44 protein-coding genes and 2 pseudogenes (1 of these 46 only partly in view) are annotated in these 45,449 nt (G+C 63.2%); 23 read left to right on the top strand and 23 right to left on the bottom strand.

Annotation, left to right across the window (positions count from 1 at the left end; translation table 11 throughout):
* Nucleotides 1–257: 257 nt before the first annotated feature.
* The gene (locus ACNFBR_RS24965) at nt 258–386 is read left to right on the top strand and encodes a hypothetical protein (RefSeq protein WP_016488505.1); all 129 of its coding nucleotides are present in this window, start codon (nt 258–260) and stop codon (nt 384–386) included.
* 90 nt (nt 387–476) lie between these two features.
* A complete protein-coding gene (locus ACNFBR_RS24960) occupies nt 477–1,673 on the top strand; it encodes an MFS transporter (protein WP_416737216.1) in 1,197 nt (398 codons plus the stop codon).
* Between the two features lie 127 nt (nt 1,674–1,800).
* Here the strand turns inward: ACNFBR_RS24960 and ACNFBR_RS24955 are convergent, their stop codons facing one another.
* Entirely contained in the window at nt 1,801–4,821 is a 3,021-nt protein-coding gene (locus tag ACNFBR_RS24955) for an FAD-binding and (Fe-S)-binding domain-containing protein (protein ID WP_416737215.1), read from the bottom strand.
* A 152-nt stretch (nt 4,822–4,973) separates the two neighbouring features.
* Here ACNFBR_RS24955 and ACNFBR_RS24950 point away from each other — a divergent pair, with 152 nt between their 5' ends.
* Complete coding sequence (locus tag ACNFBR_RS24950) at nt 4,974–5,858, top strand: LysR substrate-binding domain-containing protein (protein WP_416737214.1); 885 nt, start codon at nt 4,974–4,976, stop codon at nt 5,856–5,858.
* 158 nt (nt 5,859–6,016) lie between these two features.
* Here the strand turns inward: ACNFBR_RS24950 and ACNFBR_RS24945 are convergent, their stop codons facing one another.
* From ACNFBR_RS24945 to ACNFBR_RS24920, 6 genes are all read right to left on the bottom strand, one after another.
* Nucleotides 6,017–7,435: an amino acid permease gene (locus ACNFBR_RS24945; protein WP_416737213.1), complete on the bottom strand. Its 1,419-nt coding sequence runs from the start codon at nt 7,433–7,435 to the stop codon at nt 6,017–6,019.
* A gap of 659 nt (nt 7,436–8,094) precedes the next feature.
* Nucleotides 8,095–9,162 (bottom strand): 23S rRNA pseudouridine(2605) synthase RluB, encoded by a 1,068-nt coding sequence (gene rluB, locus ACNFBR_RS24940; protein ID WP_416737212.1) that lies wholly within the window; start codon nt 9,160–9,162, stop codon nt 8,095–8,097.
* A 170-nt stretch (nt 9,163–9,332) separates the two neighbouring features.
* On the bottom strand, nt 9,333–10,103 hold the full coding sequence (scpB, locus tag ACNFBR_RS24935) for an SMC-Scp complex subunit ScpB (RefSeq protein WP_416737211.1): 771 nt from the start codon (nt 10,101–10,103) through the stop codon (nt 9,333–9,335).
* A complete protein-coding gene (locus ACNFBR_RS24930) occupies nt 10,090–10,830 on the bottom strand; it encodes a segregation and condensation protein A (RefSeq protein ID WP_416737219.1) in 741 nt (246 codons plus the stop codon). Before ACNFBR_RS24930 ends, scpB begins: the two co-directional genes overlap by 14 nt.
* Nucleotides 10,831–10,940: 110 nt before the next feature.
* Nucleotides 10,941–11,570 (bottom strand): L-threonylcarbamoyladenylate synthase, encoded by a 630-nt coding sequence (locus tag ACNFBR_RS24925; protein ID WP_416737218.1) that lies wholly within the window; start codon nt 11,568–11,570, stop codon nt 10,941–10,943.
* Between the two features lie 13 nt (nt 11,571–11,583).
* On the bottom strand, nt 11,584–12,444 hold the full coding sequence (locus tag ACNFBR_RS24920; protein ID WP_416737210.1) for a PHP domain-containing protein: 861 nt from the start codon (nt 12,442–12,444) through the stop codon (nt 11,584–11,586).
* Between the two features lie 67 nt (nt 12,445–12,511).
* Between ACNFBR_RS24920 and ACNFBR_RS24915 the strand changes: the two genes are divergently transcribed.
* The 5 genes from ACNFBR_RS24915 to ACNFBR_RS24895 all read left to right on the top strand — a co-directional run bounded on the left by ACNFBR_RS24915 (nt 12,512) and on the right by ACNFBR_RS24895 (nt 16,238).
* Nucleotides 12,512–13,105 carry a septation protein A gene (locus ACNFBR_RS24915; RefSeq protein ID WP_416737209.1) on the top strand — a complete coding sequence of 198 codons (594 nt, stop codon included), beginning with the start codon at nt 12,512–12,514 and terminating at the stop codon, nt 13,103–13,105.
* A 1-nt stretch (nt 13,106) separates the two neighbouring features.
* Nucleotides 13,107–13,406: a YciI family protein gene (locus ACNFBR_RS24910; RefSeq protein ID WP_012273585.1), complete on the top strand. Its 300-nt coding sequence runs from the start codon at nt 13,107–13,109 to the stop codon at nt 13,404–13,406.
* A 178-nt stretch (nt 13,407–13,584) separates the two neighbouring features.
* Nucleotides 13,585–14,262 carry a response regulator transcription factor gene (locus ACNFBR_RS24905; protein ID WP_400736792.1) on the top strand — a complete coding sequence of 226 codons (678 nt, stop codon included), beginning with the start codon at nt 13,585–13,587 and terminating at the stop codon, nt 14,260–14,262.
* A 160-nt stretch (nt 14,263–14,422) separates the two neighbouring features.
* Nucleotides 14,423–14,839 carry a Spy/CpxP family protein refolding chaperone gene (locus ACNFBR_RS24900; RefSeq protein WP_060515583.1) on the top strand — a complete coding sequence of 139 codons (417 nt, stop codon included), beginning with the start codon at nt 14,423–14,425 and terminating at the stop codon, nt 14,837–14,839.
* Between the two features lie 58 nt (nt 14,840–14,897).
* Complete coding sequence (locus ACNFBR_RS24895; protein WP_416737208.1) at nt 14,898–16,238, top strand: ATP-binding protein; 1,341 nt, start codon at nt 14,898–14,900, stop codon at nt 16,236–16,238.
* A gap of 134 nt (nt 16,239–16,372) precedes the next feature.
* On the opposite strand, the gene ACNFBR_RS24890 is transcribed toward ACNFBR_RS24895, so the two are convergent.
* Nucleotides 16,373–16,930, bottom strand: coding sequence for an NAD(P)H nitroreductase (locus tag ACNFBR_RS24890; protein ID WP_416737207.1), 558 nt, complete (start codon nt 16,928–16,930; stop codon nt 16,373–16,375).
* Between the two features lie 102 nt (nt 16,931–17,032).
* Between ACNFBR_RS24890 and ACNFBR_RS24885 the strand changes: the two genes are divergently transcribed.
* Nucleotides 17,033–18,487: a TrkH family potassium uptake protein gene (locus ACNFBR_RS24885; protein WP_416737206.1), complete on the top strand. Its 1,455-nt coding sequence runs from the start codon at nt 17,033–17,035 to the stop codon at nt 18,485–18,487.
* A 3-nt stretch (nt 18,488–18,490) separates the two neighbouring features.
* On the opposite strand, the gene ACNFBR_RS24880 is transcribed toward ACNFBR_RS24885, so the two are convergent.
* Nucleotides 18,491–19,504, bottom strand: a complete 1,014-nt coding sequence (locus ACNFBR_RS24880) for an AraC family transcriptional regulator (RefSeq protein ID WP_416737205.1) — start codon at nt 19,502–19,504, stop codon at nt 18,491–18,493.
* A gap of 153 nt (nt 19,505–19,657) precedes the next feature.
* On the opposite strand from ACNFBR_RS24880, the gene ACNFBR_RS24875 reads away from it, so the two are divergent.
* The gene (locus ACNFBR_RS24875; RefSeq protein ID WP_416737204.1) at nt 19,658–19,969 is read left to right on the top strand and encodes an Mpo1-like protein; all 312 of its coding nucleotides are present in this window, start codon (nt 19,658–19,660) and stop codon (nt 19,967–19,969) included.
* 58 nt (nt 19,970–20,027) lie between these two features.
* Here ACNFBR_RS24875 and ACNFBR_RS24870 read toward each other — a convergent pair whose 3' ends face one another.
* Complete coding sequence (locus ACNFBR_RS24870; RefSeq protein WP_416737203.1) at nt 20,028–20,834, bottom strand: UDP-2,3-diacylglucosamine diphosphatase; 807 nt, start codon at nt 20,832–20,834, stop codon at nt 20,028–20,030.
* Nucleotides 20,835–20,961: 127 nt separating this feature from the next.
* On the opposite strand from ACNFBR_RS24870, the gene ACNFBR_RS24865 reads away from it, so the two are divergent.
* Together ACNFBR_RS24865 and ACNFBR_RS24860 are read left to right on the top strand one after the other, a co-directional pair.
* Nucleotides 20,962–21,729 carry an AraC family transcriptional regulator gene (locus ACNFBR_RS24865; protein ID WP_416737202.1) on the top strand — a complete coding sequence of 256 codons (768 nt, stop codon included), beginning with the start codon at nt 20,962–20,964 and terminating at the stop codon, nt 21,727–21,729.
* Nucleotides 21,730–21,897: 168 nt separating this feature from the next.
* On the top strand, nt 21,898–22,788 hold the full coding sequence (locus ACNFBR_RS24860) for a DMT family transporter (protein ID WP_416737201.1): 891 nt from the start codon (nt 21,898–21,900) through the stop codon (nt 22,786–22,788).
* On the opposite strand, the gene ACNFBR_RS24855 is transcribed toward ACNFBR_RS24860, so the two are convergent.
* Nucleotides 22,789–23,070, bottom strand: a complete 282-nt coding sequence (locus ACNFBR_RS24855) for a SelT/SelW/SelH family protein (RefSeq protein WP_416737200.1) — start codon at nt 23,068–23,070, stop codon at nt 22,789–22,791.
* Nucleotides 23,071–23,137: 67 nt separating this feature from the next.
* On the opposite strand from ACNFBR_RS24855, the gene ACNFBR_RS24850 reads away from it, so the two are divergent.
* On the top strand, nt 23,138–25,324 hold the full coding sequence (locus ACNFBR_RS24850) for a patatin-like phospholipase family protein (RefSeq protein ID WP_416737199.1): 2,187 nt from the start codon (nt 23,138–23,140) through the stop codon (nt 25,322–25,324).
* 122 nt (nt 25,325–25,446) lie between these two features.
* On the opposite strand, the gene ACNFBR_RS24845 is transcribed toward ACNFBR_RS24850, so the two are convergent.
* Nucleotides 25,447–25,884 carry a MarR family transcriptional regulator gene (locus tag ACNFBR_RS24845; RefSeq protein ID WP_016711876.1) on the bottom strand — a complete coding sequence of 146 codons (438 nt, stop codon included), beginning with the start codon at nt 25,882–25,884 and terminating at the stop codon, nt 25,447–25,449.
* Nucleotides 25,885–26,034: 150 nt separating this feature from the next.
* Complete coding sequence (gene recQ, locus ACNFBR_RS24840) at nt 26,035–28,182, bottom strand: DNA helicase RecQ (protein WP_416737198.1); 2,148 nt, start codon at nt 28,180–28,182, stop codon at nt 26,035–26,037.
* Nucleotides 28,183–28,426: 244 nt separating this feature from the next.
* Here recQ and ACNFBR_RS24835 point away from each other — a divergent pair, with 244 nt between their 5' ends.
* From ACNFBR_RS24835 to ACNFBR_RS24825, 3 genes are all read left to right on the top strand, one after another.
* Nucleotides 28,427–29,014 (top strand): YecA family protein, encoded by a 588-nt coding sequence (locus ACNFBR_RS24835; RefSeq protein WP_416737197.1) that lies wholly within the window; start codon nt 28,427–28,429, stop codon nt 29,012–29,014.
* A 7-nt stretch (nt 29,015–29,021) separates the two neighbouring features.
* Complete coding sequence (locus ACNFBR_RS24830) at nt 29,022–29,387, top strand: YbaN family protein (RefSeq protein WP_416737196.1); 366 nt, start codon at nt 29,022–29,024, stop codon at nt 29,385–29,387.
* A 311-nt stretch (nt 29,388–29,698) separates the two neighbouring features.
* Nucleotides 29,699–31,057 carry a TolC family outer membrane protein gene (locus ACNFBR_RS24825; protein ID WP_416737195.1) on the top strand — a complete coding sequence of 453 codons (1,359 nt, stop codon included), beginning with the start codon at nt 29,699–29,701 and terminating at the stop codon, nt 31,055–31,057.
* Between the two features lie 122 nt (nt 31,058–31,179).
* Here ACNFBR_RS24825 and ACNFBR_RS24820 read toward each other — a convergent pair whose 3' ends face one another.
* The 4 genes and pseudogenes from ACNFBR_RS24820 to ACNFBR_RS24805 all read right to left on the bottom strand — a co-directional run bounded on the left by ACNFBR_RS24820 (nt 31,180) and on the right by ACNFBR_RS24805 (nt 34,540).
* Nucleotides 31,180–31,779, bottom strand: coding sequence for a tRNA-uridine aminocarboxypropyltransferase (locus tag ACNFBR_RS24820; RefSeq protein WP_416737194.1), 600 nt, complete (start codon nt 31,777–31,779; stop codon nt 31,180–31,182).
* A 164-nt stretch (nt 31,780–31,943) separates the two neighbouring features.
* Nucleotides 31,944–32,924, bottom strand: a pseudogene (locus tag ACNFBR_RS24815) (methyl-accepting chemotaxis protein); the annotation flags it as partial.
* Nucleotides 32,925–33,227: 303 nt separating this feature from the next.
* Nucleotides 33,228–33,503: pseudogene (locus ACNFBR_RS24810) on the bottom strand (PAS domain-containing protein); the annotation flags it as partial.
* 143 nt (nt 33,504–33,646) lie between these two features.
* On the bottom strand, nt 33,647–34,540 hold the full coding sequence (locus ACNFBR_RS24805) for a LysR family transcriptional regulator (RefSeq protein WP_012273604.1): 894 nt from the start codon (nt 34,538–34,540) through the stop codon (nt 33,647–33,649).
* Between the two features lie 225 nt (nt 34,541–34,765).
* On the opposite strand from ACNFBR_RS24805, the gene speB reads away from it, so the two are divergent.
* Both speB and ACNFBR_RS24795 read left to right on the top strand, forming a co-directional pair.
* Nucleotides 34,766–35,716 (top strand): agmatinase, encoded by a 951-nt coding sequence (speB, locus tag ACNFBR_RS24800; protein ID WP_416737193.1) that lies wholly within the window; start codon nt 34,766–34,768, stop codon nt 35,714–35,716.
* Between the two features lie 133 nt (nt 35,717–35,849).
* Nucleotides 35,850–37,229 (top strand): sodium:solute symporter, encoded by a 1,380-nt coding sequence (locus ACNFBR_RS24795; protein ID WP_016711884.1) that lies wholly within the window; start codon nt 35,850–35,852, stop codon nt 37,227–37,229.
* 64 nt (nt 37,230–37,293) lie between these two features.
* On the opposite strand, the gene ACNFBR_RS24790 is transcribed toward ACNFBR_RS24795, so the two are convergent.
* Nucleotides 37,294–37,422 carry a PA1414 family protein gene (locus ACNFBR_RS24790; RefSeq protein ID WP_256122388.1) on the bottom strand — a complete coding sequence of 43 codons (129 nt, stop codon included), beginning with the start codon at nt 37,420–37,422 and terminating at the stop codon, nt 37,294–37,296.
* A gap of 124 nt (nt 37,423–37,546) precedes the next feature.
* Nucleotides 37,547–38,440 (bottom strand): putrescine utilization regulator PtrR, encoded by an 894-nt coding sequence (gene ptrR / locus ACNFBR_RS24785; protein WP_416737192.1) that lies wholly within the window; start codon nt 38,438–38,440, stop codon nt 37,547–37,549.
* Between the two features lie 106 nt (nt 38,441–38,546).
* Here ptrR and ACNFBR_RS24780 point away from each other — a divergent pair, with 106 nt between their 5' ends.
* Nucleotides 38,547–39,713: an MFS transporter gene (locus ACNFBR_RS24780; protein ID WP_416737191.1), complete on the top strand. Its 1,167-nt coding sequence runs from the start codon at nt 38,547–38,549 to the stop codon at nt 39,711–39,713.
* Between the two features lie 61 nt (nt 39,714–39,774).
* Here ACNFBR_RS24780 and ACNFBR_RS24775 read toward each other — a convergent pair whose 3' ends face one another.
* On the bottom strand, nt 39,775–40,701 hold the full coding sequence (locus tag ACNFBR_RS24775) for a DMT family transporter (protein WP_416737190.1): 927 nt from the start codon (nt 40,699–40,701) through the stop codon (nt 39,775–39,777).
* Between the two features lie 105 nt (nt 40,702–40,806).
* On the bottom strand, nt 40,807–41,202 hold the full coding sequence (locus ACNFBR_RS24770; protein WP_416737189.1) for a transcriptional regulator: 396 nt from the start codon (nt 41,200–41,202) through the stop codon (nt 40,807–40,809).
* A gap of 175 nt (nt 41,203–41,377) precedes the next feature.
* Between ACNFBR_RS24770 and ACNFBR_RS24765 the strand changes: the two genes are divergently transcribed.
* The 3 genes from ACNFBR_RS24765 (at nt 41,378) to ACNFBR_RS24755 (ending at nt 42,328) form a co-directional block, all read left to right on the top strand.
* Complete coding sequence (locus ACNFBR_RS24765; RefSeq protein WP_060515449.1) at nt 41,378–41,680, top strand: type II toxin-antitoxin system RelE/ParE family toxin; 303 nt, start codon at nt 41,378–41,380, stop codon at nt 41,678–41,680.
* Nucleotides 41,673–41,966 carry an addiction module antidote protein gene (locus ACNFBR_RS24760; protein ID WP_012273611.1) on the top strand — a complete coding sequence of 98 codons (294 nt, stop codon included), beginning with the start codon at nt 41,673–41,675 and terminating at the stop codon, nt 41,964–41,966. The genes ACNFBR_RS24765 and ACNFBR_RS24760 overlap by 8 nt, the downstream gene beginning before the upstream one ends.
* 89 nt (nt 41,967–42,055) lie before the next feature.
* Nucleotides 42,056–42,328, top strand: a complete 273-nt coding sequence (locus ACNFBR_RS24755) for a hypothetical protein (protein ID WP_416737188.1) — start codon at nt 42,056–42,058, stop codon at nt 42,326–42,328.
* A 125-nt stretch (nt 42,329–42,453) separates the two neighbouring features.
* Here ACNFBR_RS24755 and ACNFBR_RS24750 read toward each other — a convergent pair whose 3' ends face one another.
* Nucleotides 42,454–43,815: a DEAD/DEAH box helicase gene (locus ACNFBR_RS24750; protein ID WP_416737187.1), complete on the bottom strand. Its 1,362-nt coding sequence runs from the start codon at nt 43,813–43,815 to the stop codon at nt 42,454–42,456.
* Between the two features lie 103 nt (nt 43,816–43,918).
* Here ACNFBR_RS24750 and ACNFBR_RS24745 point away from each other — a divergent pair, with 103 nt between their 5' ends.
* A complete protein-coding gene (locus tag ACNFBR_RS24745) occupies nt 43,919–45,208 on the top strand; it encodes a mechanosensitive ion channel family protein (protein WP_416737186.1) in 1,290 nt (429 codons plus the stop codon).
* 87 nt (nt 45,209–45,295) lie between these two features.
* On the opposite strand, the gene ACNFBR_RS24740 is transcribed toward ACNFBR_RS24745, so the two are convergent.
* Nucleotides 45,296–45,449, bottom strand: the 3' end of a protein-coding gene (locus tag ACNFBR_RS24740; protein ID WP_416737185.1) for a carboxylate/amino acid/amine transporter. It continues 722 nt past the right edge of the window; 154 of the gene's 876 nt are visible here — the last part of the coding sequence; the start codon falls outside the window, past its right edge; the stop codon is at nt 45,296–45,298.

The following is a 45,449-nucleotide window of genomic DNA, read 5'->3' as shown; positions in this document are numbered from 1 at the left end:
AGGGGGCCCCCCCCCCCCCCCGCCCGCCCCCCCCCCCCCCCAGGGGGGCGGCTGGGGGGGGGGGGGGGACCCGGCGAGGGGGCGCGAACCGGCCTTGGTTTTTGTAGGAACAGTGTGCGCTGTTCGCCCGCAAAACCGACAAGCGACGGGTAAAAAATCCAAACTGTCATCCAGACTTGTGTATCCTGCCTCAGCTTTGCGAAGCTCCAAACGCGCCTGGCGCAGACTTTTCACTCACACTTGCGAGGAACGACGAGATGCATGAAATCCCGAATCTTCCCTTCCCAAGCCTGAACCCAGAAGAGCCATCCGTGACCGTTCACGCCGAACCGGCAGCCGCCGTCGAGCAGGATGGTGACGATCAATCCAGCGCTGACCAGGAATAACCGCGCATCCCCGACTGTGTGAAAACGGCTGACCTGCGGGCTACCCCCGTCATCACGTTTTCACACCGTCCTGAACACATGTAGGCCCCCATGCCCGACTCACCGCGCCCCCTTGCGGTCACCCTGCAAGTCGTCTCCATCGTCCTCTTCACCTTCATCGGCTACCTGAACATCGGCATTCCCCTGGCCGTGCTGCCCGGCTATGTGCACAACGACCTGGGTTTCAGCGCCGTGGTCGCCGGCCTGGTGATCAGCGTGCAATACCTCGCCACCCTGCTCAGCCGCCCCACCTCCAGCCGCATCATCGACAACCACGGCAGCAAGAAGGCGGTCATGTATGGCCTGGCCGGCTGCGGGCTCAGCGGGGTGTTCATGCTGGCCTGCGCCTTCCTCACCCACCTACCCTGGCTGAGCCTGGCCTGCCTGCTGGTCGGCCGCCTGGTACTGGGCAGCGCCGAAAGCCTGGTAGGTTCGGGATCGATAGGCTGGGGCATCGGCCGGGTGGGTGCCGAAAACACCGCCAAGGTCATCTCCTGGAACGGCATCGCCAGTTACGGCGCACTGGCCATCGGCGCTCCGCTGGGCGTGCTGATGGTCAAGAACCTGGGGCTGTGGAGCATGGGCGTCAGCATAATCCTGCTGTGCATCCTCGGCCTGCTGCTGGCTTGGCCCAAGCAGGCCGCCCCCATCGTCAGCGGTGTACGCCTGCCTTTCCTGCGAGTACTGGGCAAGGTGTTCCCGCATGGCTCGGGGCTGGCCCTGGGCTCGATCGGCTTTGGCACCATCGCCACCTTCATCACCTTGTACTACGCCAGCCGTGGCTGGGCCAATGCCGCACTGACCCTGAGCCTGTTCGGTGCCAGCTTCATCAGCGCGCGGCTGCTGTTCGGCAACCTGATCAACCGAATTGGCGGGTTTCGGGTGGCGATTGCCTGCCTGTCGGTAGAAACACTGGGGTTGTTGATGTTGTGGCTGGCACCCAGTGCCGAGCTGGCTTTGGCGGGGGCCGCGCTTAGCGGGTTTGGTTTCTCGCTGGTGTTCCCGGCGTTGGGCGTGGAGGCGGTGAACCAGGTGTCAGCGGCCAACCGCGGGGCGGCGGTGGGGGCGTATTCACTGTTCATCGATTTATCGCTGGGGGTGACCGGGCCGCTGGTAGGCGCAGTGGCGGCTGGCTTCGGGTTTGCTTCGATGTTTCTGTTTGCGGCGGCTGCGGCGGCGTGTGGGCTGGTGTTGAGCCTGTACCTGTACAGGCAGGCATCAACATCAAGGCGCTCACTGGATCTGTAGGAGCAGCCTTGCGCTGCGAAGAGGCCGTAGCAGCCAACGACTAACTATCGCTCTACCGGCCTCTTCGCAGCACAAGGCTGCTCCTACAAGGAACGCGTAAACCCAGGCTTACGCGATCTGTTGAAAGTCAGCGTTGGGCGTACTGCAGCACCACTTCCAACGGGTGACGCATCTTGCGCTCGGTCATGCGCTTGACCTGGCTACGGCACGAGTAACCGGTCGCCAGCGGTTCGCCTTGCTTGTCCAGCTTGGTCGCCCAGCTCTGCTCGAAGATGGTCCGCGACGTTTCCTGGTTGCGCGCTTCGTGGCCATAAGTACCGGACATCCCGCAGCAGCCCGTGGCCTCGGTCACCAGCTTCAGCCCCAAGCGAGCGAACACCTGCTCCCACTGCTTGGTGCTGGCCGGTACGTTGGTCTTCTCGGTGCAGTGCGCCATCAAGCGGAAATTACCCGGCGCGGTCGGTGCCTGCTCAGGCAGCACATCCATCAGCCACTCCTGCGGCAACAGCACCTGAGGGCAGCCTTCCAGGCCTGGCACCTTCTGGTACTCCTGGCGATACACCAGGGTCATCGCCGGGTCCAGCCCCACCAGCGGCACGCCGCAGTCGGCCAAGGCCTTGAGCTGGGTGGCGTTGCGGATCGCCGCCTTGGCAAACGCGCCCAGGAAGCCCTGCACGTGCAACGGCTTGCCGTTGGCGCTGTACGGCGCCAGGAACACCCGGTGGCCCAGGCGGTGGGCCAGGTCGATGAAGGCCGACAGCAGCGGCGTTTCAAAGTAACGGGTGAAGGCATCCTGTACTAGCACGATGCTGCGCTCGCGCTGGGCCGGGGTCAGTTCGCGCAGGGCCGGCACCGTGGCCACGCCAACGCGGCAGCGGGTCAGGGTGGCCTGGAAGTTGAAGCGGCTGATCAGTGGGCTGTCGACCATGCCGATCTTGTCGGCCAGCAGCTTGCTCACCCACTTCGAGCCCATCACTGCGTTGTACAGCCCCGGCGCATGGGCCAGGTACGGAATGGTGAACTCCAGCGAGCCAATCAGGTAGTCACGCAGCGGACGCTGGTAGCGGCCGTGGTACAGCTCGAGGAAACGTGAGCGGAAGTCCGGCACATTGACCTTGATCGGGCATTGGCCGGCGCACGACTTGCACGCCAGGCAGCCGGCCATGGCGTCGTACACTTCATGGGAAAAGTCTTCCTGGCCCTGGTTGCGCGCGCGGTTGTTGCGCAGGCGCGCCGGCAGGCCCTTGAGCCACGACACCTTGTTGCGCGCCGCCGCCAGTACGTCGATGTTCGCCTCGCCCTGCAGGCGCAGCCACTCGCGCATCAGCGAGGCGCGGCCCTTGGGCGAATGCTGGCGCTCACGGGTAGCCTTCCACGACGGGCACATGGCGTCGTTGGGGTCGTAGTTGTAGCAGGCACCGTTGCCGTTGCAGTGCACCGCGCTGGGGAAGTCCTGCCACACACGCTCGTCGATGGTCCGGTCAAGGTCGCCGCGCAGGGTCACGCCATCGACCGGGGTCAGGCCCTCGGCGCTGCCCAGCGGGGTGCAGATCTTGCCCGGGTTGAGCTGGTTGTGCGGGTCGAACGCGCCCTTCAGGCGCTGCAGCGCCGGGTACAGCTCGCCGAAGTACTCCGGCACGTATTCCGAACGCAGGCCTTTGCCGTGCTCGCCCCACAGCAGGCCGCCGTAGCTTTTGGTCAGCGCCGCTACCGCATCGGAAATCGGCTTGACCAGCGCGGCCTGGGCCGGGTCTTTCATGTCCAGTGCCGGGCGCACGTGCAGCACGCCGGCGTCGACGTGGCCGAACATGCCGTAGGCCAGGCCATAGCCATCGAGCAAGGCGCGGAAGTCGGAGATGTAGTCGGCCAGCTGCTCTGGCGGCACCGCGGTGTCTTCGACGAATGGCTGCGGGCGCACCTCGCCTTCTACGTTGCCCAAGAGCCCCACCGAACGTTTACGCATGGTATACACGCGGGTAACTGCCTCGGCCCCCTCCGCCAGGGTGTGGCCCAGGCGCTCGACGCCGGTATCGCTTTGCAGGTGCTGAATGAACGCCTGCACCTTGGCGTTGACCTCTGCCGGCTCGTCGCCGCAGAACTCCACCAGGTTGATACCCAGCGTCGGGCGCTCGGGGTCGGCCGGGAAGTATTCGGCAACGCTGTGCCAGACGATGTCTTTCATCGCCAGCATCAGCACCTTGGAATCGACCGTCTCGATCGACAGCGGCTTGTGCGCCATCAGCGCATTGGCATCGCGCAGGGCGTCCATGAAGCTGGTGTAGCGTACGTTGACCAACACCGCGTACTTGGGAATCGGCAACACGTTGAGCTTGGCTTCGACCACGTAGCCCAGCGAGCCCTCGGCGCCACACAGCACACTGTTGAGGTTGAAGCGCCCCTGCTCGTCGCGCAGGTGCGCGAGATCGTAGCCAGTCAGGCAACGGTTGAGCTTGGGGAACGTGGTTTCGATCAGTTCGCCCTGGGTTTCCTGAATGTCCCGGGCCATGCGGTACACCTCGCCGACCCGGCCGGGTGCGGCACAGGCTTGCTCCAGCGCGGCATCGTCGATTGGCAGGCTGTGCAGGCGCTCGCCACCGAGCAGCACGCTGTGCAGTTCCAGCACGTGGTCACGGGTTTTGCCGTAGGTGCAGCTGCCCTGGCCACTGGCATCCGTGTTGATCATGCCGCCAACCGTGGCGCGGTTGGAGGTGGACAGCTCAGGGGCGAAGAACAGCCCGTGCGGCTTGAGCGCAGCATTGAGCTGGTCCTTGACCGTACCAGCCTGCACCCGCACCCAGCGCTCCTCGACGTTGATTTCGAGGATGTTGTTCATGTGCCGTGACAAGTCGACGACGATACCGTCGGTCAGCGACTGGCCGTTGGTGCCGGTGCCACCGCCGCGCGGGGTCAGCTTGACCTGCTGGAAGCGCGGCTCGCCCATCAGCGCGGCGACCCGCGCCACATCGTCGGCATCCAGCGGGAACACCGCCGCCTGCGGCAAGCGCTGGTAGATCGAGTTGTCGGTAGCCAGCACCGTGCGGGTGCCGTAGTCGGCACTGATCTGGCCGCGGAAGCCACTGCTGCGCAGGGCTTCGAGAAATTCGGGGTAGTTGGCGCTCGGTGCAACGGTCGACAGCTGGGCGATCATCGAAGGATGGCCTCTTGATATTGGCTAATTCACGGGATTCCTGTCGCTCCGGCATGGGTTGATGCATGCGGGGATGACGTATAGGCCAATGTTCCTGTAGTTTCGCTTCAGGGGCAAACGGATAATCCTGCCGCTATCGATGACTTTTATGAATGAATTACCGCCACCTGACCCCCTCCATGTCGCTGCTGCTGGCATTCGAGGCCGCCGCACGGCATGAAAGCTACACCCGTGCCGCCGCCGAGCTGTCGCTGACCCAGAGTGCGGTCAGCCGCCAGGTGCAGGCACTGGAGCAGCAGCTGGGCCTGACCCTGTTCCGCCGCGAAGGGCGCCAGGTGCTGCTGACCGATGTCGGCCGCCTGTACCAGCGCGAGCTCAGCGAGGCGCTGGGGCGCATCCGCAGCGCCACCCTGCAGGCGCTGGCCTACCAGTCGGGGGTGGGTACCTTGCGCCTGGCCACCCTGCCCACCTTCGGCTCGAAATGGCTGTTGCCGAGGCTGCATGCGTTTTACAGCGCTCACCCAGGCATGCTGGTACACATTCATTCACGCATCGAAGCCATCAACTTCGACACCAGCGAGATCGACGCCGCCATCGGCGTGGCCAGCCACGACCTGCCGGGGCTGATCTGCCATCGCCTGCATGCCGAGGAACTGGTGGTCATTCTGCCGCCAGAGGCCGGCGCCGACAGCCAGGGCTGGAGCCCAGCGCGGATCAGTGAAGAGGTGTTGTTGAATGTGGCCAACAACCCGCATGCCTGGGGTGAGTGGTTCTCGCACCACGCACTGCCGCACCGTGCCATGCGCCTGGGACCGAGTTTCGAACTGACCTCGCACCTGATCCAGGCAGTGCGGGCCGGGATCGGTATCGGCCTGGTGCCGCGCATTCTGGTGGAGGAAGAGTTGGCCAAGGGTGAGCTGTACAGCCCGGGGGAGGCGTTTGCCAGTCAGCGCAGTTATTACCTGATCTACCCGCCGCGCAATGAGGCATTGCCATCGCTGCGGGCATTTCGAGGCTGGCTGCTGGAACAGATCTGAAGACTTGTGTCGGCCCTTTCGCAGCACAAGGCTGCTCCTACAAACGGATTGGCGTTCGTCTGTAGGAGCAGCCTTGCGCTGCGAAGAGGCCGGCACAAAAAACAAAAAACCCGAAGCCAGTCCCCCGACTTCGGGTTTTTCTGATCACCTGTAGTGCACTACTTGGTGACGGTACCCGCAGCACCACCGGCATTCACCCGGCGACGCGGCTTGACCATGTAGATCACGAACATCCCGAACAACCAGAACGGAATAGCGTACACCGAAACCTGAATACCCGGGATCATCAGCATGATGCCGAGGATCAGCAGCACGAAAGCCAGCACCAGGTAGTTGCCGTACGGGTACCACAGCGCCTTGAACAGTGGCTTCTGGCCGGTACGGTCCAGGTGTTGACGGAACTTCAGGTGCGAGTAGCTGATCATCGCCCAGTTGATTACCAAGGTAGCCACTACCAGCGACATCAGCAGCTCCAGGGCGTTTTGCGGCATCAGGTAGTTCAGCAACACGGCAACGAAGGTAAAGGCAGCCGACACCAGGATCGAACGCACCGGCACGCCACGCTTGTCGACCTTGGCCAAGGATGCCGGGGCGTCACCCTGCTCGGCCATGCCCAGCAGCATGCGGGCGTTGCAGTAGGTGCCGCTGTTGTAGACCGACAGCGCCGCAGTCAGCACCACGAAGTTCAGCAGGTTGGCAGCCACGTCACTGCCCAGCAGCGAGAACACCTGCACGAACGGGCTGCTGCCGTAGCTGCCACCCGAGGCGTCGATGCTGGCGACCAGATTGTCCCACGGGGTCAGCGACAGCAGCACCACCAGGGCACCCACATAGAAGATCAGGATGCGGTAGATGACCTGGTTGATCGCTTTCGGGATCACAGTCTTCGGTTTGTCGGCCTCGGCGGCGGTGAAACCGAGCATTTCCAGGCCACCGAAGGAGAACATGATGAAGGCCAGCGCCATCACCAGCCCGCTGACACCGTTCGGGAAGAAGCCGCCATGCGACCACAGGTTGGTCACGCTGGCTTCAGGGCCGCCGCTGCCGCTGGTCAGCAGGTAGGCACCCAGGCCGATCATGCTGACGATGGCGACCACCTTGATGATGGCGAACCAGAATTCGGCTTCACCGAAGAACTTCACGTTCATCAGGTTGATGGCGTTGATCAGCACGAAGAACGCCGCCGCCGTGACCCAGGTAGGGATCTCCGGCCACCAGTAGTGGACATACTTGCCAACCGCCGAAAGCTCCGACATGCCCACCAGGATGTACAGCACCCAGCAGTTCCAGCCCGACAGGAAGCCGGCGAAACCACCCCAGTAGGTGTGGGCGAAGTGGCTGAACGAGCCGGCCACCGGCTCTTCGACGATCATTTCGCCAAGCTGGCGCATGATCATGAAGGCGATGAAGCCGCAGATGGCGTAGCCAAGGATCATCGACGGGCCGGCGGATTTCATCACGCCTGCCGAGCCGAGGAACAGGCCCGTACCAATTGCACCACCCAAGGCGATCAATTGGATATGGCGGTTCTTCAGGCCCCGCTTGAGCTCGCCTGAATGCATGTTTTGTCCACTCATGAACGAAGTCACCTGCATTGTTTTTATCTGTGACGGAATCGGACCCACCGCGCTCGTGGCGCAGCGGAATGGGCAAGGTGGTTACCTTGGGTTTCTTGACCTCAGGTGCCGCCGAGGCGGGTCAACCAGGCGTGATCAAGAGTGCGCGGTACGCAAGAGGGTCACAGGTAAAACGCGGCGCACTGTATACCCCTGCAAGCGCGCAGGCGTCAACGCGTTGCGTACTTCCATTCGGAAAAAACGCAGCGATCCTGTGGTATGGGCCTTGAAAGGCGAAGTGATCGGCGTACATGGCGCCTCCATTTGTTGTTTTGTCAGCCCGGCTCTGTGGACGGGCGCTTGCACACGGCAATGGCGGCTATAACACCGTGGGGACGGGGGTTTGGGCAAGGGTGGGGGGTGCCGGTACGGCAGCTTATGCCTGTGAGCGTCGGCAAGGATTGTTTACACGATCGGGCTTGATCTGAAAGGCGGACTGAAAACGGCTACATTTGTATAATTTTCTTTACAGGTCGGTTCAAGAACTTGCCAGTCGTCCGAAAAATTCTTTTTGTTCAATATCTTGGGACCGCTTTGCGGTCCATCGCAGCAGCCCCAACTGTTCACAGGCATAAAAAAACCAGCCCTAAGGCTGGTTTTCTGGTGACTGCATAGGCTTATCAGCCACGCGGCTTGCCACGGCCACGGCCTGCCGGCTTGTCACCTTCAGGCTTGCCTGGGCGCTTGCGCATCTCGCTTGGGCGCTCGGCCACCGTGCTGCCACGGGTGTTTTTACGCGGGGCCTCTTCACGCGGCTGACGTGCCGGGCGCTCACCGGCAGCGGCACCCTCGTGGGCCGGGCGCAGGTTGCGCACGCGCTCACCACGGCCCAGCGGGCGGGTGGACTTGCGCTGCAGGCGCTCCATTTTGTCCTTGGCCTTGAGCTTCATGGCTGGCAGCGCTACTGGCTGCAGGCCCACTTCGGCGGCGAGGATGTCGATTTCGCCCTGGGTCATTTCACGCCAGCGGCCCATCGGCAGGTCGGAGTTGAGGAACACCGGGCCGAAACGCACGCGCTTCAGGCGGCTGACCACCATGCCCTGGGATTCCCACAGGCGACGTACCTCACGGTTACGGCCTTCCATCACCACGCAGTGGTACCAGTGGTTGAAGCCTTCGCCACCCGGTGCCTTCTGGATGTCGGTGAACTTGGCCGGGCCGTCTTCCAGCATCACGCCGGCCTTCAGGCGCTCGATCATCTCGTCATCGACTTCACCACGCACACGCACCGCGTACTCGCGGTCCATCTCGTAGGACGGGTGCATCAGGCGGTTGGCCAGTTCACCGTCGGTGGTGAACAGCAGCAAGCCGGTGGTGTTGATGTCGAGGCGGCCGATGTTGATCCAGCGGCCTTCTTTTGGCCGTGGCAGGCGGTCGAACACGGTCGGGCGGCCTTCCGGGTCGTCACGGGTGCAGATTTCGCCATCGGGCTTGTTGTACATGATCACCCGGCGGGTGGCCTCGGCGGCCTCCTCGCGCTTGATCAGCTTGCCGTCCACAGCGATGGCGTCGTGCAGGTCGACGCGCTGGCCGAGGGTGGCCTCGACGCCGTTGACCTTGATGCGGCCTTGGCTGATCCAGGCCTCGACGTCACGGCGCGAACCCACGCCAATGCGCGCCAGCACTTTCTGCAGCTTTTCGCCGGATGGCGGGGTGATTTCGTTATCTTGCAGGTCTTGCTCACTCATCTGGGCACCTCCCGGTGTAGGAATGAAAACAGGGTTCTGGCGACGAACGCGCCAAAAGGCCGCGCATCATACGCGGTTCGGCAGGGGAACGCACTGGAGGTTAGAGGGTTTTGCGGGGGTTGTGAGGAGTTTCTGCCTAATGGCGAGGGCCGGTACAGGCAACGAAGCAATCACGGCTGCAACTTGCCCTCTTCCTCCACCGGGGCTTCAGGCTCTTCCTCGCGCAAATCATCAAAATCGGTTTTCAGCCCTTCTTCCATGGCATCCAGCTCCACCAACAGGCTACGGAAGCTGGTCTCCTCCTTCGGTTCCCCAGCCTCTTCCTCTTCTCCCAGGCTGGCATCCGCCAACGCCTGCAAGTGCGCCGGCACTGGCGCATCGTCCGGGTCGAGCAGCGGCTCAGGCTCCATTTCACGCAACTCGGCCAATGCCGGCAGCTCATCCAGGCTCTTGAGGTTGAAATGATCGAGAAACGCCTTGGTGGTCGCGAACATCGCTGGCCGACCAGGCACTTCGCGGTAGCCGACCACGCGGATCCACTCGCGCTCCATCATCGTCTTGATGATGTTGCTGTTTACCGCAACACCCCGCACGTCCTCGATCTCGCCACGGGTGATGGGCTGGCGGTAGGCGATCAAGGCCAGGGTTTCGAGCAACGCCCGCGAATAGCGTTGTGGGCGCTCTTCCCACAGGCGCCCGACCCAGGGGGCATAATCCTCGCGGATCTGCAAACGGTAGCCGCTGGCCACTTCCTTGAGTTCGAAGGCGCGGCCGCTGCATGACTTGCCCAGCACCTCCAGGGCCTGCTTGAACACCTTGGGCTCGGGGCGCTCGGCCTCTTCGAACAGCTCGAACAGGCGCTCCAGGGATTGCGGCTTGCCCGAAGCCAGTAGGAAAGCTTCGATCAGCGACGCCAGGTCGCGAGGTTCATTCAGGTTCATCAGGTTCTTCAACAAGCGCCGGGCGAAGCCGCACGTGAATGGCGGCGAAAGGTTCATTCTGCACCAGTTCGACCAGCGATTCCTTCACCAGCTCAAGAATCGCCATGAAGGTCACCACCACGCCCAGCTTGCCCTCATCGGCGGCGAACAGCTCTACGAACGGCACGAAAGCCCCGCCCTTGAGACGCTCCAGTACCTGGCTCATGCGTTCGCGGGTAGACAAGGTCTCGCGCGTGATCTGGTGGCTTTCGAACAGGTCGTTGCGGCGCATCACCTCGGCCATGGACACCAACAGCTCTTCCAGGCTGACTTGCGGCAACAGCTTGCGCACCTTGGCCTGCGGGGCCTCCAGGCGCGGCACCACGACATCGCGCCCCACCCGCGGCAACTCATCGATGCCTTCGGCGGCAGCCTTGAAGCACTCGTACTCCTGCAGGCGGCGGATCAGCTCGGCGCGGGGGTCGCCCTCCTCCTCCTCGACGTCGGCGGAGCGCGGCAGCAGCATGCGCGACTTGATCTCGGCGAGCATGGCGGCCATCACCAGGTACTCGGCGGCCAACTCCAGGCGCACGCTTTTCATCAGCTCCACATAGCCCATGTACTGCCGGGTGATCTCGGCCACAGGGATGTCGAGGATGTCGATGTTCTGCTTGCGAATCAGGTACAGCAACAAGTCCAGAGGGCCTTCGAAGGCTTCGAGGATGACTTCGAGGGCGTCCGGCGGGATGTACAGGTCCAGCGGCAGTTCGGTCAGGGCTTCGCCGTAGACCAGGGCCAGTTGCAGTTGCCGAGGCTCGTCGACCTGTTCGGTCGGTGCCTCGGGCGCTTCCACCTGGCTCACGCGTTGACCAGGAACGGCGTGGGGTCGCCGCAGCCTTCGCGGATCAGTTCCGGCTCGTCGCCGGACAGGTCGATGATGGTCGACGCCTTGAGGTCGCCGAAGCCGCCGTCGATCACCAGGTCGACATGGTGCTCCAGGCGCTCGCGGATCTCGTAAGGGTCGGTCATCGGCTCGCTGTCACCCGGCAGGATCAGGCTCACGCTCATCAGCGGCTCGCCCAACTCGGCCAGCAAGGCCAGGGTGATGGCGTGGGCCGGCACCCGCAGCCCGATGGTGCGGCGCTTGTCGTGCAACAACAGGCGCGGCACTTCGCGCGTGCCGTTGAGAATGAACGTGTACGGCCCAGGCACATGGGCCTTGAGCAGACGGAAGGTGCCGGTGTCGACCTTGGCGTACAACCCCAGTTGCGACATGTCACAGCACATCAGGGTGAAGTTGTGCGTTTTGTCCAAGCCGCGTAGGCGCCGCACCCGTTCGATTGCCGCCTTGTCGCCCATCTGGCAACCCAGCGCATAGGCCGAATCCGTCGGATACACCACCACGCCCCCCTTGCGGATGATCTCGACGGCCTGTTTTATCAGGCGTGGCTGTGGGTTCTCCGGATGAATCTGGAAAAATTGGCTCACGTAGTCGTCCTGTTCATAGCGCCAAAGGCTGTTCATGGCTGAATCGACGCCACAAAGGTGGCAGGTCCTCGGGCAAAGGCCGGTAGGCACCGATCTCGCCCCAGGTGCCGGGGCCGTGGAAGTCACTGCCAGCGCTTGCCAGCAGGCCGAACTCACGGGTAAGTATGGACATGGTGCCCACTTGCTCGGCAGGCATCATCCCGTTGACCACTTCAAGCGCCTGCCCACCTGCCTGAATATAGTCGGCAATCAGCCGTCTGCGCTTGCTGCGGGTCAGGTCGTAGTGCATGGGATGCGCCAGGCTCACCCAGGCGTTGGACTGCCTTAGCGTGGCAACGGTTTCGTCGAGGGTCGGCCAGTGCTGCTTGACGTCGCCCAGCTTGCCGGCACCCAGCCACTTGCGAAACGCTTCGCCACGGTCCTTGACGTGCCCGGCACGCACCAGGTACTCGGCAAAATGCGGCCGTGCCGGGGCGTTGCCGCTGTCGCCCAGCTCGTGTTGCACGGCGCGCGCGCCTTCAAGCGTGCCGGGCATGCCCTTGGCGGCCAACCGTTTGTCAATTTCTTCGGCGCGCAGCCAGCGGCCGTGGTGCAACGCCTCGATCGCCGCCAGCAACGGCGGCGCGTCGAGCGGGAAGTCGTAGCCCAGCACATGGATGGTGGCACCTCCCCAGGTGCACGACAGCTCCACCCCGCTGACCCAGCGCATGCCCCGTTCAACGCAGGCCTGGCGCGCTTCGGGCAGGCCTTCGATAGTGTCATGGTCGGTCAGTGCCAGCGTTTGCACCCCGTGCTCATGGGCCCGGGCAACCAGTACCGAAGGCGCCAGGGCGCCGTCGGAGGCCGTGCTGTGACAGTGCAGATCAACATTCATGGAGGAGCGCTTTCGCTGGAATCGATGTTTGTTATTATGCCGTCACATCCCGATTCTGGCTGCCATTGTGAAACAATTCATCGATTTCATCCCGCTGCTGCTGTTCTTCATCGTCTACAAGCTCGACCCGCGCCCCATGGAAGTCGCCGGCCACAGCTTCGAATTCGGCGGCATCTACAGCGCCACGGCCATGCTGATCATCAGCTCGCTGGTGGTGTACGGTGCGCTGTTCCTGCGCCAGCGCAAGCTGGAAAAGGGCCAGTGGCTGACGCTAGTCGCCTGCCTGGTGTTCGGCGGCCTGACCCTGACCTTCCACAGCGAAACCTTCCTCAAGTGGAAGGCACCCGTCGTCAACTGGCTGTTCGCCCTGGGCTTTGCCGGCAGCCACTTCATCGGCGACCGGGTGCTGATCAAGCGCATCATGGGCCACGCCCTGAGCCTGCCGGACGCCATCTGGTCGCGCCTGAACCTGGCGTGGATCGCCTTCTTCCTGTTCTGCGGCGCGGCCAACCTGTTCGTCGCCTTCACCTTCCAGGACTTCTGGGTGGACTTCAAGGTGTTCGGCAGCCTGGGCATGACCGTGATCTTCCTGGTGGCGCAAGGCCTGTACCTGTCGCGCCACCTGCACGACGACCCTTCTACCTCCAAACCCAAGGATTGACATGCTCTACGCCATTATCGCCAGCGACGTCGCAAACTCCCTGGAAAAGCGCCTGGCTGCCCGCCCGGCGCACATCGAACGCCTGCAGCAGCTCAAGGCCGAAGGCCGCGTGGTGCTGGCCGGCCCCCACCCGGCCATCGACAGCAACGACCCGGGCGAAGCAGGTTTCAGCGGCAGCCTGATCGTTGCCGAGTTCGAATCGCTGGCGGCGGCGCAGGCCTGGGCCGATGCCGACCCGTACATTGCCGCGGGCGTGTACGACAAGGTGGTGGTCAAGCCGTTCAAGCAAGTACTGCCTTGATCTGCAACCGCATCGCCTTCATCGCGGGCAAGCCCGCTCCTACAGGGACCTTGTAGGAGCGGGCTTGCCCCCGATGAAGGCGGCTCGGGACTGGCAGTAATACCGTTGCCATCAGCCTGGGGGATCTTTGCCACTGGGGGGCCGGATAGCCGCCGTCAATGGTTGAATTGAGTGAGTCATGAGCGAGCTGTTACTGATTGATGATGACCAGGAACTGTGCGAGCTGCTCGGCAGCTGGCTGACCCAGGAAGGGTTCACCGTGCGTGCCTGCCACGATGGTCAGAGCGCACGCCAGGCCCTGGCCGAGCATGCCCCCGCCGCCGTGGTGCTGGATGTGATGTTGCCCGACGGCAGTGGCCTGGAGCTGCTCAAACAGCTGCGCAGCGAGCATGCCGAGCTGCCGGTGCTGATGCTGTCGGCCCGGGGCGAACCGCTGGACCGCATTCTCGGCCTGGAGCTGGGCGCCGACGATTACCTGGCCAAACCCTGCGACCCGCGTGAGCTCACCGCCCGCCTGCGCGCGGTACTGCGCCGCAGCCACCCTACCGCCACCACCAGCCAGGTGGAGCTGGGTGACCTGGTCTACAGCCCTGCGCGTGGCGTGGCCAGTATCGATGGCCGCGAAATGACCCTGACCCTGTCCGAAAGCCGCATCCTCGAAGCCCTGCTGCGCCAGCCAGGCGAGCCGCTGGACAAACAGGAACTGGCGCAGATCGGCCTGGGCCGCAAATTGACCCTGTACGACCGCAGCCTGGACATGCATGTCAGCAACCTGCGCAAGAAGATCGGCCCGCATGCCGACGGCCGGCCACGCATCGTGGCATTGCGTAGCCGTGGCTATTACTACTGCCTCTGAGGATGCCGGGGCCGCTGCGCGTCCCATTCGCGGCGCAAGGCCGCTCCTACACGGGCCAATCATCTTTACCGAGCCTTTACCATCCCCTGACTGCGCTTGACGGTGATCTCCCTAGACTGTGCTCATCCGGTAACCACCGGCCTATGAAAGGAGAGACACCATGCGCAAGACCCTTATCGCTCTGATGTTCGCCGCCGCCCTGCCGACCGTGGCCATGGCCATGCCTGACGGCGGCCCGCGTCACGACGGCCCGCATCATCGCGGTGATGCGCCTTTCCACCAACTGGACCTGAGCCGCGACCAGCGCCAGCAGATCGGCAAGCTGATGGGCGAGCAGATGCAACAGCGCCGCGACATCACCGAGCGCTACCTGGCCAAGCTGCCGGCCGCCGACCAGAAAGCCATGAAGGACGAACTGCAGGCCAACCGCGACAAGACCGACAGCGCGGTACGCAACCTGCTCAAGCCTGACCAGCAGAAGAAGTTCGACGAACTGCAAAAGGAACGTGCCGCCAAGAAAGCCGAGTGGCAGGAGTTCCAGGCCTGGAAAGCTGAAAAAGGCACCAAGGCCCAGTAAGCTGTCCGCCCCATGCCCGGCCCGCGTCACCGCGGGCCGGGCTTTTCCCGTTTAGGAGGTGCACTTGCGTTCACTGTTCTGGCGCATCCTGGCCAGTTTCTGGCTCGCCATCACCCTGGTCGCCGGCCTGTCGATCCTGCTGGGCCACATGCTCAACCAGGACGCCTGGATCCTCAGCCGCCACCCGGGCCTGAATACCCTGGCCAGCAAGTGGGCCAAGCATTACGAGCAGGAAGGCCTGGATGCGGCGCAGCACTTTCTGGAAAGGCGCAAAGACCGCTACAAGATCGACGTGCAGGTGCTCGACGACAGCGGCGAGGCCGTGGTGCCCGGGACCTTCCCGCGCCGTGCGGCGGCCTTCGAGGCGCGTCAGCACAATGACCAGCGGCGCCTGCCATGGCGCCGGCTGACCGAGGAATACACCAGCCCCGAGACCGGCGATACCTACCTGCTGATCTACCGCATCCCTCACCCGGCGCTGGATGCCTGGCACCGCGAAAGCCTGATGTGGCCGCTCAGTGCACTGGGCATTGCCCTGGTCGTGCTGACCCTGTTCAGCCTGCTGGTGACCCTGTCCATCACCCGCCCGTTAAGCCGCCTGCGCAGCGCCGTACACGACCTGGGCCAAACCACCTATCAGCAGAACAGCCTGGCACGCCTGGCAGCGCGGCGCGACGAGTTTGGCGTGCTGGCCAAGGACTTCAACAAGATGGGCGCACGCTTGCAAAGCACCATCGGCAGCCAGCGTCAGTTGCTGCGCGATGTGTCTCACGAGCTTCGCTCGCCGCTGGCCAGGCTGCGCATCGCCCTGGCCTTGGCCGAACGCGCCGAACCCGAGCAGCGGCAAACCCTGTGGCCGCGGCTGACCCGCGAATGCGACCGCCTGGAAGACCTGATCAGCGAGATCCTCGCCCTGGCCCGGGTGGATGCGGAACAGGCTCATGCCGAGCCGGTCGACCTCAACGCCCTGCTCGGCAGCGTGCGCAAGGACGCCCTGCTCAGCGCGCCGGACCAGGATGTGCGCCTTGAGGCACAGCCGGGGTTGACCTTGCAGGGTTGGCCAACGCTGATCGAGCGCGCCGTGGACAACCTGCTGCGCAACGCCCTGCGCTTCAACCCGCTTGGTCAGCCGGTCGAAGTCAGCGCCGTGCGTGAGCAGGAGCGAATTGTGATCAGCGTGCGTGACCACGGGCCGGGGGCGGCAGCGGAACACCTGGCTCAGCTGGGCGAACCATTCTTCCGGGCCCCAGGGCAGGAAGCGCCGGGGCATGGGCTGGGGCTGGCGATTGCGCGCAAGGCGGCGGAGCGCCATGGCGGGAGCCTGATTCTAGACAATCATCCCCATGGTGGATTTGTCGCTCGGCTGGAGTTGCCTGTAGCGGATGCTACCGGAAGTTGATCGAATTCAAGGCCACTGGCCTCTTCGCGGGCACGCCCGCTCCCACAGCAGCAGATATTGCACAATACCTGTGGGAGCGGGCCCGCCCGCGAAGAGGCCAGATGCCTTGATACAACAATCAGCCCAGGGCAGCGTTATTCACCCCAGACACTGACGTAGTCAGCCGTTTCCAGAATGGGCGCCGTGCGCGGCTCGGTCAGCGGCGTGCCGACATACAGGTAACCAATCAGCTCCTCGTTCTCGGCCAACCCCAGGCCCTTGTGCACATGGGCATCAAACGCCATGTCCCCAGTACGCCACACCGCACCGATACCTTGCGCATGCGCGGCAATCAGGATGCCGTGCGCCGCACAGCCCGCAGCCAGGCGCTGCTCGGACTTGGGCACCTTGAAATGGTCCTGCAGCTTGGCCACCACCACGATCAGCAACGGCGCCCGCAGCGGCATGGCGCGGGCCTTGTCCAGTGCAGCCTGGCTGGCATCGCCTTTGTGCTGCACGGCTTCGGCGAACAGCTCGCCCAGCTTCTCGCGGCCCTGGCCTTCGATGGTCAGGAAGCGCCATGGCCGCAGCTGTCCATGGTCCGGGGCGCGCAGGGCGGCCTGGAACAGCGCCTCGCGCTGGGCGGCATTGGGCGCCGGGTCAGTCAGGCGTGGCACGGAAACACGGTTGAGCAATGCGTCGAGAGCCTCCATCGGCTACCCTCCTGGCAGTTGAATGTGCGGCCATTCTAGCGTTTACATCACCAGACCCATAGGTAGAATGGCGCCCTTCCGTTTCGAGTCAGAGCAGATCACATGGCGTTGCCGACCTTAAGGATCATTGGTTTCATCATCGGCATCTTCCTGATTACCCTGGCCGTGGGCATGGCCGTGCCCATGGCGACCCTGGTGATCTTCGAGCGCACCGGTGACATGCCGTCGTTCCTCTGGTCGAGCCTGATCACCTTCATCGCGGGCCTGGCCCTGGTGATACCGGGGCGCCCGGAGCATGTGCACCTGCGCCCGCGCGACATGTACCTGCTGACGGTCAGCAGCTGGCTGGTGGTATGCGTGTTCGCCGCGCTGCCGTTCCTGCTGACCCAGCACATCAGCTATACCGACGCCTTCTTCGAAAGCATGTCGGGCATCACCGCCACCGGTGCCACCGTGCTCAGCGGGCTCGACAGCATGTCGCCGGGCATTCTGATGTGGCGCTCGATGCTGCACTGGCTCGGCGGCATCGGCTTCATCGCCATGGCCGTGGCGATTCTGCCGCTGCTGCGCATCGGTGGCATGCGCCTGTTCCAGACCGAATCGTCCGACCGCTCAGAGAAGGTCATGCCGCGCTCGCACATGGTCGCCAAGTCGATCGTGGGGGTTTACGTCGGCTTCTCGATCCTGGGCTCGCTGGCCTTCTGGTGGGCGGGCATGAGCCCGTTCGACGCGATCAACCATGCCATGTCGGCGATCTCCACCGGCGGTTTCTCCACCTCCGACCAGTCATTGGCGAAATGGGATATACCGGCCGTGCACTGGGTTGCGGTGGTGGTGATGATCATGGGCAGCCTGCCCTTCACCCTGTACGTGGCGACCCTGCGCGGCAACCGCAAGGCGCTGATCCGCGACCAGCAGGTGCAAGGTTTGCTGGGCATGCTGGTGGTCACCTGGCTGGTGTTGGGCAGTTGGTACTGGTACAGCACCAACCTGCACTGGCTCGACGCCCTGCGCCACGTGGCGCTGAACGTGACCTCGGTGGTCACCACCACCGGTTTCGCCCTGGGCGACTACAGCCTGTGGGGCAACTTCTCGCTGATGCTGTTCTTCTACCTGGGCTTCGTTGGCGGCTGCTCCGGCTCGACCGCGGGCGGTATCAAGATATTCCGCTTCCAGGTGGCCTACATTCTGCTCAAGGCCAGCCTCAACCAGCTGATTCACCCGCGTGCGGTGATCAAGCAGAAATACAACGGCCATCGCCTCGACGAAGACATCGTGCGTTCAATCCTGACGTTCTCGTTCTTCTTCGCCATCACCATCTGCGTCATGGCCTTGCTGTTGTCGTTGCTGGGCGTGGACTGGATGACCGCGCTGACCGGCGCCGCCGGTACGGTTTCGGGTGTAGGTCCGGGCCTGGGTGAAGTGATCGGCCCTTCGGGCAACTATGCCACGCTGCCTGACGCCGCCAAGTGGATTTTGGCGGCCGGCATGCTGCTCGGCCGCCTGGAAATCATCACGGTGCTAGTGTTGTGCATGCCGGCGTTCTGGCGTCACTGAGCACTAGGCTTCCGCGCCCAGGCGGGCGCGGTATTCGCTGGGCGTGGCATCGAACCAGCGGCGGAATGCCCGATAGAAGTTGCTGGGGTCGGCAAAACCCAGCAAGTAGGCGGCTTCGAGCAAGGTCATGCCCGGCTGGGCCAGGTACTGTTCGGCCAGCTCACGACGGGTGTCGTCGAGCAATGCCTGGAAGCTGGTGCCCTCCTCCTGCAGCCGCCGTTGCAAGGTACGCTGCGACAAGTGCAGGGCCTGGGCCAGCGTTTCGCGCTTGGGTTCGCCTTGCGGCAGGATGCGGCACAACACCTGGCGCACCCGGTGGGTAACCCGGCTTTCGGAGAAGCGTGCCAGGTACTCCCCGGCAAACCGGTCGTGCAGCACCGCCATGGCCTCGTTCGCGGTGGGCAACGGCGCTTCCATGTCGGCCCGCTCGAACACCAGCGCATCATGTGGCGCACCGAACACCAGCGGCGAATGGAACGCCACCTTGTACGGCTCGACGTTTTTCGGTTGCGGCCCTTGCACCAGTACCCGCCGCGGCTGCACCGGCCGGCCACTGAGCCATTTGCACAGCGCCAATGCGCAGGCCAGCGATGCTTCGGCACTGTGCCGGGTCGGCGGCAGGTGGTCACCGTGCACGGTCAGGATCAGCGAATAGCCCTCGGCGCCAAGGACAAAACTGAGGTCGGAGCTTTCGGCGATGATGCGCTGGTAGCGTACCAGTCGCTCGAAGCCCTCGGCCAAGGTGCGGCTGGACATCAACGCATAGCCCACCACATGGAACGACGCCGGACGCACCACCCGCGCCATGTTCAAGCCGATGGCCTCGTTGCCTGACAGCTCCACCGCCAGCTGCCATAGCCGGGTCATGGAATCTTGCGGAAAACGTGCATCCGGGTCGTCGAGTGCGGCAAAGTCCAGCCCTAGCTGCTTGAACATGGCCCGGCAATCCAGCCCTTCCAGTTCAAGTGCCTTCACAATCCCTGATGCCCAACTGGCTGACGTGGTTCTTTCGCTCATGACAGGCTTCTTTTACCGACCGCTCCTGCGGTGAACCCCAAGGATACTCATTTGGCGCCTATTGTCACTGGTAGGCCCCGTCAGTCACTCTAGACTCGAATCAGGCTCCACGCCGTGCATCTTGTCCAGAAGTATTAATCCCGGAGCACTGCCATGAACAGCAAAGCGCAGTTTCGCAGTTTTGCCGAGTTCTATCCGTATTACCTGGGGGAACACAGCAACCCCACCTGCCGCCGCTTGCACTTCGTCGGCACAAGCCTGGTGATAGCCCTGCTGGCCTACACCATCGGCAGTGGCAAATGGTTACTGCTGCTGGGCGTGCCGCTGTTTGGCTATGGCTTCGCCTGGGTCGGGCACTTCTTTTTCGAGAAGAACCGGCCAGCGACCTTTACCTATCCGCTGTACAGCCTGGCCGGGGATTTCGTGATGTTTCGGGATATCCTGCTGGGCAAGATCCGCCTGTAGGCGTGGTCTTGTGCTGCGATGGGCTGCAAAGCAACCCCATGGCTTTCAAGCACTAGGCCTAGGCCGGCTCACGCAACGCAGCCTGCGTCTCCCGCGCCTGGGCCTCTGCCAGCCGGTACAGCTCGATACTGCCATCCCAATGCTCGATCAGCGCCGTGCACGACTCCACCCAGTCCCCGCAATTGAGGTAGTCCACCTCGCCCACCTTGCGGATCTCGGCATGGTGGATGTGCCCGCACACCACGCCATGAAAACCGCGCCGAGTGCACTCGTGGGCAATGGCATCCTCGAAGTCGCTGATGAAGTTCACCGCGCCTTTCACCTTGTGCTTGAGGTACGCCGACAGCGACCAGTAACCATAGCCATACCGCGCCCGCCAGTGGTTGAGCCAGCGGTTGAGCACCAAGGTAAATTCGTACGCACGGTCACCCAGAAACGCCAGCCAGCGGTGGTAACGGGTAATCACGTCGAACTGGTCGCCATGGATCACCAGCAGTCGGCGGCCATCGGCGGTCAAGTGCTCGGCCTCATCCACCAGCTGGATGTTGCCCAAGATCAGCTTGGAGTAGCGACGCAGGAACTCGTCGTGGTTGCCCGTGACATAGATCACCTCGGTGCCGCGCTTGCTCATGGTCAGCAGCCGGCGGATCACGTTGGTGTGGGCTTGCGGCCAGTAGATGCCGCCACGCAGCTTCCAGCCATCGATGATATCGCCCACCAGGTAGACGCGGTCGGCCTGGTAGCCCTTGAGAAACTGCGACAGGTGTTCGGCCTGGCAGTCGCGGGTACCCAGGTGCACGTCGGAGATCCACAGGGTACGCACGCGTTGCTTACGCGAGGGGCGGGACAGTTCGGCATGGGTCATGGGCAAGCTCCGGCGCAGTTTGCTGGAGACTGGCAGGCGCGCATGACAGCGCCATGGCAAAACAGTGACGAGTGATGGTGCGCAGGGATTGAGGCACAATGGGCTTCTGCCCTGTGAGGAAGCTCCCATGACCGCCGGCCCGATCCTCTCGCTGCGCCATTACCGCGATAGCCTGATCGCCCATAGCCACGAACACCCGCAACTGGTGTTTGGCCTGCGCGGCCGCCTGGAGTTCGAGGTACAGGGGCATGGCGCCGGGATCGATCGGCAGGGGCTGATCGTAGTGCCTGCGGGTGCTCATCACACGTGCGCCAGCGATACCGGCAGTGATTGCCTGGTGCTCGATGTGCCTGGGGAGCCTTGGCTGCACGAGCACTTGGGCGAACATGCCGAAGCCAGCCGCCGCCTGCTCGACCGCCCCGCCGCCCTGGGCCTGAATGAACGCCAGCAGCAACTGGTCGACTGGCTGGCGAGCAGCCCCATGCACGACCCGCTGATTGCCCGGCAAGGCGCGGCGTTGCTGCTGGCCAGCCTCAATGCCACGGCGGCAGCCAACGTGCGCGCCAGCCAGCGCTTGCCCTATGCAGCCTTCGATGCGCATATCGAGCAGCAGGCTGCCTACCCCCTGCAGGTCGCCGACCTGGCGCGCATCGCCGGGCTGTCCAGTGCCCGGCTGCATGCGCGTTTTACCGCCGAGTGCGGGATGACACCGATGGACTACATTCGCCAGCGGCGCTTGCTCAAGGCGCGGCGGCTGGTAGTGCAGACTTCGTTGCCCATGGGGGAAATTGCGGCACAGGTTGGGTACAGCTCGCAGAGTGCGTTTTCGGCGGCGATGTTGCGGGCGTTTGGGTGTACGCCTTTGGCTTTGCGGCGAGAGCCTGGCGACAACTGACAGCAGTCTTGCGACAGAAAGCGTTGGCCTGAGCCTTTACACTTTGCCTGTGCCGGCCTCTTCGCAGCACAAGGCTGCTCCTACACAGGAGCGTGCGTAACCTGTAGGAGCAGCCTTGCGCTGCGAAGAGGCCGCTACTGTCAGTACAGATCTTGAGCAAGGACCACCATGAACCACCGCACTGCATTGGGCGCCCTGCATATCGGCGCGCTGTTCTTCGGCCTGACGGGCGTCTTCGGCAAACTGGCCGCCAGCGCCAGCCCCGCCATCATCGTCTTCGGCCGCGCCGCCTTCGCCGTACTCGCCCTGGCCCTGTTCGCCAGCCTGGCCGGCCCAGGCTGGCAACGCCTGAGCGGCCAGGACGCGCGCCGCCTGCTGCTCGGCGGCGTGCTGCTGGCCGGCCACTGGGTCAGTTTCTTCATCGCAGTGAAAGTCAGCGGCGTGGCCATCGCCACCCTCGGTTTCGCCAGTTTCCCGGCCTTTACCGTGATCCTCGAAGGCCTGTTGTTCCGCGAGCGTATCCGCCGCAACGAGGTCGTATTGGTCGTGCTGGTCAGCATCGGCCTGATACTGGTCACCCCTGCATTCGACCTGGCCAGCGAAGCCACCGGCGGCCTGCTCTGGTCACTGCTCTCGGGCCTGCTGTTCTCGCTGCTGTCACTGACCAACCGGGCCGGCTCCGGCCGTTTGCCTGCGGTACAAGCGGCGCTGTGGCAGAACCTGGTGGTGGGCCTGTGCCTGCTGCCATTCGCGGCCCCTGGCCTTGCCGGCGTAGCCACCATGGACTGGCTGTGGATCGCCCTGCTCGGCATCTTCTGCACCGGCGTGGCGCACAGCCTGTTCGTCGCCAGCCTGGCCGTGATCAAGGCACGCACTGCCGCCGTGGTGTTCGGCATGGAGCCGGTCTACGGCATCGCCGTGGCTTGGGTGGTGTTCGCCGAAACCCCCACCGTGCGCATGCTGCTGGGCGGCGCGCTGATCATCTTCGCCATCGTGCTGTCCAGCCGCCTGTCCGCCGAGCAGCCGCCCAGACAGCGGCCACTGGCCGAGGGTGCCTGATCAACGATCATTGTGACCAAGGTCACGCTGCGGGTCGATGTGATCGCGCACCCGCTGCTTCAACACCTTGGCCTCGGGGAATCCACCGTCGGCCTTACGCTCCCAGATCTGCACATCATTGCAAGTGATGCGGAAAATGCCGCCGGTACCCGGCTCCAGCGCTACGCGGCCAAGGTCGTCGGCAAAGGTGCTGAGCAGCTCCTGGGCCAGCCAGGCAGCACGCAGCAGCCACTGGCACTGGGTGCAATAGGTGATGACGATTTCCGGTTTGTTGTCGGCCATGGTGAAACATCTCCTGGTAAGGGGCCGCTTATACTAGCGGTCTTTAGCCCACGGTTTGAGACTCACGATGCGCCGTTTGCTGTTCTGTTTTCTGCTCGCCCTCACCACGCTTACGGCCATCGCCGCCGAACCTGCCAGGCCCAAGGTCGGCCTGGTACTGTCGGGTGGTGCGGCCCGTGGCCTGGCGCACATTGGCGTGCTCAAGGCGCTGGAGGAACAGGGTGTGCGCATCGACGCCATCGCCGGCACCAGCATGGGCGCAGTGGTCGGCGGGTTGTACGCCTCGGGCTACAGTGTCGAAGAACTGGAAAAGCTCGCCATCACCCTCGACTGGCAACAGGCGCTGTCCGATGCCCCGCCGCGCAAGGACGTGCCGTTCCGGCGCAAACAGGATGACCGCGACTTCCTGGTCAAACAGAAGCTCAGCTTCCGCGACGATGGCAGCCTGGGCCTACCGCTGGGGGTGATCCAGGGCCAGAACTTGTCACTGCTGCTGGAAAGCAAATTGGCGCACACCGCCGACACCCGCGACTTCGACAAGCTGCCTATCCCCTTCCGCGCCGTGGCCACCGACATTGCCAGTGGCGAAAAAGTGGTGTTCCGCCGCGGTCACCTGCCCCAGGTTATCCGCGCCAGCATGTCGATCCCCGCCGTGTTCGCCCCGGTCGAACTGGACGGCCGCCTGCTGGTGGACGGCGGCATGGTCGACAACATTCCAGTAGACGTGGCCCGCGAAATGGGCGTGGACCTGGCCATCGTGGTCGACATCGGCACCCCGCTGCGCGATCGCAAGCAGCTACTGACCGTGGTCGACGTGCTCAACCAGTCGATCACCCTGATGACCCGACGCAACTCGGAAGAACAACTGGCCAGCCTGCACCGCGACGACATCCTCATCCAGCCATCGCTGACCGCCTTCGGCGTCACCGATTTCGGCCGCGCCCGGGACATGATCGACGCCGGTTACCGCGCCACCCGCCTGCTAGAACCACGCCTGGCTGCCCTACGCCAGCCTGAGGGCGACAGCAGCCTGGCCGTGGCCCGCTCGCCGCGCCAGCGCACGCCAGTGATCACCGCGATCAGGATCGAGAACGACTCCAAGGTCAGCGACGACGTGATCCGCTCGTACATTCGCCAGCCGATCGACGCGCCGTTGGAACTGGACCGCCTGCAGACCGACATGGGTACGCTGTATGGCCTGGACTACTTCGACCGGGTGCAGTACCGCGTGGTGCACAAGGGCGACGACAACACCCTGGTGATCAATGCCCGTGGCCGGCGCGGCGGCACCGACTACCTGCGCCTGGGCCTTAACCTTTCCGATGATCTGCGCGGTGACAGCGCCTTCAACCTGGGTGCCAGCTACCGGGTCAACGGCATCAACAGCCTGGGCGCCGAGTGGCTGACCCGCGGCCAGATCGGCGACCAGCAAGAGTTGTACAGCGAGTTCTACCAACCGCTGGACGTGGGCTCGCGCTATTTCATCGCGCCTTACCTGGACTTCGGCTCGCAGAACATCGAAGCCACCCTGGACAACGACCCGGTCGCCGAGTACCGCCTGGAGCGCTACGGCTTTGGCCTGAACGTCGGTCGGCAGATCGGTACCAGCGGTGAAGTGCGCCTGGGCGTGGGCAAGGCCTGGGGCGAAGCCGAGGTGCGCATTGGCGACCAAGACTTGCCCAAGGTCAGTTTCAACGAAGGTTTCTACGAGCTGAAGTATTCGTTCGACACCCTCGACAACGTGTACTTCCCGCACCGTGGCGAGGACATCGGCCTGACCTTGCGCAAATACGACAAGTCGCTGGACTCCGACCAGGATTACCGGCAGTGGTTGTTCAACCTGGACAAAGCCATCAGCAGCGGGCCGAACACTTTCGTACTGGGCGGGCGCTATGGGCGCACACTGGATGAGACCGAAGTGGTGACATCGAGCTTCGTGATGGGCGGCGCGCGGGAGCTGTCAGGCTTCCGCCAGGACTCGGTGTCGGGGCAGAACGTGAGCCTGCTGCGCATGGTCTACTACCGCCGCTTGACGCCGCGGGCCTATGTACCGCTGGACTTCCCGTTGTACATCGGCGGGTCGCTGGAGCGTGGGCGGGCGTGGAACAACGACAACGAGTTCGACAGTGGTTACATCAATGCGGCGAGCATCTTCCTGGGGCTGGAGACGCCGCTGGGGCCGTTGAACCTGAGCTACGGGGCCAACAGTGCGCATGAGCATGCGGTGTACCTGAACCTGGGGCATACCTTCTGAGGCGTGCACCGTATCTGTAGGAGCAGCCTTGCGCTGCGAAGAGGCCGGTATGACAGAAAATGCTCTGTGCCTGGTTTGGCCTCTTCGCAGCACAAGGCTGCTCCTACAACGATTGGGTTAAATCAAGACTTCTCGAGGTTGGCCAGGATCTTGGCATGCACCCGCATGCACACCTGCAGGTCCGCCTCGTCCACCCCGGTAAACAGCTCCACCCGCAACTGGTTGGCGATGGTTTCGATCTGGTCGATCAGTGGCTTGGCCGGTGGGCACAGCACAATCTTCTTCGCCCGCCGGTCCTCCAGCACCGCCTGCCGGCGCACCAGTCCTTGCGCTTCCAGGCTGTCGAGCAGACGCGCCAGGGTCGGGCCTTCGACGCCCACGCTCTGGGCCAGTTCCCGCTGGGTCGGGGCTTCTTCGAAACGGGCCAGGTGCAGCAACACCAGCCACCGCGCCTGGGACAGGTTGAGCCCGGCCAGGCGGCGGTCCAGCTCGGCACGCCAACCCCGGGACATCTGGGCCAGCTGCATGCCGAAGCGGTGTTGGTTGTCGGTCAGGGGCATAAGTAACTCATTGAGTAGATCTAATTATTAGGCAGCTAACCATGCCCTGCCCCACGAGGCAAGGCTCGGCCACGCTGAGGTGTTCGATAATCGTCAAAAAGCATGACAAAGGTCAGCAGATGGCGCTTCTGCCGTCGATCCTTCCTGCGTTTACAGTTCGAATTCCGCCGCCAGTGCCGCACGCACGCAATACAACACACCCTCCGGCACCCGTGCCCCGAACAACGGAGCGATGGCCGACACCGGTGGTAGCTCGCCCTCGCCATCGAGAAAGGCGTCCTGCACTTCCATCATCAGGTCTTCCGGCAGGTCGATGGCCTGGTCCAGGCTCAGTTCCTGGCGACCCAGCGCCTCGGCCAGCAGGCTATACACGTTCTTCTCGCTGCAGTTGAGTTGCCCGGCGATCTGCGCCGGGGTCATGCCGGCACGGGCCAGGCTGACCAGTTCGTGGCGCAGGTCGAGCACCACTTTCGGCGCCTCGTCGGTGCCGCCGCTGTTGTTCAGCACTTCGAGGAACGCCTGGCCGTAGCGCTCCAGCTTGCGCGCACCCACACCGCTGACCTGGGCCATGTCGCTGAGGCTGACCGGCTGGCTGCGCAGCATTTCCAGCAGCGTCGAGTCGGGGAAAATGACGTAGGGCGGCACGCTGTGCTCTTCCGCCAGCTTGCGCCGCAGGGTACGCAGCGCTTCCCACAGCTCGCGCTCTTCGGCACGTACCAGCTGGCTGGCCGGGCTGCCGCCGCTGGACGACGAGGTCTTGGCCGTGGTCTGCGGCTTGAGGTCGCGGCGCAATTGCAGGGTCACCTCGCCGCGCAGCAGCGGCCGGCAGCTGTCGGACAGGCGCAGGCCGCCGTAACCTTCCAGGTCGATGTCAACCAGGCCACGCGCCACCAACTGACGGAACAGCGAACGCCATTCGACCTCGGCCAGGCCCTTGCCGACACCGAATACCGAGAGCTTCTCGTGGCCAAAATTACGCACTTTCTCGGTGTCCTTGCCCAGCAACACGTCGACCAGATGGCCGACACCATAGCGCTGGCCCGTGCGAAACACCGCCGACAGTGCCTGGCGCGCCGGCTCGGTGGCGTCCCAGGTCTGGATGTTGTCGACACAGTTGTCGCAGTGCCCGCAGGGCTGCTCCAGGGTTTCGTCGAAATAGGCCAGTAGCGACTGACGGCGGCAGCGGGTTTCCTCGCACAGCGCCAGCATGGCGTCGAGCTTGTGCTGCTCGATGCGCTTGTGACGCTCATCGCCCTCGGAGTTCTGCAGCATCTGCTTGAGCATCACCATGTCCTGCAGGCCGTAGGCCATCCAGGCGTCGGATGGCAGGCCGTCACGGCCGGCACGACCGGTTTCCTGGTAATAGGCCTCAAGCGACTTGGGCAGGTCGAGGTGGGCGACGAAGCGCACGTTGGGCTTGTCGATGCCCATGCCGAAGGCAATGGTCGCGACCATGATCAGCCCTTCCTCGTTGAGGAAGCGATGCTGGTTGGCCGCGCGCGTCTCGGCAGCCAGGCCGGCGTGATACGGCAGCGCCGGGAAACCTTGCTCGCAGAGGAACGCGGCGGTTTCGTCGACTTTCTTGCGCGACAGGCAGTAGACGATGCCAGCGTTGCCACGGCGCTCGCCGAGGAAGGCCATCAACTGCTTGCGCGGCGCCTCCTTGGGCACGATGCGGTAGAAGATGTTGGGCCGATCGAAGCTCGACAGGAAGCGTTCGGCGCCTTGCAGGTGCAGGCGCTGGACGATCTCTTCGCGGGTTCGCATGTCGGCGGTGGCGGTAAGCGCTATGCGCGGCACATGCGGGAACAGTTCGGCCAACTGGCCCAGTTGCAGGTACTCGGGGCGGAAGTCATGGCCCCATTGCGACACGCAGTGCGCTTCGTCGATGGCGAACAGCGAGATGTCCAGGTCGCGCAGGAAGTCGAGCATGCGCGGCTGCACCAGGCGCTCCGGCGCCAGGTACAGCATCTTCACTTCGCCACGGCGCAGGCGCCCGGCCAGTTCACGCTGCTGCTCCACCGTCAGGGTGGAGTTCAACGCGGCCGCCGACACACCCAGCTCGTCAAGGGTGGCGACCTGGTCGTCCATCAGCGCGATCAGTGGCGAAACCACCACCGTCAGGCCTGGTCGCAGCAGCCCGGGTACCTGAAAGCACAACGACTTGCCGCCGCCGGTGGGCATCAGCACCAGGGCATCGCCGCCATTGGCCACGCATTCGATGATCGCTGCCTGGCGCCCACGGAAACTGTCGTAGCCGAAGATGTCCTTGAGAACGCGCTGAGCCTGTTCGAGCATGTGCAACTCCAAATCGCCGTACCATCCTGGACACAGGCTGGACGAAAAACCCGCCCCGCACACGCCAAATGCGTAAGCGGTTTTTGCCAGGCAGCCGGCAAAACCTGCCCCTGGATGAAAAATCGCGGAGTATACCGCAGCACCGCCCTGCACAGGGCACCACGGCGATAGACGTTCCCTTTGCCCCGCTGCCGCTGCAAGGTGCTAGAATTCGTTATCGTTTATTCCCCAAGGTAGCCCTGTAATGTCCTTCGCCGAGCAACTGACCCGCCTGCAAGCCTTCCTCGACGCCGACGAGCTGCACGAAGAAGCGCTGGACTATGTCGCCGCACACGGCTACCTCACCGCCCTGTCGATCAACGCCGAAGAGGTGCCCGAGCGCGAGTGGATCGACGCCCTGTTCGCTGAAGAGCCGCATTACGCCAGCGACGCCCAGCGCACCGAGATCGAAGCCACCCTGGTAGCGCTCAAGGCACACATTGCACGCCAACTGGCCAGCGAAGAAGAATTCGACCTGCCTTGCGACCTCGACCTGACCGACGAACCGGACGATTCCGACCTGCGCGGCTGGTGCATCGGCTTCATGGAAGGCGTGTTCCTGCGTGAAGAAGCCTGGTTCGACCGTGACGAAGAAGAAGTCAGTGAAATGCTGCTGCCGATCATGGTCGGCTCGGGCCTGTTCGACGAACAGCCGGAGTTCGCCGACATCGCCAGCAACGCCAACCTGCAGGACGACATGATCGTACAGATCCCCGAAGCGCTGACCGCGCTGTTCCTGCTGCTGCACGCCCCTGACGAAAAACCGGCACTGCTCAAGCCACGCCACCACTAAGCAGCCTGTGCGCTACCTGCTGCTGGCCACCGGCTGGCTCAGCGTTGCGCTGGGGGTGTTGGGGATATTCCTGCCGGTATTGCCCACCACCCCGTTTCTGCTCTTGGCGGCGGCCTGCTTTGCCCGCAGCTCGCCGCGTTTCCACCACTGGCTGGTCCATCATCCCAAACTGGGACCCTGGATCCGTGACTACCTCAGTGGTGAAGGCATTCCCCTCAAAGGCAAGGTCTACGCCATAGGTCTGATGTGGGCCAGCATTGGCCTGTCATGCTACCTGGTCCCCCTGTTCTGGGCGCGCACCTTCATGTTGACCAGCGCTGTACTGGTCAGCCTGTACATCCTCCGGCAAAAAACCCTGCGCAAAGCAAAGTGACAATATTTTGTCGCCAAATATCACTTTTGCCTAACTGCCACTTTCTTTATCGGAAATAGTTCTTGAACCCTGTGCAAGGCTTGTAAGCACTGGTTTTCAGGGTGGTTAACAGCATCACTCATTGGGCTGTCAGTAGATTTTATTAGACAATAAAAGTCTTATATGGCAATTTGATATGAATAAATCTTCTTATCTATCGCGTTGAATGTACTTAGCTGTGTTGTTAAAAACCTGCAACACTATACGCGATAACTTTATCGTCATTTTTTTGGCGAACAGCAGGATAAATTCCAGGATCAGGGAGATGTACCATGCGCGTTTTGAACCCCATCACCAGTGCATTACTGTTGGCCCTGGCGAGTGCCAACGTACAGGCGATGTCGATCACCGAGGCCGTCCAAAGCGCCGTGGACTACCACCCACAAGTCAGCTCCAACCGTAACAGCAAGCTGTCGGCCGATGAAGACGTGAAGTTTGCGCGTGGTGGCTACTACCCTTCCGTGGACCTGGTTGCCGGCTATGGTCGCCAGCGCTCGGACAACACTACCACCCGTGCCGAGGGTAACCACAACAAGGAAACCCTCAGCTACACCCAGTCCGAGCTGCGCCTGCGGCAGATGATCTTCGACGGTTTCAACACCTCGAACGAAGTGGGCCGCACCGAGGCAGTCTCTACCTCCCGCGCCTACTACACCCAGGCTGTTGCCCAGGACGTCGCCCTGCGTGCGGTCGAGGTGTACCTGGAAGTGCTCAAGCGCCGTGAGCTGGTGACCCTGGCCAAGAACAACCTGCAAGCCCACCTGCGCGTCAACGACCAGATCGGCCTGCGTAACGAGCGTGGCGTTGGCAGCACCGCCGACCTTGACCAGTCCCGCGCCCGTCGCGCCCTGGCGGAAAACAACCTGGACACCGCCGAAGTCGACCTGGCCGACGCCGAAGCCAACTTCTTCAGCGTGATCGGCCGTGCGCCGGACGAACTGGAAAGCCCGGCAACCATCAAGGGCGAAGTGCCTGAGACCCTCGACGGCGCGCGCGACAGCATGCGCCAGAACAACCCGTACATCAAATCCGCCCAGGCTGACGTCAATGCCGCCGAGCAGCAGTACGAAGTGGGCAAGTCGACCTTCTACCCGCGCTTCGACGCCATTCTGGCAACCGGTGCCAACAACAACACTGGTGGCGAGAAAGGCCACAACAACAACGATTGGCAAGCTGGCGTGGAGATGAACTACAACCTGTTCCGCGGCGGCAGCGACAAGGCTCGCCTGCAGTCCGACGCGCACAAGATCAACCAGGCCCTGGACATCCGCAACAACGCCCTGCGTGAGTTGACCGAAAACCTGAGCCTGGCGTGGAACGCCATGAACAACGCCAGCAAGCAGCTGCCGACCGCGCGTGAATACGCCGAGACCACCAAGCGCGTGCGTGCGGCGTACCAGGACCAGTTCGGCCTGGGCCAGCGGACCTTGCTGGACGTGCTGGACAGTGAGAACGAGTTGTACAACGCCGACCGCCGCTACACCGAAGTGCGTTATACCGAAGAGTTCTCGCGCTACCGCGTGCTGGCGACCATGGGCGAGCTGCTGGCCAAGCAGCGCATTTCGTTGCCGCCAGAGGCGCTGGCGACTACCGAGGTACGCACCGAGGCGCGCCTGCCTGAGATGCGTTGATCGGCGTTGAGCATTTGGGGCCGCTTTGCGGCCCATCGCAGCACAAGGCTGCTCCTACAGGGTTTCGCGTAATGGGCGATATGCCTTGTGCTGCGAATGGGCTGCAAAGCAGCCCCCAGCCCTCACTCAACCCCATGATTACGCTGAAACGTCTCCACCCCCATAGCCCTGATCTGCCCCTCGATCAAGGCCTCGAACGGCGCCAGCAACGCATCGAAGCAGGCCGGCTGCTCCAGCGCGTTCAATGCCCCCACCACCGCCTCGATCGTCGACAACGCCCCTGCTTCCGGCGCCTTGCGCAACCGGTAACGCGAGGGCGCGACAGCCCCCAGCGTCACCCGTGGCAACGCCTCCAACAGCGGGTTCATGTACAGCAACTTGCGCGCCTTGCGCCAGGTGCCGTCGGGCACGACAAGCAGCATCGGTTTGTCTTCGGCTTCGCCATAAGCCGTCAGCACCTGGGCCTCATCGCCCGGAAATAGCAGGGCCGGCCGGTAACCAGGCGTCGCAAGCAAATCGTCCAGGTCATCGAACACTTCACCTACCCGCAACTCGGCATTGTTCAGGCCAAGGGCGGCCAGGCGCGCGGTGTTCAGGGCATGGGCGGTTTCACTGGGGTGCTGCAGCAGGATCACGCGGGTACGGCTGTCGAGGGCGGGGATCAGTGGGCAGAGGCAATGGTCGAGCGGGCGCTGGCAGCGCTCGCAGCGGGGTCTGGGCATGGGGTTCTCCTTGGCGCAGAGAGTTTGCCACAGAACTGGGGCCCGCTTTGCGGGCCATTCGCCCTGTAGGAGCGGGCTTGCCCGCGAACACGGGCGAAGCCCGTACCAGCCACCGCGTCACCTGCATCGCGGGCAAGCCCGCTCCTACAACGGCCTCGGAGATGTCAGCGGTTGAAGCGCTCCGCCAGGCTATGCAGGTACTCCGCCATGCGCTCCAGGTCCTGGCTGATTTGCGCGCCTTGCCTGGCCTGGCCAGCACTTTGGTCACACAGCTGGGCAATTCTCACGATCTGCTGGTTGATATCCTCGGCCACATGGCTCTGCTGTTCCGAGGCCGTCGCCATCTGCTGGCTCATGCCGGTGATGCGGCTGACCGCCTGGGCAATTCCAGTCAGCGCCGCCTGCACCGCCTCGACACTGTGCACGCTGTCCCGAGAGATCTGCTCACCCCGGCTGGCAGTGGTCACTGCCCGCTCTGCCCCCGCCCGCAAGGAGGCAATGATGTGGTGAATTTCCTCGGTTGAAGCCCGGGTGCGCTGAGCCAACGAGCGCACCTCATCGGCCACCACGGCAAACCCGCGCCCCTGTTCGCCGGCACGCGCCGCTTCTATAGCGGCGTTGAGCGCCAACAGGTTGGTCTGCTCGGCAATCGACGTGATCACGTCGACCACACTGCCTATCGACTGGGTCTGCTCGGCCAAGGCATTCACCGCCTGGCCAATGTCATTGACCGCATCGCTCATGCTGCCCATGGCTTTCAAACTCTGCAGTGCCAGCTCGCTGCCCTGCTGCGCCAGCTGGTCGGCATCACCCGCCGCATGGGCCGTGCTCTGCACGTTGTGCGTGACCTGCTGGATGGTCGCCGCCATTTCGGCAATGGCCGTGGCCGACTGGTCGGTTTCGCTGCGCTGGCGGTCGAGCATCTGCGCCTGAGCATCGGACAGGTCGGAGGATTGCGCCGCCCGCGACTTCACCCCGATCCCGGCATCCACCAGCCGAGTCAGGGCCGTTTGCAGGCGCGCTTCCTCGCTGATGATGGCCAGGTCGAGCTGGCCCTGCAGGCCAGGATTGTCGCTGTAGGTCAACGCCACCAGCGGGCTGGTAAAGGCCTTGGGGTGCTCAGCCAGCGTGCGGCGGATGGCCTGGTTCTGCCGGTGCTCGACCAGGTACCAGGCCAGCAGCAAGCTGGCCATCAGGACACCAAGCGCCGCATAGGGCGGTAGCCAGAGGTAACCCGCCGCCGACACCAGGCCTGCGCCGATCATTGGCCAGCCATGGCCCAGAGCGTGCCCCAGGCGAGCTGCCAACGGCACCGGCCCGCGGCCATCGCGCAAGCGAGCGTACAGTGCTTCGGCACGGTGAATCTGATCCCTTGTGGGCACCGAACGAACCGACTCGAAGCCACTGATGCGGCCCTGTTCGTAAATCGCCGTGACGTAGGCGCTGACCCAGTAGTAATCGCCATTCTTCGCCCGGTTCTTGACCACCCCCATCCACGGCTTGCCCTGCTTGATCGTCTCCCACATATGGCCGAATACCGCTGGCGGCATATCCGGGTGGCGCACCAGGTTGTGGGGTTGGCCGACCAATTCGTCGTAGGTGAAGCCGCTAATTGCAACAAAGGCGTCGTTGCAGTAGGTGATGCGGCTGTTGAGGTCCGTAGTGGAAATCAGGCGTTGATCGCTGGAAAAGGTTCTTTCGTGCTCAGTGACGGGCAAATTCATGCGCATCTTGGGCGATCCTTGCAGGATGAAATAAGGGGGAAATCATCAGCGCAAGTTGATATGTAGCAGAGCGCTATCAGGTTAGCGGTCAGCTTTTGCCGGTTTTTAACGCCGCCCGACGGAATGCACGAATACGTCGCATCTCAGCCGACGTTGAGCTGGCTTTTTAGCAGGTCGCGGAAGGTCTGGATCAACGGTTCACGGCTACGCCCACGGCGAATGATCAGCGAGAACGGGGCCTGGTAACCGAACGTCGACGGCGACAGCACGCGCAAGTCGCCCTTGTCGACCCAAGCCTGGGCGTAGTGCTCGGGCAAGTAGCCGATATAGGCGCCGGAAAGGATCAGGATCAGCTGCGCCTCCATACTCTCCACTGTCGCCGCGCTGTGCTTGAAGCCATGCCGGGCCAGTTCGGCCTGGCTCCAGTAGCCGCGCCCGACCATGCGCTGCTGGGTCACCACCTGCTCGGGGATGCGCCGCTCGGTATACAACGGATGGCGGCTGCTGCAGTACAGCCAGTGCTGCTCGCGGTACAACGGCTGGTAGAGCAAGCCGCTCATGCGCGAGGAAAACGCACCGATGGCCAGGTCCAGGCGGTTGTCCTGCACACCCAGTTGCAGCTCATAAGGGCTGGACACCGACAGGTGCAGGTGCACCGCCGGGTGCTCCTGGCTGTAGGCACCAATGGCCTCGGCCAGCGGCAAGGCGCGGTCGCCGACCGTGGAGTCGATCACCCCCAGGTTGAGGGTGCCGCGCAACTCGCCTTTGAGGGCGGCGGCGTACTGCTCGAAGCCGTCCAGCTCGGCCAGCAGGCGCAGGGTTTCCTGGTGGAACAGCTCGCCCTTGCTGGTCAGGCTGAAGCCCCCCCGCCCACGGTGGCACAGCACGATACCCAGGGCGCCCTCCAGCTGACTCATGTAGGTGCTAATGGCCGAGGTCGACAGGTTGAGCTCGCGCTGGGCGTTGGCAAAGCCCTGGTGGCGCACCACGCTGATGAAGATGCGCAACAGTTTCAGGTCGGGCAGGGTCGAGGCCATGGTGCAACGCTTCCACAAGGGTATTGGCGCGCAGTCTAACCGCTCTGCCAGCCTTTAGTTCAGAAATTCCTGAACTAAGTATTTGTCGGTAGCGATTCTTCCCCGGCACTACCTTGCGCAGACTTGGCCGAAATGTCCCTGCCCGCCGGCAAAACCACACTTCAAAGGCGCGCGGCGGCACAGGTTCGAACAAACAGAACAATCGACCGACTGATGAGGCCCACCGTGGACAAGACTCTCCACCAACCACTGGGCGGCAACGAAATGCCGCGTTTCGGCGGCATCGCCACCATGCTCCGTCTCCCCCACCTGCAAAGCGCCGAAGGCCTGGATGCCGCCTTCATCGGCGTACCGCTGGACATCGGTACCTCGCTGCGCTCCGGCACTCGCTTCGGCCCTCGGCAGATCCGCGCCGAGTCGGTAATGATCCGCCCGTACAACATGGCCACCGGTGCCGCCCCGTTCGACTCGCTGTCGGTAGCCGACATCGGGGACGTGGCAATCAACACCTTCAACCTGCTGGACGCCGTGCGCATCATCGAAGAAGCGTATGACGAAATCCTTGAGCACAACGTCATCCCCATGACCCTGGGTGGCGACCACACCATCACCCTGCCGATCCTGCGTGCGCTGCACAAGAAGCACGGCAAGATCGGCCTGGTGCACATCGACGCCCACGCCGACGTCAACGACCACATGTTCGGCGAGAAGATCGCCCATGGCACCACCTTCCGCCGCGCCGTGGAAGAAGGCCTGCTCGATTGCGACCGCGTGGTGCAGATTGGCCTGCGCGCCCAGGGCTATACCGCCGATGACTTCAACTGGAGCCGTCGCCAGGGCTTCCGCGTGGTGCAGGCCGAAGAATGCTGGCACAAATCGCTGGAGCCTTTGATGGCCGAAGTGCGGGAAAAAGTCGGCGGTGGCCCGGTGTACCTGTCGTTCGACATCGATGGCATCGACCCGGCCTGGGCGCCCGGCACCGGCACCCCGGAAATCGGCGGCTTGACCACCATCCAGGCGATGGAGATCATTCGCGGCTGCCACGGCCTGGACCTGATCGGCTGTGACCTCGTCGAAGTCTCCCCGCCTTACGACACCACCGGCAACACCTCGCTGCTCGGTGCCAACCTGCTGTTCGAAATGCTTTGCGTGCTACCGGGCGTAGTACGTCGTTAATACCGCTGCACCCCGGCAGGAGCCATGAGGGAGGGCCACAGAGGCCCGCCAACAACACGACAAGACCGCCGGGCGCCGCAAATACGCCCGCGTGGTCGATCTCGCCATAATAAAGATAATCGGGAGACCCCCAATGGCCTTGGACATCATTGTTGTAATGATCTACACCGCCGGCATGCTCGGGCTTGGCTGGTACGGCATGCGACGCGCGAAAACCCATGAAGACTACCTGGTAGCTGGGCGCAACCTCGGCCCTGTGCTGTACATGGGCACCATGGCCACCACCGTGCTCGGTGGTGCTTCCACCGTTGGCACCGTGCGCCTGGGCTACGTTCACGGCATTTCCGGCTTCTGGCTCTGCGCGGCCCTGGGCCTGGGCATCATCGCCATCAACCTGTTCCTCGCCAAGCCGCTGTTGCGCCTGCGCATCTTCACCGTGACCCAGGTGCTGGAGCAGCGCTACAACCCGACTGCACGCCAGGCCAGCGCGGTGATCATGCTGGCTTACGCGCTGATGATCGGCGTCACTTCGACCCTGGCCATGGCCACCGTCCTGCAAGTGCTGCTGGACTTGCCGTTCTGGGCTTCGCTGATGCTCGGCGGCGGTGTGGTGGTGTTGTACTCGACCATTGGCGGCATGTGGTCGCTGACCCTGACCGACATCGTCCAGTTCGTGATCAAGACCGTCGGCCTGATGTTCATCCTGCTGCCAGTGTGCCTGTACAAGGCCGGTGGCTGGGACACCCTGGTGGCCAAATTGCCGGCGGCCAGTTTCCAGCTGACCACCATTGGCTGGGACACCATCATCACCTACTTCCTGATCTACTTCTTCGGCATCCTCATCGGCCAGGACATCTGGCAGCGGGTGTTCACCGCCCGTGACGAAAAGGTCTGCCAACGTGCCGGTACCACCGCGGGTGTGTATTGCGTGCTGTACGGCTTGGCCTGTGCGGCGATCGGCATGGCCGCACATGTGCTGATGCCCGACCTGGCCAACCCGAACAACGCCTTTGCCGAGATGATCAAGACCACGTTGCCTGATGGTATCCGTGGCCTGTTGATGGCTGCAGCCCTGGCGGCCATGATGTCCACCGCCAGCGCCGGCCTGCTGGCCGCCTCGACTACTGTCACCGAAGACCTGCTGCCCAAGCTGCGTGGCGGCAAGCAATCGAGCCTGGGTGTCAGCCGCCTGTTCACCTTGCTCACCGGCCTGGTGGTGCTGGGCATCGCACTGATGGTGAACGATGTGATCAACGCCCTGACCCTGGCCTACAACCTGCTGGTCGGCGGCATGCTGATCCCACTGATCGGGGCGATCTTCTGGAAACGTGCGACCACCGCAGGCGCGATTGCCAGCATGTCGCTGGGCTTCGCCACCGCACTGCTGTTCATGTTCAAGGACGGGCTGGAGGCCAATACGCCGATCTACTACAGCCTGGCTGTTGGCCTGGTCAGCTTTGTGGTGGTGAGCCTGATGTCGCGCAAACCAGTCGGTGCGGTGAATCTGGCCTGACGGATTATCGGAAGAAACAAAAAGGCCGCTGCACCCACCCAGGTGCAGCGGCCTTCGTTTTTACTCAGCGGCGACGCGATTGGCGTTTGCGCTGTTCTTCATCAGTCGGGATCGGCACCGGCTGCAAGGGTGGTGGAATCAGCCCCAAGGCGACCGCCAGGTCGTGGAGCCAGTTTGACAGTGGTTTATTCATAATGCCCCCTTGACGGGTCAGCCTCACGGCGAATCAATCCTGCGATGTTTCATACAGATCATAGCCCGATGTCCTGTATTACGCATGCTTCTGCTCCTAGAGATAAGGGCCATTTTGACGCGGATCAAGCCGTAGCGGCGCATTCCGACGACTGGTTAATCGTTTCGCTTTGTTGCAGGTCGATCCACGCCTGCAGATTGGCCCCGCGCATACCCTGGCGCCACATCAGCCAGGTGACCGCCTGATCGAACGGCGCCTGCAGCGGGTGCACCCTCACCCGGTCCCGCCCAGGCAAGCTGTCGAGCATCGACTGGGCCATCATCGCCACGCCCGCACCGGCAATCACACAGGCCAGCATGCTCTGGTACGACTCGATCTCCATCACCCGCCCCATCGGCGTATGGGCATGGGCATACCAGGCCTCCAGACGCATGCGGTACGAGCAACCCTGGCGGAAGGTGAACACCGCCTTGCCCGCCACATCCTTGGCCGTGTGTACCGCCGAGTGCTCGGGGCTGGTGATCAGCACCAGTTGCTCATCGCACAGCGGCACACCGTCCAGCCCGGCCAGGTTCAGCGGCCCATCCACCAGCGCTGCGTCCAGGCGGTGGCTGAGCAGGCCTTCGAGCAACTCGCCACTGGGAGCGGCGCGCACTTGCAGGTTCACCGCCGGGTATGCCTGGTGATAACGCGCCAACAACGCCGGCAGGTGGGTCGCCGCCGTGCTGTACATGGTCCCCAGCACAAAATCGCCGGCCGGTTGCCCCCCTCGCACGGCGGCAAGCGCCTCGTCGCGCAAGGCTGACATGCGGTGGGCGTAGTCCAGCAGCACCTTGCCCGCAGGCGACAACTGCAAACGCTGACGTTCGCGCAGGAACAGTTCGACACCCAGTTGCTCTTCGAGCTGGCGCAAACGCGTCGAAAGGTTCGATGGCACCCGGTGCAAGCGTTCGGCGGCACGGGTGACCGAGCCCTCCTCGGCCACGGCCTGGAAGATACGCAGCTGGCTGAATTCCACGGCATTCTCCAAAACAGAACAACTTGATCATCATTATTCAATTTTACTGAAAAAGAAACCGCCCTAACCTGCCAGCCATCGCTTACAACCCTGCAGGAGACCTGTCATGTCGCCACTCATTCAACTGCTGGCCAGCGCCGTGGCGCTGATGATGGCCATGGGCATTGGCCGCTTCGCCCTCACTCCGCAATTGCCACAGCTGATTGCCGAGGGCCAGTTCGACCTGACAGTCGCCGGCCTGGTCGCGGCGGCCAACTACCTGGGTTACTTCATTGGTGCGGTAGACGCCATGTTCGCCCGCTCGCCAGGCCAAGTACGCCTGCGCCTGCATGGCGGGCTGTGGCTGTGCGTGCTGCTGACCCTGGCCTCATGGGCTGCCGATGGCTTCTGGGGCCACCTGCTGCTGCGCTTTGGCACCGGCGTGGCCAGTGCCTGGGTGCTGGTGATGATCACCAGCCTCAGCCAGCAGGTAGCCAATGCCCACCATCATCAGCGCCTGGGGGCCCTGGTGTTCGCGGGGCCCGGCCTAGGCATCGCAGTGACCGGGCTGCTGGCCTTGGTGGCACATGTGCTGGGGCTGGGCTCGGCAGCCCTGTGGCTGATCTATGCCGTGGCGGCACTGGTGATGCTGCTGGCTGTACAACCATGGCTGCCGCGGGCACTGCAAGCGGCGCCAACACCAGCACGCCAAGGCCGGACCCGCAGCGTCGGCATCGGCCGCCTGGGGCTGGTGTATGCCCTGTATGGCGTGGGTTACATCCTGCCGGCTACCTTCCTGTCACAGATGGCCAATCAGCAATTTCGCGGGCAATGGCTGGCCGACCTGTTCTGGCCAGCGTTTGGCCTGGCGGCGGCATTGGGTGTGTTGCTGGTGAGCCTGCGCCGTGGCGGCCGCACTTCGACCTGGCTGACTGCCACCTTGTGGCTGCAAGGGCTGGGCGTGTTGGCCTGCCTGATGGGTGGGGGCATTGGCTTGGCGCTGGGCGTGGTGCTGTGTGGCGGGCCGTTCCTGGCCTGCATGCAACTGGTGATGCAGCGCTCACGTGAGTTGGCGCCACATGCCACGCAGCGCAATGCCGGGCTGCTGACCGCGTGCTTTGCCCTGGGGCAGTTGAGTGGACCGTTGCTGGCAGCGCTCAGCAGCCATTACAGCGGCGGGCTGCAGCCTGCGCTGATGCTGGCTGCGGGCGGGCTGCTGGTAGCTGGGGGGTTGGTGCAGTTGGCGGGCAATGCACAGCAAGCCAGCCCCTGCCAGAACAAGGTTGCATCCTGAATTCACAGGCGGCCCCTGTGGGAGCGGGCAAGCCCGCGAAGAGGCCAGTGCAGACAATCAACTACCCAACAAGCCGCCGCAGCTGTTGCTTCACCCATGGCTCGGCACTTACCAGAACAACCCCCAGCAACACCATCAGGGCCCCAACCACGAAATTCACGCTCAGTGGCTCATCCAGCAGCAAAACACCAAAGGTCACCCCGAATATCGGGGTAATGAACGAAAACACCGCCAAGTTCGACGCCAGGTATTTGCGCAGTAACCAGAACCAGGTCAGGTAGCTGATGAACGACACCACAATCCCCTGGAACAGCACACTGCCCATCGCCAGCGGCGTCAGCGACACCGCGCCGATCTGCCCACTGAGCAGGGCAATCAGCAGCAGCCCGGCAAAGCCGACCGCCAGCTGATAGAACAGGGTCAAGGTCGCTGGGGCCTCTGAAAGCCGGGAACAGCGCACCACCACCGTGGTCGCGCCCCAGGCCAGCCCGGCGATCACACCAAACGCATCGCCCAACAGGGTGCGGCCATCCATGTGCTCGAACGACATGCCACCGGCAAAGGCCATGGCGATGCCGCCGAAAGCCAGCAAAATGCCCAGCCACTGCAGAAGCCGCAGGCGTTCGCTGGGCAGGCTGAAATGCAGGCCCAAGGCGGTGAATATTGGCGCGGTATAGAGGAACACCGACATGTGCGCCGCCGACGTCAGTTTCAGGCCCTCGGCAATGAACAGAAACTCCACGCCGAACAGCCCACCTGCCAGCAGCCCGGCGCGCCAGGTGCTGCCGACCTGCTCCCAGCCACCGCGCCAAGACAGCATCAGGCCAACCAGCACAGCAGCAATGCCATTGCGCAGTGCGGCCTGCATCACCGGGGCGATGTCGACGGCGGCGGTTTTGATCAATACCTGCTGACAGCCCCAGATCAGGCACAGCCCCAGCATTACCTGCAAAGCGAAGGCGTCAGGGTTCTTGCGGACCGCGCTCATGAGCGGCGCTCTGAGGTGATCGTAGGCATGGGCAAGGCTCGGCAGCGTTCAGAAGCTACCGATTATCGGGTTTCCAACGCCGCACTTGCCAGCCTTAAAACGACATCAAGCAATCTGTGCCTTGGCAGATACCCGTTCGAACGTTGCTTCGTCCAACGCATCCTCCTGCTCATCCAGCACCTGGCGCGGGTGCTCGAAACCGGGGATGCTGCTGTCGATCAGGCTCATCAAGCGCGAACCGCGTTCGGTCAGCACGAAATTTTCTCCATTTCCGCCGTCTTCCTCGGGTCGGCTTTCGATAAAGCCACGCTTGAACAGCAGCTTTTCATATTCGCAGGCACGGGTTTTAAGGTGGTCCAGGTCACCCACCGGCTCACCCTTGGCGGCCAGCGCGGCGGCGTGCTGCTCGGCATAGGGGCGGGGCGTGAAGCTGTGACCGGCGCCGTTCTGCACTTCGTGCAGCAAGCGTTCGATCAGGTCCCAGTCGTAGGCGATGCTCATGGCTACGGGCTCCTGCTGTGGACGGAAGGGGTACACAGGTTGGGACCTGCCGGTAAGGGCGGTGTTCCGAAAATGAAAGCGGGAAGGAATGCCATCGCCAGGAGCCGCTTAGGCGGCAATAGGCAGAAACCATTTGCTGCCTCGCCACCTGTAGTTTATAAACTACATTCGCTCGATGAAAAAAATCGAATCCAGCAGTTTCAGACATTGGGTGACCGGCCTGCGGGACAGCAGCGCCAGAGCCCGAATCATTTCTCGGATCAACCGGTTAATGGAGGGTCTACCTGGCGACGTATCACCGGTTGGCCATGGCGTCAGTGAACTCAGGATTCACTACGGGCCTGGCTACCGGGTGTACTTCCATCAGACGGGCAACACTTTCGTCATTCTGTTATGTGGCGGCGACAAAAGCAGCCAACAGCGTGACATCAAGGCAGCCCACCAGATTCTGCGTTCGTGGAGGATGCAAAATGACTGAAACCTTTTCCGAATTCGACCCCGCCGAGTACCTCACAACGCCCGAAGCAATCGCGCAGTTCATGACCGACGCACTTGAGACTGGCGATGCCGGCTATGTCGCCAAAGCGGTTGGCGTGGTGGCCCGTGCAAAAGGCATGAGCGAACTGGCCAAAGAAACTGGCCTGTCTCGCGAACAGCTCTACAGGTCGTTCAGCGAGCACGGCAACCCGACCCTGAAGTCGTTCCTGACCGTGATGAAGGCATTAGGAATAGACATGACGGCGCGCCCCCACCTTGCTGGCTGAGTATCTGTTTGCACCATCAGTCTTTAACGCTGAACTACCACGCCCCTTTAGCCCTCCACCGCGCATAGCCACCGCTGGAGGTAGAAAGGATGAAACCGCTACTACCCATTGCCTGCGCCACCGCCCTTCTCTGCGCCTTGCCCGCCTGGGCCTGCACACCGGAAGAAGCAACGCAGAAACGTGAACAGCTGGCCGGGTTGGTCACGCAGTTGACCGAACAGAACCCGCAAAAGGCCAAGGAGATCAATGACGAGCTTCAGGGGATGGATTTGCAGACGGCGAGCAAGGACTTGCCCGACAAGTGTCAGCTGATTGACCAGCGGATCAAGGAGTTGAAAACGGCGGAAAAGAAGGCTGACTAATTGTCGCCTGTGACGAAATTGTCGCGGGCACCCCCGCCCCCACAGGTACAACACAGCCTTTGAAATCCGTGATGACCCTGTGGGAGCGGGCGTGCCCGCGAAAAAGGCAACACTGCTTGAGAATGTTACTCGGCAGCAGGCTTGCGCTTTTTCAGCGGCGCCAGGCCGTCGGCGCTGGCCAGTGGCGCGTTGGCCCTAGGCTTGGCGGTAGGCTTGCGCTTGGCGGCAGTTTTCTTTTCGCCGGTTTTTTTCTCGACCTTCTTCTTCTTGCTGCCAGCCGCCTTGCCAGAAGCCTTGACCTTCTTCGGCCCGCTGTAGGTGCCCTTCACTTCCTTGATCACCCGGCGCTCGAACTGCTGCTTGAGGTAGCGCTCGATGCTCGACATCAGGTTCCAGTCGTTGTGGGTGATCAGCGAGATCGCCAGGCCTTCGCCACCGGCACGGCCGGTACGACCCACACGGTGGACGTACTCGTCACCGCTGCGCGGCATGTCGAAGTTGATGACCAGGTCCAGGCCGTCGATGTCCAGGCCACGGGCAGCCACGTCGGTGGCCACCAGTACCTTGGAGCTGCCCTGCTTGAAACGCTCGATGGCCAGCTTGCGGTCCTTCTGGTCCTTTTCGCCGTGCAGCACGAAGGCCTTGACGTCCTTGGCCACCAAGTGGCCGTAGATGCGGTCGGCCAGGGCGCGGGTATTGGTGAAGATGATTGCCTTGTCGAAGGTCTCGTTGGCCAGCAGCCACTGCACGATCGCCTCTTTGTGCTGGTCGTGGTCAGCAGTGATGATCTGCTGGCGGGTGCCTTCGGCCAGTTGCGAGACGCTGTTGAGCATCAGATGCTCAGGGTCTTTGAGTACTTTGCCGATGATGTCGCGCAGGGCCGCGCCACCGGTCGTGGCGGAGAACAGCAGGGTTTGCTCGCGGTTCTCGCACTCCTTGCACAGGCGCTCCATGTCTTCGGCGAAGCCCATGTCGAGCATGCGGTCGGCTTCGTCGAGGATCATCACTTGCACGTGGGACAGGTCGAGGTTGCCGGCATTGAGATGTTCGAGCAAGCGGCCCGGGGTGCCGATCAGCACGTCCGGCACCTTGCGCAGCATGGCGGCCTGTTCCTTGAAGTCTTCACCGCCAGTGACCAGGCCTGCCTTGACATAGGTGAACTGCGAGAACAGCTGCACTTGCTTGAGGGTCTGCTGGGCCAGCTCGCGGGTCGGCAGCAGGATCAGCGAGCGGATTTCTACCCGTCCACCTTTCAGGTCGACTAGGCGGTTAAGCAGCGGCAGCACGAAAGCTGCCGTTTTGCCGCTACCGGTCTGCGCGGTCACGCGCAGGTCACGCCCTTGCAGGGCCAGGGGGATGGCCGCGGCCTGCACCGGGGTTGGCTCGACAAATTTAAGCTCGGCCACGGCTTTAAGCAGGCGTTCATGCAGGGCGAATTGGGAGAACACGGAGGTAACCTCAGGCAAGTGCGGGAAATTCAGTTGCATAGGGTAACGTTTTCTGCCGGCTTAGCCGAATTTCTTTTGGCAACTTTGCCGCCATCCGCGCTCTAATGGCACTTCGTTTCGCAACAAGACTGTACGCAAGCCCATGGATATCCAACGAATCTGGCGTGACTCCCTCGACCTGTGGGGCACCCTCGACCAACATCCCATGCTGCACGCCGCCATCGGCCTGGCGGTGCTGCTGCTGATTTCCCTGGTAGTCGGCCGCCTGGCACGTTTCCTCATGCTGCACGGCGCGCGCCTGCTGGCCCGCCAGCCAGCGCTGAAGTGGCTGGACGACCTGCGCCACAACAAGGTGTTCCACCGCCTGGCGCAAACGACCCCGTCACTGGTGCTGCAGTTTGGCCTGAAGCTGGTACCGGAGCTGTCCGACACCGCTCAGCACTTCCTGGGCAATGTCGCCCTGGCCTTTACCCTGCTGTTCATGACCATGGCGCTGTCGTGCCTGCTGGACGCCCTGCTCGACATCTATGCCCGCACCGAACACGCCCGCACCCGCTCGATCAAGGGCTATGTGCAACTGGCCAAGATGATGTTGTGGATCTTCGCCTCCATCGTCATCGTCGCCACCTTGATCGACCGCTCGCCGCTGTTGCTGCTGTCCGGTCTGGGTGCCATGTCGGCGGTGCTGCTGTTGGTGTACAAGGACACCCTGCTGTCGTTCGTCGCCAGCGTACAACTGACCAGCAACGACATGCTGCATGTGGGTGACTGGATCGAAATGCCGCAGGTAGGTGCCGATGGCGATGTGGTGGATATCACCCTGCATACGGTGAAGGTGCAGAACTTCGACAAGACCATCGTCTCCATCCCCACCTGGCGCCTGATGAGCGAGTCGTTCCGCAATTACCGCGGCATGCAGCAGTCCGGTGGCCGGCGGATCAAGCGCAGCCTGTTCATCGACGCCGCCGGCGTGCGCTTCCTCACCCGCGAAGAGGAGCAGCGCCTGAGCCAGGTGCAGCTGCTGGGCGACTATCTGGCTGGCAAGCGCCAGGAGCTGCAGAACTGGAACGAAGCGTTGGGACCGGTGGCGGAGCTGTCGGCCAACCGCCGCAAGCTGACCAACATCGGCACCTTCCGCGCGTTTGCCCTGGCCTACCTGAAGAACCATCCCAACGTGCACCCGAATATGACCTGCATGGTGCGGCAGATGCAGACCACTGCCGAAGGCGTACCGCTGGAGATCTACTGCTTCACCACCACCACGGTGTGGGCGGAGTACGAGCGGATCCAGGGGGATATCTTCGACTACCTGCTGGCGGTGCTGCCGGAGTTCGGCTTGAGCCTGTATCAGCAACCGAGTGGCAACGACATGCGAGTGGGACTGGCCGGGCGTGCCACTCAGCGCCACCTGGAAGAAATGAGCGAAGCTTGAGATTGCCGGGGCTGATCTGTAGGAGCAGCCTTGTGCTGCGAATGGGGCGCAAAGCGCCCCCAGATCCCCCCGCATAGCCCGCCGCTATCAGCCCTTACCGACCAACGGTGCCCGCACACGCCCACCCAGGCGGCTCAACCACACCGACGCCAGGATGATCCCGCCACCGATAAACAGCCGCCCCAGCGGCTCGTGCTGGTTCCAGATCAGCAGGTTCAACAGCAGCCCTACCGGCACATGC

This window comes from Pseudomonas sp. NY11955 (genome assembly GCF_048068035.1).
Taxonomy (GTDB): domain Bacteria; phylum Pseudomonadota; class Gammaproteobacteria; order Pseudomonadales; family Pseudomonadaceae; genus Aquipseudomonas.
Note: the sequence above shows the minus strand (reverse complement) of the source record. Positions and strands in the feature narration are given on the sequence as shown.

Excerpts from the sequence above, each read along its gene's own strand:
- ACNFBR_RS24745 (WP_416737186.1), top strand. The coding sequence starts at position 43,919 with ATGGATATCCAACGAATCTGGCGTGACTCCCTCGACCTGTGGGGCACC.
- ACNFBR_RS24850 (WP_416737199.1), top strand. The coding sequence starts at position 23,138 with ATGCGCCGTTTGCTGTTCTGTTTTCTGCTCGCCCTCACCACGCTTACG.
- ACNFBR_RS24865 (WP_416737202.1), top strand. The coding sequence starts at position 20,962 with ATGACCGCCGGCCCGATCCTCTCGCTGCGCCATTACCGCGATAGCCTG.
- ACNFBR_RS24820 (WP_416737194.1), bottom strand. The coding sequence starts at position 31,779 with ATGCCCAGACCCCGCTGCGAGCGCTGCCAGCGCCCGCTCGACCATTGC.
- ACNFBR_RS24805 (WP_012273604.1), bottom strand. The coding sequence starts at position 34,540 with ATGGCCTCGACCCTGCCCGACCTGAAACTGTTGCGCATCTTCATCAGC.
- ACNFBR_RS24860 (WP_416737201.1), top strand. The coding sequence starts at position 21,898 with ATGAACCACCGCACTGCATTGGGCGCCCTGCATATCGGCGCGCTGTTC.
- ACNFBR_RS24775 (WP_416737190.1), bottom strand. The coding sequence starts at position 40,701 with ATGAGCGCGGTCCGCAAGAACCCTGACGCCTTCGCTTTGCAGGTAATG.
- ACNFBR_RS24960 (WP_416737216.1), top strand. The coding sequence starts at position 477 with ATGCCCGACTCACCGCGCCCCCTTGCGGTCACCCTGCAAGTCGTCTCC.
- ACNFBR_RS24765 (WP_060515449.1), top strand. The coding sequence starts at position 41,378 with ATGAAAAAAATCGAATCCAGCAGTTTCAGACATTGGGTGACCGGCCTG.
- ACNFBR_RS24770 (WP_416737189.1), bottom strand. The coding sequence starts at position 41,202 with ATGAGCATCGCCTACGACTGGGACCTGATCGAACGCTTGCTGCACGAA.
- ACNFBR_RS24945 (WP_416737213.1), bottom strand. The coding sequence starts at position 7,435 with ATGAGTGGACAAAACATGCATTCAGGCGAGCTCAAGCGGGGCCTGAAG.
- ACNFBR_RS24875 (WP_416737204.1), top strand. The coding sequence starts at position 19,658 with ATGAACAGCAAAGCGCAGTTTCGCAGTTTTGCCGAGTTCTATCCGTAT.
- ACNFBR_RS24880 (WP_416737205.1), bottom strand. The coding sequence starts at position 19,504 with ATGAGCGAAAGAACCACGTCAGCCAGTTGGGCATCAGGGATTGTGAAG.
- ACNFBR_RS24885 (WP_416737206.1), top strand. The coding sequence starts at position 17,033 with ATGGCGTTGCCGACCTTAAGGATCATTGGTTTCATCATCGGCATCTTC.
- ACNFBR_RS24890 (WP_416737207.1), bottom strand. The coding sequence starts at position 16,930 with ATGGAGGCTCTCGACGCATTGCTCAACCGTGTTTCCGTGCCACGCCTG.
- ACNFBR_RS24755 (WP_416737188.1), top strand. The coding sequence starts at position 42,056 with ATGAAACCGCTACTACCCATTGCCTGCGCCACCGCCCTTCTCTGCGCC.
- ACNFBR_RS24750 (WP_416737187.1), bottom strand. The coding sequence starts at position 43,815 with ATGCAACTGAATTTCCCGCACTTGCCTGAGGTTACCTCCGTGTTCTCC.
- ACNFBR_RS24910 (WP_012273585.1), top strand. The coding sequence starts at position 13,107 with ATGCTCTACGCCATTATCGCCAGCGACGTCGCAAACTCCCTGGAAAAG.
- ACNFBR_RS24825 (WP_416737195.1), top strand. The coding sequence starts at position 29,699 with ATGCGCGTTTTGAACCCCATCACCAGTGCATTACTGTTGGCCCTGGCG.
- ACNFBR_RS24795 (WP_016711884.1), top strand. The coding sequence starts at position 35,850 with ATGGCCTTGGACATCATTGTTGTAATGATCTACACCGCCGGCATGCTC.
- ACNFBR_RS24790 (WP_256122388.1), bottom strand. The coding sequence starts at position 37,422 with ATGAATAAACCACTGTCAAACTGGCTCCACGACCTGGCGGTCGCCTTG.
- ACNFBR_RS24760 (WP_012273611.1), top strand. The coding sequence starts at position 41,673 with ATGACTGAAACCTTTTCCGAATTCGACCCCGCCGAGTACCTCACAACG.
- ACNFBR_RS24835 (WP_416737197.1), top strand. The coding sequence starts at position 28,427 with ATGTCCTTCGCCGAGCAACTGACCCGCCTGCAAGCCTTCCTCGACGCC.
- ACNFBR_RS24845 (WP_016711876.1), bottom strand. The coding sequence starts at position 25,884 with ATGCCCCTGACCGACAACCAACACCGCTTCGGCATGCAGCTGGCCCAG.
- ACNFBR_RS24870 (WP_416737203.1), bottom strand. The coding sequence starts at position 20,834 with ATGACCCATGCCGAACTGTCCCGCCCCTCGCGTAAGCAACGCGTGCGT.
- rluB (WP_416737212.1), bottom strand. The coding sequence starts at position 9,162 with ATGAGTGAGCAAGACCTGCAAGATAACGAAATCACCCCGCCATCCGGC.
- ACNFBR_RS24780 (WP_416737191.1), top strand. The coding sequence starts at position 38,547 with ATGTCGCCACTCATTCAACTGCTGGCCAGCGCCGTGGCGCTGATGATG.
- ACNFBR_RS24900 (WP_060515583.1), top strand. The coding sequence starts at position 14,423 with ATGCGCAAGACCCTTATCGCTCTGATGTTCGCCGCCGCCCTGCCGACC.
- ACNFBR_RS24920 (WP_416737210.1), bottom strand. The coding sequence starts at position 12,444 with ATGAATGTTGATCTGCACTGTCACAGCACGGCCTCCGACGGCGCCCTG.
- ACNFBR_RS24950 (WP_416737214.1), top strand. The coding sequence starts at position 4,974 with ATGAATTACCGCCACCTGACCCCCTCCATGTCGCTGCTGCTGGCATTC.
- recQ (WP_416737198.1), bottom strand. The coding sequence starts at position 28,182 with ATGCTCGAACAGGCTCAGCGCGTTCTCAAGGACATCTTCGGCTACGAC.
- ACNFBR_RS24855 (WP_416737200.1), bottom strand. The coding sequence starts at position 23,070 with ATGGCCGACAACAAACCGGAAATCGTCATCACCTATTGCACCCAGTGC.
- ACNFBR_RS24965 (WP_016488505.1), top strand. The coding sequence starts at position 258 with ATGCATGAAATCCCGAATCTTCCCTTCCCAAGCCTGAACCCAGAAGAG.
- ACNFBR_RS24955 (WP_416737215.1), bottom strand. The coding sequence starts at position 4,821 with ATGATCGCCCAGCTGTCGACCGTTGCACCGAGCGCCAACTACCCCGAA.
- scpB (WP_416737211.1), bottom strand. The coding sequence starts at position 10,103 with ATGAACCTGAATGAACCTCGCGACCTGGCGTCGCTGATCGAAGCTTTC.
- ACNFBR_RS24905 (WP_400736792.1), top strand. The coding sequence starts at position 13,585 with ATGAGCGAGCTGTTACTGATTGATGATGACCAGGAACTGTGCGAGCTG.